We start from the raw sequence: 55,373 nt of genomic DNA, 5'->3' as shown, positions 1-55,373 counted from the left end.
AGCACGGTGACGTAACCACCGCCGACGAACTGACGACCAATCAGACGCACTTCCGCTGCCTTGGTCATGGCATCAGCCGCTTCGATAGCGGGCACCAGACCACGGGTCTCGATCATGCCCAGCGCAATACCAGTATATTCAGCCATTTCTTGCTCCTTGAAATATGATTCAAGGGATCCTTGGCGGATCCCGGGCAATCCGCCTTAGACTTCCGCAGCCCTGGGCAGGATGTTCTCTACTTCAGAGTGGACGCGGGCAATGATGTGCGCAGCAACCAGGCCGTCGCCAACGCGTTCGCAGGCATCAGCGCCAGCGCGAACCGCGGCATTCACGGCACCGGTTTCGCCACGTACCAGCACGGTGACGTAACCACCGCCGACGAACTGACGACCAATCAGACGCACTTCCGCTGCCTTGGTCATGGCATCAGCCGCTTCGATAGCGGGCACCAGACCACGGGTCTCGATCATGCCCAGCGCAATACCATTTCTTTCAGCCATTTATTGCTCCTTTAAAATGCACCAAAAAGCAGGTTAACCCTGCGGATCCCATTGATCGATAATTCCGGCAATCGTCAGGTCGGTCAGAACCGTGACATCACCAGCCGCGTACCGTGCGGCCGAGCCGCTCACGGTGAAGACCCACTTACCCGGCGGCACACCAACCGGGTCACAGGCAACGCTCAGTTTGCCCTGCTCGTCCGCAAGGACGCGCAGGGACATTTTCTTCAGGCCGGCCACTCGCCGGGTCGCCACCAATTCGGAACATACCCGCATGATTTCCATGACGTCCTCTACTCGGCCTTCCAGTGGTCGATGATGCCGACGATGGTCAGATCGGATGGATATTCCTTGCTGCCAGCAGCCTCGCGCGCCGCGGACGAACCGACACAGATCACCCAGTCGCCGGGGATGCAACCGATGGCGTCCACCGCCACCTGGCGCCCACCGCCGGCCTTTTCCCGCACCACCAGCAGGGGACGGTGCCCGAGTTCGGCGATCCGGTTGGTGGAGACCAGCGTTTTTTCAACCTGCATGATCTTCATCAACAATCTCCTTCCACATTCTCTACCGGACTGCCCAAGGGCAGATCCTGCACAGAGAGATGGCAAGCCAGCATACCTGTCGCACAAAGCTCGGGATAGCGCGCCATGATGGCAGACTGCACCCTTTGCGCCTTGGCAACCGCGCGATCGCGAGAACCAGGCACGCGCAGGTCATAGCGATAGTGGATGGCCACCGGAATGGGCAAGCCGCGGCTTACATTCAGCCCCTTGAAGATCTTGATGCCGACATCCAGATCCGCCGCCCCTTCCTCGACCGTATTCAAATGGGCATAGTAGGAGATGTTGCGCATCTGTACTTCTTCAATGCCGTCACCCACGATGACATAGCGCTCGGCATGACCAATGTCGGGATAACGGCCACCATACAGCTCTCCCACATATTCAATCTGCGACAGATTGTTGATGAGCAGATTCGTGATCAGGCGCCGCATACCTTCATGAGGTTCGCCCTGTCCAACCCCCCAGCCACTGGCCTGACTGGCCTGACGCACGGCGTCGTATACTGCCAGGCGCGCCCGGTCTGCGCTCAGATCCAGGGTGTCGGCATAAACCTGGGCATTGTCGACGAAGCGATATGCCGACAGATCCCCCTTGGCGTCAGGCACATGGACCTTGATGGCGTCCGTATCCGTATCCACCCCGATCAGCAGCAGGTCGGTACTGGCCCCGCAACAAAAGGCATTCTCGATGGCCTGGCGGAACTGGTAGAGACGCTCCAAGGCAGCCTCAAGGGCCTGATGCTCATTGCTGCCGTGTGCCGCACACCCCTGCTTGCAGGGCTGCGAGGAACTGGTGTGATATACCGCCACTTTCAGGTACCGGGTGCCGGAGTCCGAGGTGCTTGGCACGCCCTCACGGAAACGGCTCAATTCCGTTGCCACCCAGTGCTGCACATCACTTTCCACATCGAACAGGGTGCCAGCGTATGCCGTACGCCTGGTCAATGAGGTGACGGGCAGACGCAGGATGTAGCGCATCAGACCCTTCAGCCGCCCATCGGAGCAGGCACTGATATCCACGGCATGGAAACCACAGTCCAGAAAGAAGTTCTGGGCATCCTGCGCTGATTCAGCCTGCCTTTTCAGATCCTCGGAGAACTGCACCGCCGAAAGCTTGAGCGCCTGGAATTTGCTGTAAACAAACAGCGCCTTCAGATCGAGCCCCGATACCCAGGCCTTCTCCAGGATTTCTGCCGGCAACTCATGGCCCAGCTGCTGCAAGGCCACTGCCTGGGCACGCGCCGGGAAATCCGGCTCGTGCTGCAGGGCGGAGATCTCCTTCAAGGTCGGTACGATACCATCGAAGCGGCCCTTCACTGTCTTCTCGCAGAGAGCCAGACGCGCATTGGTTGCCTGATCGACCAGTGCATGGCGTCCGAAGCGAACAACCCGGCTGGACGTCCCTGTGCTGTGCGATATTGCTGCCATCTGACCAGGCAAGCTCGCCTTCGCCCTTGACTGCGGTGCCGCTGCCTGATCGCCGCGCGGTTCGGGCGAGTTGCCCCGACGGCGCCCCCCGGAGGGAGCGCTACGGGCGCGCAGGGCATAGGCATTGCGGGTGTTCATATCAAGCTCTCCCTCAGATTAGCCCCTGGCCCCGCCAGAAACGGTGATCATCGCTCCCTTGGCGCTATTGCCGCTTGCGCCCGTAACCTTGGCTGGTGGCACCTCTACGCGCTCCACTTCCTTGTTTGCACGGGCAAACGGGATCATGTTGCGCACCTCGCCTCGCAGAGTGGGATTCCGGCTTTGGGCCCAACGTCCCTCCGTGCCTGTCACCCGACCGCTGCGGGTCCAGTCGTCACCCGTTATCCGGGTTCCCGCCTCGCGACCGTCACCCGTTATCCGGGATGGCGGGGGGACCTCTGCCGCAGCGGCTACCATCTGAGCCGGGGCCACAGCGGGCTGGACAAGGACCGGAGCGGGCTGGACTGCACGCTGAGCACCCATGTCATCACGGTAGCGGAACTCCGGAGTACCGGAAACCAGGCCATCCGCCATGGCTGAAGGACCGGTAATGGTGCTGCTTCCACCATGAAAGCTACCAGTCACCCGTTTTCGCGCCTCCTGGGCATAACGTGCCGGCGAGTTGATACTGAAGCCAGCAGGCCTGCGCTCCTCTACCACCACAGGTTCAGGCATCTGTGGCATGGGCATGTCAGCCGGTGCCAGAAACCGCGAGCGCCGGGGTGGCATGCGGCTCCCAGCCATGGTGGCCGCCGGCATTGCCGCGTAGTCTCCAGCACCACTGGCTGCCAGAGGCTGACCGGCGTATGGCGTTCCACTGATGGGTAGACTGCTGCCCGGTTCGTTTCCGGTCACATGCTCGGATCGCTCCAGCATCGTGCCGGACATGACCAGACCGCGACCGGTCTGGCTCAATCCCACCTTGGCGGCGGCGGGTGCCGGGGTGCCTGAGCAATACGCGTCGAAGGATTCACGACCGTAGTACTCGGTACCGGTGACGGGCTGGCACCCTCCGTGCTCGTCACCGGTCAATTTTGGGTCTCGGCCCACCATGGTGCCTGTCATTGCGCGACCTGCCAGGGTGCGCATTTCCGCAACCTTCTCGACACTGTTGCGGCGCATTGCCGGGGAACCGTACTGGGCGCCAGTTACGCGCTCGTTTGTCCCAGGCTCGTTACCGGTCACCTTCTCGGAAGCGTCCACCAGGTTGCCCGTGATGCGCTGCCCACCCAGACTTTTGTCAACGCCAACCTTGGCTGGCGCAGGCTCGGCCCTGGTATTGCAAATCGACTGGAACTGCTCGGTCGAGAGGTATTCGGTGCCTGAGACATTCCGGCACAAACCCGCCTCCTCGCCCGTCACCTTGACCGAGGCCCCCACGACCGTGCCTGAAACCGGGCGGCCTGCCAGGGTATGCGTCAGCGCCACCTTGGCCGGGCCATTGATGGTCATGCGAGACACACCAGCATCCGCATACTGTGATCCGGTGACGTTCTGTGTGGCGCCGTGCTCAAAGCCGGTGATCCGCGCAGGGCGTGCCTCATCGCTGCCGGATACCGGAAGCCCCTTGCGAGCGGTCATGCCCATGACCACCTTTTCCGGGCGACTCGTCAGGCCCTTGCTTTCGCAGAAGGTCGCAAAGTGCTCGTCCCCCAGGTACTCGACACCGGTGACCGACCTGCAGCTACCCGCCTCGTCACCGGTCATCCGGTTGGAACGCCCGACAGGCGCGTTGGTGGTGACGCGGTTGCCGAAGCCTGTCGTGGTCACGGCCACTCTGGGGCTGGCAGGTTCCGGGCGCGTGCCGCAGAACGTATCGAACTGTTCCGCGCCAATGTACTCCGTGCCCGTGATGTTCCTGCAGGTCCCGGATTCGCCGCCCGTAATCTGCGGGTTGCGCTCCACCATGGTGCCGGTCACAGCCATGCCGGAAAGGGTGGTACCGACTTCCACCTTCACTGGCGCGGCACCTTTCGGCCGTTCCCTTACGGGACGCGCTGGCGGGGCACTGCCACGACCAATGCGGCTCATTTCGGCGCGCCGCTCCTTGGCGGTCAATCTTCCACTGCCATTTGCATCCATGCGGTTGGCAGATGCGCTCCGACCATCAGGTTGCCGCGCCTGCGTGCCTGGCCTGGCGGGCAAGGCGCTCTTGCCTTGAGTCGCCAGGGCGCGACGCCGGTCACGACAGATCCTGCGTACTTCATTACTGTTGTCGCCGAGCGCCGATGGATCTTGCTCAACGATTTCGCACAGGGAATCCAGCGCTGTATCGACCTTTGGCGCCGCTGCTGCCGGAGAAGCGTTCCTGGAAGGCTGTGCTTCCACAGGGGCTGGCACCGCCCGGCTTTCAACCGGCCTGGGCGCTTGCGGACGGGCAACGGCCTTTGCCGCCCCGCTCTTGCCACTCTGGGCCAGCATGGCACGTCGAGTCCGGGACAACTCCCGGCCACTCAATGCAGTCTGTGCCGTTTCCCGACTTACCGGAGCGGGACTTTGCACCGATCTAGACGAAGCAGAACTCTCGACGGGCTTCGGCGCTGCCGCTCGGGTCGGACGGGCAACGGCCTTTGCCGCCCCGCTCTTGCCACTCTGGGCCAGCATGGCACGTCGAGTCCGGGACAACTCCCGGCCACTCAATGCAGTCTGTTCAGGCATGGTTTTCCCTCATGCTTGCATTTGGACACCGGAGCCGAAGCCCCGGTGTGATTTTTACTACCTGCCGCCGCGATACACGACGAATGACAGGCCCTGGCTCTGGGAATAATTATCATAGCCAATCAACCGGATGAGGTGATTGGGGTATTCCCGGCGGCAGGCCTCGAGTTCGGCCAGGATACGATCCACGTTCTGCTCACCAAACATCGGGAGTTTCCACATGTACCAGAAGTGATTGAAGGACCGCGACGGCTCTACATGCTCGACCGCCGGATTCCAGCCCTGGTTTACCATGAACTGGATCTGCTTGCGCACGGCGTCGGAAGACAGCGTGGGCAGATAGGAGAACGTTTCGTACCTGGTTTCCTGCTTGTAATCCTGGACATCAGCCATGATTCGATTCCTTTAACTTTGTATGATGGATCAACGGTTCTGCACGTCGAGCTTGTCGACGGTGTCGAACTCGAACTTGATCTCTTTCCAGGTTTCCATGGCGATCTTGAGCTCGGGGCTGTGCTTGGCGGCCTCGGTCAGGATCTCCTTGCCTTCGCGCTCGACCTGGCGACCTTCGTTGCGGGCCTCGACGCAGGCTTCCAGCGCCACGCGGTTGGCCGCGGCGCCGGCCGCATTGCCCCAGGGATGGCCCAGGGTGCCGCCACCGAACTGCAGCACGGAGTCGTCACCGAAGATGCTCACGAGGGCCGGCATGTGCCATACGTGGATACCGCCGGAAGCGACCGGGAAGACGCCAGGCATGGAGCCCCAGTCCTGGTCGAAGAAGATGCCACGGCTGCGGTCTTCGGGGATGAAGGATTCGCGCATGAGATCGATCCAGCCCAGGGTGGCCTCGCGGTCGCCTTCGAGCTTGCCAACCACGGTGCCGGAGTGCAGGTGATCGCCGCCGGACAGACGCAGGGCCTTGGTCAGCACGCGGAAATGGATACCGTGGTGCGGGTTACGGTCGATCACGGCGTGCATGGCGCGGTGAATGTGCAGCAGCAGGCCGTTGTCGCGGCACCAGTTGGCCAGACCCGTGTTGGCGCAGAAGCCGCCGGTCAGGAAGTCATGCATGATGATGGGCATATCGAGTTCCTTGGCGAACTCGGCACGCTTGTACATCTCTTCCGGGGTCGGCGCGGTCACGTTCAGATAGTGGCCCTTGCGCTCGCCAGTCTCGGCTTCGGCATTGTGGATGGCGTCAGCCACGAACAGGAAGCGGTCACGCCAGCGCATGAAGGGCTGGGAGTTGACGTTTTCGTCGTCCTTGGTGAAGTCCAGACCGCCGCGCAGGCACTCATACACGGCGCGGCCGTAGTTCTTGGCGGACAGACCGAGCTTGGGCTTGATGGTGCAGCCGAGCATCGGGCGGCCGTACTTGTTCAGCTTGTCGCGTTCCACCTGGATGCCATTGGGCGGGCCACCACAGGTCTTGACGTAGGCGATCGGGAAGCGCACGTCCTCCAGGCGCAGGGCGCGAACAGCCTTGAAGCCGAACACGTTGCCCACCAGCGAGGTGAACACGTTCACCACGGAACCTTCTTCAAAGAGGTCGATCGGATAGGCAATGAAGGCATAGAAAGCGGTGTCGTCGCCAGGCACGTCCTCGATGCGGTACGCGCGACCCTTGTAGTAGTCCATATCTGTCAGCAGATCGGTCCAAACCGTGGTCCAGGTGCCGGTGGAGGATTCAGCGGCCACGGCGGCGGCGGCTTCTTCGCGGTCCACGCCCGGCTGCGGGGTGATCTTGAAGCACGCCAGCAGATCGGTGTCCAGCGGCGTGTATTCGGGCATCCAGTACGTCTGGCGATATTCCTTCACACCAGCGTTGTAAGTCTTGACTGCCATTTGATGGCCTCCGTTAAATACTAGAATCAATACGGACGATATAACCGGTTCGCTCCCGCCCCGGGCCGGCGCCCGGGGGCGCTAACTAGGGTTGCGGATGAATATAGCGAAACAGAACCATAAGCAACAATCAGATGTTATGATTGTTACCATAAGCATTACCTTAAGATACGACACACAGGGATTGCAGTGATGAACGTCACTTTCCGGCAACTCAAAGTCTTCGAAGCCGTGGCCCGTCACCTGAGCTATACCCGTGCGGCCTCCGAACTTTACCTGACCCAGCCCGCTGTATCAATGCAGATCAAGCAACTGGAAGAAGTGGTGGGCCTGCCGCTTTTCGAGCAGATCGGCAAGCGCATCTTTCTGACCGATGCCGGAAGCGAACTGCATCGCTATGCTCGCAACATCTCCCAACAGCTCGACGAAGCCAGGGAGGTGCTGGAGGAAATGAAGGGCATTCAGCGCGGACGGCTCAACATTTCGGTGGCGACCACTGCCATCTACTTCGCCCCCACCCTGCTCGGGGCATTCCACAAGCGTTATCCCGGCATCGGCGTGAGCATGGACGTGGCGAATCGGGAAACCTTGCTGCAGCAACTGGAAAACAATGAAATCGATATGGCGATCATGGGCCAGCCCCCGGAGGAGCTGAACATGGTGGCGGATGCCTTCCTTTATAATCCGCTGGTGGTCATCGCACCGCCGGATCATCCACTGGCCCGTCAGAAGAACATCGACCCGGTCCGGCTGGCCGATGAAGTGTTCGTGTTGCGCGAGCCTGGCTCCGGTACCCGTAGCGCCGCCGAGAAATTCTTTTCAAGGCGTGGCGTGCAACTGCGCACGGCCATGGTGATGAGCAGCCTGGAAGCCATCAAGCAGGCCGTGCAGGCAAGCCTGGGCCTGGCCATCGTATCCACGCACACCATCAAACAGGAGCTGGAACTTGGGAGACTGGTAGTCCTGGATATCAAGACGCTGCCGATTCAGCGGCAGTGGTATCTGGTACACCGGGAGGACAAGCGCCTGTCCGTGGTGGCACAGAGCTTCAAGGATTTCATGCTGGCGGAGGCATCGAAGCTGCTGTCCTGAGCAGTCGCGCCGCTGGCTGATGGGCCTCTCAGGGATCGGGGCAGGCCAGATTGCGGCGCAGGGCCTCGGCCCGGGAGAGGGCGTCATCCACGTCTTCCGCCAGCACGTTGACATGTCCCATCTTGCGTCCCGCGCGCGCTTCCCGCTTGCCGTAGAGATGCAGCTTGGCTGCCGGTTCGCGGAAGACAGCTTCCCAGCGGGCCCGCTCGCCGCACCAGACATCGCCCAGCAGGTTGAGCATGACCACCGGCGAGAGCAGACGGGTATCGCCCAGCGGCAGGCCGCACAGTGCGCGCACCTGCTGCTCGAACTGGTCGGTCAGGCAGGCATCCAGGGTGTAATGACCGCTGTTGTGCGGGCGCGGCGCAATCTCGTTGATGCGCAGACTGCCATCGCTGAGCAGGAAGAATTCGACCGCCAGCACGCCGATGTAGTCGAGCTTCCGGGCGATGCTTTCGGCCATGTCCCTGGCAAGTTGCGCGGTGGCATGGCCGACTCGCGCAGGTACGATGCTCAGATCGAGAATGCCGTTTTCGTGCTGGTTCTCGGCAACCGGAAAACTGGCGATTTCGCCATCACAGCCGCGCGCCAGCACCACGGAGAGCTCGCGATCCAGCGGCAGGAAGCCTTCCAGCACACAGGCCTCTTCGCCCATCGCCCTGAAAGCGGTGCGTACCTCCTCAAGGCTGTCCACCCGTGCCTGGCCCTTGCCGTCATAGCCAAAGCGGCTGACCTTCAGGAGCGCTGGCCCGCCGATGCCGGCAAAGCCATCCTCGAGATCCCGGCGATTGCGGACCACGGCGAAAGGCGCGGTGGCAAAGCCCTGCCCGCGTAGCCAGGTCTTTTCCTGGATCCGATCCTGGGCCACGCGCAACGCGGCGGCCCCTGGTCGCACGAGGCAGCGATCCGCCAGGAAATCCAGACTGGCCGCAGGCACGTTCTCGAACTCGGTGGTCACTGCGGCACAGCGCCCGGCCAGGACCGTCAGTGCCGCTTCATCGGCATAAGGGGCAATGATCTGCTCGTCGGCCACGCTGCCGGCGGGACTATGCGGGTCGGGGTCGAGCACGACGACACGATAGCCCAGGGTGCGCGCGGCCATGGTGAACATGCGCCCGAGTTGGCCACCGCCGAGCACGCCCAGGGTCGCTTCGGGGAGGATCACGCGATATCCGGCAATTGCTTGGCGAGCACGGACTCGGTCTGCTGGGCGCGAAAGTCAGCCAGCCGCTGTGCCAGCACCGCATCCGCGCAGGCCAGCATGGCGGCGGCAAACAGACCGGCATTGGCCGCACCGGCCTCGCCGATGGCAAAGGTGGCCACGGGAATGCCCTTGGGCATCTGCACGATGGAAAGCAATGAATCCATGCCCTTGAGATACTTCGAGGGTACCGGCACCCCGAGCACGGGCACGGTGGTCTTGGCCGCGAGCATGCCCGGCAGGTGCGCCGCACCACCGGCGCCGGCAATGATGCAGCGCAGGCCGCGCCCCGCCGCGCTGGCGGCGTAGTCAAACAGCAGATCGGGCGTGCGATGGGCAGAGACCACACGCGCTTCGAAGGGCACGCCCAATGCAGTCAGGGCATGGGCGGCATGCTGCATCACCTCCCAGTCGCTCTGACTGCCCATTACCACGCCCACGAGGATCTTTTCCATCATCACTCCAGCGCGCCCGGTATGGTGCCGGGCGGATCATCGAAAACCGCTGATTTTAGGGTGATAACGGGTCGAGAGCAATGCACCTGCCCAGGCGCATAAAGTGAAGGCGCTGCTCAGGGCTGAGGGCAGGCGGACTGTACGCCCCATTGCGCCGCAAAGATTTCAGCCGGCATGGCCCTGGCGAAATACCAACCCTGGCCATAGGACACGCCGATCTCTCGCAAACGGGCCAGGGTCTCGGCATTCTCGATCTGCTCGGCCACCGTTTGCATGCCAAAGGCCCGGGCAATTTCGCAGATGGCGCGGGTCAGGGCCTGGTCGCGCGGACAGCTGTCGATGTCACGGATGAAGCTGCCGTCGATCTTGATGATATTGACCGGCAGGCGTTTGAGATAATTGAAGGAGGCGAAATCGACACCGAAATCATCGAGCGCGAATTGAAAGCCGACCTCCTGCAGCGTGGCAATGAAGTGCGCGGACTTGGCCAGATTGCGCATGGCCTGACTTTCGGTGACCTCGAAGATGATTTCATCCGGCACGATGCGATAGTGGTGGGCCCGTTCGAAGATGTATTCGAGCAATTTCAGATCGTCGAAATTCTGGCCGGACAGGTTGATGCTCAGCGTGATGCCGGGGATGCCGGAGCCAGCCCAGGCAGCCTTCTGTGAAAAGGCCATGTCGATCACGCGCCGGCTGAGTTCGCCCATCAAGCCAAACTGCTCGGCGGTGGTGACCAGCTCATAGGGCGAGAGATCTTCCTGCCCAGGCCGGCACAGGCGCAACAGGGCCTCGGCCTTCAGCCAGGCCCCGCTTTGCAGATCAACGATGGGCTGGAAGTGGAGCGTGAGGCTGTCGGGCTGACGCAGCAGGGATTTGATGCGGCCATAAAGCCCCAGGCGTCGCGAGACATCATCGCGCTGTGCCGGTTCGTAGAAACATACCGTATTGCGTCCGGCAGATTTCGCCTGGTGCATGGCAAGATCCGCCTGCATGAGCAATTCACCGGCACTGCCGGCATTATCGGACAGGCTGATGCCGATGGAGACCGTGGGTGGCGAGAAGCCGTCACTTTCCAGGGCCTCGCCCTGGCGGCTGAAGAGTGACAACAGGGTCTGGGCCCGGCTGCTCACCTCCTCGATACTCGTGAAGGGAATCAAAAGTGAAAACTCGTCACCACCCGATCGCGCCAGTAGCTCGCCCGGGCCCATGTTGGCAAAGAGCAGCGAGGACAGACTCAAAATATAAGCGTCACCGCGCTCATGGCCAAAGGTGTCGTTGACGAACCGGAAATTGTCGATATCGACGAGCAGCATGGCATGGCCTGTTGCCGCCTCCGCCAGACGCTTTTCCAGCAACTGGCGGAACTGACGGCGGTTATAGAGACCGGTCAGCTCATCGTGTTCGGCAAGACGCCGGTTGCGCGCCAGACTGTGCTCAAGTTCATGCTGGGCCTGCTTGCGCGCGGTGACGTCGCGTCCGATGCCGATCAATCCCTGATACTCGCCATTGCTCCGGTCGAACAGGGGCATCTTATAGACTTCGAAATAACGCACCTCGCCATCCACGCCGGGGAAGATTTCCTCGCTGAGACTCAGGTGGCGCGACTGGATGGTTTTCAGATCGCTGGCGATGCATTTGGCAGCATCCCTGGCAGGCAGCAGTTCCCCGTCGGTTTTTCCCTGATAGGCATCGGCGGGCAACCGAAACAATTCGAGGATGGCCGGATTGGCGTATATCCAGGCGTTGCGTTCGTCCTTCATGAACACCGGATCGGGGAAGGCGTCGAGCAGACCATGAAGCTGTGCCAGAATGCGCTTGAGCGACTGGTTCTGGGACCGCAGCCATTCGACCTCGTTCAGGGACGCGAGCAGGGCCGGATTTTCCTGCTGTACCTGCCCGACCGGCACCGCGCTCTGCCCATTCCGTCCTGGCGGGGACTTTTTCTTCTTGTCTGGAAATGCATTCATGCGGGTGCGTTCTGGTCCATGCTGGCGGAAGAGTTCAATGCCGGCTCAAATGCCGGGCAAAAACCTGACAGGGATCATCAAGGGCCGGCACGCGCACCGGCCCCGGTACCCTGATCAGGCGCGTTACCTTCAATCTAGGATATTCCGCCGTTTTTACAAGTTGCGCGCCGACAGGGATTGCGAACAGGGCTGAGACTGCCTTGACCCTGTTTCCCAGGCCGCTATGATACAGCCGCTGATCTCCCTGGCCCTTCGCCTCAGGACCACCCTGAAAAGACCCGACATGACCGATTCCCTGCCACCGCAACGCCAGATTCGCAGTTTCGTCCGCCGTGAAGGCCGCATCACGCCTGCCCAGATGCAAGCCCTGGAACAGTTGCTGCCGCGCTACGGCATTCCCGCGCAGCCACGACAACTGGATATGCTCACCCTGTTCGGCCGCAGTGCTCCGGTGGGCCTGGAGATCGGTTTTGGCAACGGCGAGCATCTGGCGAGCCTGGCTCTGGCGCGTCCAGACTGGAATTTCATTGGTCTGGAAGTGTATCGGCCCGGCATCGGCAAATTGCTGCAGGCCCTTGCGGCACAGCATTGCGACCATGTCCGGGTCGAAAGCAGCGATGCCCAGGAATTCCTGCGGGACCGCATAGTGGCAGAGTCGCTGGACGCCATTTACATTCAGTTCCCTGATCCCTGGCATAAAAAGAAGCATCACAAACGCAGACTGATACAGGCTGCATTTGCCGAAATCCTGCGCGATCGGCTCAGGCCCGGTGGTGAATTGCAACTGGCCACTGACTGGGCCGACTATGCCGAGCAGATGATGGAGGTACTCGAAACGCTACCCGGCCTGCGCAACCTGGCTGGCAAGGGGAATTTCGCGCCACGCCCTGAAAACCGCATTCCGACGAAATTCGAGCGCCGTGGAACAAGGCTTGGGCATGCCGTGTTCGACCTGGCATTTCGCAAGGAATAGCCGATCACCCGCCAGACCCTGCCGGCAGACAGGAATTCCACGGAGTTTTACACAGCCAGGCATTGCACGGATTGCGACGACGAAAACAGTTTTTTCCAGCCTTGTCCTGATCCCGGAAATGCTGGAAATGAAGTATTTCCTGATATTTGAAGTCCGTCATTCCAGTTGCCTTTTCTCTGGCCTGACATGCCTGAGGATGGCCTTTTTCAACTTACAAACAAAATTATCCACAGGATACGATGCAAGGCTTGACAGCAAACCGGAAGGCCCCCATGTCATGAGCAGGACCGAGTAATGCCCAAGGGCATCTGGAGAAACGGAATGCAGGCAGAAACACCAAGCACCCCTTATGAAAGAATTGGCGGCGAGCCAGCCGTGCGCAAACTGGTCGAGCGCTTTTATGCCCACATGGACGAACTGCCGGAGGCATACGGCGTGCGCAAGCTGCACCCCGTGGACCTGGGTGGCTCGGCGGACAAGCTCTACATGTTCCTGAGCGGCTGGCTGGGCGGGCCGCAGCATTATGTGCAGCAGTTTGGCCATCCGCGCCTGCGCATGCGTCATTTTCCCTTTGCCATTGGCGAGGCGGAACGGGATCAGTGGCTGATGTGCATGGATCTGGCACTGCGTGAGACGGTCGACGATGAGGCGCTGCGTCAGGAATTATATGGTGCCTTCGCGCGACTGGCCGATCACATGCGCAATCAGGGTGAAGCTTGAGCATGCGGGGCAAGGTTTCCGGAGCTTGGCTGGGATCACGCAAGGTCTGGCTGATACTGGCACTGGCGGCATCAATGCTGCTGACAGGCTGGCTGCTGCGCCCGGATCCGCGGGTGGCGGCGCTGAACTCTGCCCTGGAATCAATTCCGGCCCTGCGCGATTATCCCTACCCCTTTCGGGTACTGCGCGTCGAAGGCCCGGTGGCGGTGGTCAGCACCCCACGCAGCCCGGCGATGCCGGCCTTCCGGGTGATCTGGGCGATCCACCCGGAACTGCGTCAGGCCGCCTTCGACAGCCCGGCCTATCAGGCCGCCCAGCAGGAAATCTCGCAGATGCAAAAGCTGACGCGACTGACGGTCGAGGCGCAGCCGGGCATCGAACAGGTACACTGGGAGCTTGATATGGACTGGCTGGCGCAACATGCCCAGAGTCCCCAGGACTGATCACGAGGAGAGTGGAATGGATATAGTCGCCCTGGAAACGGTGGAACTGGAAACAGGGCCACAACCGGATGCCAGCGTGATCTGGCTGCATGGGCTGGGTGCCAGCGGGCATGACTTCGAGCCTTTCGTGCCGGAGCTGAAGCTGCCTTCGGCCTTGCGTTTTGTTTTTCCGCATGCGCCACGCCAGGCGGTCAGCATCAATGGCGGCTACGTGATGCGGGCCTGGTATGACATCGCGCACCCGGATCTTGGCATGCTGGTGGATGAAACCGGCATCCGTACCTCGGTCGCGGCGGTTTCCCGGCTGATTGACCGGGAGCGCGAACGCGGGGTGGCGCCGTCCCGGATCATTGTCGCGGGCTTTTCCCAGGGTGGCGTGATCGCCCTGCATGCCAGCCTGCGCTACCCCGAGCGGCTGGCCGGCACGATTGCGCTATCGACCTATCTGCCCTTTCCGGACAGCCTGGACCGCGAGGCGGCCTCTGCCAATCGCGGCCTGCCGATCTTTCTTGCCCATGGCGAGCATGATTCCCTGATCCCGATCACCCAGGCCGAGCGCGCCCGCCAGCAGCTCACCGAGCGCGGCTACCCGGTGGACTGGCATCGTTATCCGATGCAGCACCAGGTCAGCCGCGAGGAGATTGCAGACATCAGCGCCTTTTTGCAGGCGCGGCTAGCTTAAAAGGCTGTCTTAACCAAAGATCTGCTCACCCAGTCCCCACTGCGAGGCCAGGGTCTCGGTGGCGTTGAGAATCTCCTCGGAGCGCGCCGGATGGTTGTAGCGGCCCTCGGCAATCCATTTCAGGGCCGTGTCGCGATCCGGCGCCAGCGCCAGCAGGTGGATGATCTCACCGGCCTCATCGCCAATCACTTCTCCGCCCAGCAACTGACCGCTGTCCATGTCCGCGAGAATGCGCACGAAGCCTTCGGTATCGCCCTGCCCCATGGCCTTTGGAGAGGTCTCGAAGGCGGCGAAGCCGACCGCCGGCTCCAGCTCCTCATCCTCGGCCATGTCGTCGTTCATGCCCAGACGCCCCAGTTCCAGGGCCGAGTACACCAGCTCCGGCACCCAGAGCGGATCCCGCTTTCTGGTATTGCCGTCGATGATGTTGCTCACCGCCAGGGTGGCGTCGGCAAGCGCCTGATTGGCGGTGAGATAGGGCCCTACCACGTCACCAATGGCGTAGATGTGCTTCTCGGCGGTCTGGAGATAATCGGTGGCCTGGACGAAGCCCTTGGCGTCGCGCTTCACCCCGGTATTTTCAAGGCCCAACTCTGCGGTATAGGGGGTGCGGCCGGCAGCGATGAGGACCCAGTCGGCCTCCACCGTCTCGCCGTTTTGCAGGGCCAGGCGCACGCCTTCGTCCGTGACCTCGGCGGATTCGAGCCGGCAACGGCTGCGCGGCTCGACGCCGGCGGCCTTGAGCGCCTTGTTGAGCGCGCCCAGGGCTTGCGGCGTGTAGAGGGTTTTGGAAAGCGGCTTGCTGTTGGTGATCCAGGTCACTTCCTTGCCAAGCATCTGGAAGATGAAGGCGAACTCGGTGCCGATCACGCCGCCACCGACCACCACGACCCGCTTGCCAGTCGGTGCGGCCTCGTCAAACAGCATGTCGCTGTGCAGGATACGTCCGGATGCGGGCGTGATGCCGGCCGGCATGCGTGGCGAGGAGCCCGTGGCGATGATGATGTGGCTGGCGCTGATCTGCGTCTGTCCCCGGCCGTTTTCCACCGCGACCGTATGCGGATCAAGAAAGCGGCCGTGGCCGGTGAACTGCTCTATGCCAAGTCGCTGCAGGTAATCGACGTAGCTCTCCCGCACCGTCTTGACCACTTCATGCTGGTGTTGCCAGGCGACGTTCATGTCGCCCTGCAGCGCGCCGCCGACGATGCCGCGCTTGGCGAAGCCCTTGCTTTTGTTGATCAGCTTGGCGCTGTGATGCCAGTCTTTTTTGGGCACGCAGCCGCGGTTGAGACAGGTGCCGCCCCAGGTCTGGCGCTCGATGATGGCGACTTTCCGGCCGCGCAGGGCGGCCAGCACGGCGGCCCGGTAACCGCCCGGACCACTGCCGATGACAAGAAGATCAAACTGCGTGTTGCTGGATGACATGCAGACTCCCCGAGCGAAAACGGAAATATCCTGAGTTTGGGCCAGGAAGCCTGCTGGGGCAAGGGAGGAATGTTTATGGACCGATCAAGCCCGCTCTATTTAAGCTGAAAGCGCCCCAGCATCTGGCGCAGATCCGAGGCCTTACCGGCCAGCTGCTGGCTGACCTGTCCGGCCTGACGGGTCTCGGCGGCCGTGGACTGGGTGAAGGCGCGGATTTCCTGCACCTGGCGCTCCATGCCATCCACCACCGCCGATTGCGCTTCGGCGCCTGCAGCGATCTGCTGGATCCTGCGGCTGACCCGGTCGATGCTGTCGACGATTTCGCGTAGCGATTGACCCGCCGCATGGGCCTTGCTCACCCCGGTCTGCACTTCCTGCACCCCGCTTTGCATGGCAGTCACCGCCTGGCGGGTTTCCAGCTGGATGCCCTGGATCATGCCATTGATCTCGCCGGTGGCCTTGGCGGTCTTTTCGGCGAGCTTTCTGACTTCATCAGCGACCACGGCAAAGCCGCGTCCCTGCTCGCCGGCCCGCGCCGCCTCGATGGCGGCATTGAGCGCCAAGAGATTGGTCTGATCGGCAATGTCATTGATGACGGCGACGATAGCGCCGATCTGGTCGGATTTCTCGCCCAGCGCACCAACCGCCTGCGCGGCCTGGCTGACCACCTTGTCGATGCGCTGCATGCCACCCACCGCTTCCTGCACCACCTGCCCGCCAGTCTGGGCCAGCTCCGCCGTCCTGCCGGCCGAACCCGCCACTTCGCCAGCATTCCGGGCAATCTCCGCGACAGTGCTGGACAGTTCGCGCATGGACTCGACCATCCGCCCAACGCCGCTTTCCTGGGTCTGCAACTGGCGGTTGACCTGGCCCATCGCGCCCTGGATGGCACCGGCGCCATCATCAACCGACTGCCCAAGCCCCGCCACCTGGCCGATCAGGTCGCGCAGATTGCCGGCCATCTGATTGAAGCTCTGCACGATTACGCCGACGGTATCATGGCTTTCGATCTTGCAGTGGTGGCGCAGATCATTCCTGCTGATGGCGTTGGCAACCGAGGAAATGCGTTCCAGTTTGGCCAGCAGCACCCGCTTGAAGATGAAATAATTCAGAATACCCATGACCAGACCGGCCACCAGGCATCCCGCCACGAAAAAGGGCAGCATGCCGGGTTTCCAGTCGACGAAGAGATTGGCGTAGAAGGGAAATACCATGCCCATCAGGAGGCCAAAGCCCAGGAAGGACAGGAGCATGTTGCGCAGGATGCTGGGTTTCATAAGATTCCTGAAGAAGTGGCTGGCTTGCCATTGATTAACGACACACCAGAAAGTTTCTTCAGAAATAGTCCTCGCAGGACCACTGCGCAAGGAGGTCGGTTCAGGCGCCCTCGTCCACCAGCTTCAGTGCCTCTCCCAGACTGTGTACCCCTACCCACTTGAGCTTGCCGTCCACCAGCAGCGCCGGCACGGATTTGATGCGCAGATTGCTGATGAGCGTGCGGCCCGCGCGGTCCGCAACATCCAGGGCCTGATATTCGATCGGCCGCTGGCGGGCGACCTCTTCCCAGACCCGCTCCGCTTCGGGGCAGGTGGGGCACCATTTGGACTTCAAGAGCGTGACTTGCATGGCGGGACTCCTCTCTGGCTGCTCAATGAGGCGATTGCGGCCTCCATGACATCAGCATAGGGATGCGCATCTGCGCCTGCCTTGATCTGGATCAATGCGCCCAGGCCTGATTTCCGCAAAATGGCTCTCAGGTACATCACTGAAAGGAGCTCGCCATGGAAACCCTGAGCCAGATCTTCACCGAGCATCATCACCTGCTCGATCGTCTGTTCGATGCCGCACGTGCCAGTATCAAGGGCGGCGACTGGATGCTGGCGGAGCCGGAGTTCCAGCACTTTCGCCGCGAAATCGAGAAACACATGGCGGTGGAGGAAAGCTACCTGTTTCCGGCCATGACCGCAGGTGCAGATGCGCAGGACATTGCCCTGGTCGAGATCCTGCGCAAGGGGCATCAGGACCTGCGCAGCTTTTTTGAAGAGATCCTGGAGGCGATCCTCAGCCATGATGCCGAGGAAGCCCTCGCCCTGATGGATACGGTCAGCATCATCCTGGAACAGCATGACAAGCGCGAGGAAGACGAGCTGTATCCGGCGGTCGACCGGCTGTTCACTGGCCAGCGCGGGCCGGTTTTGCAGGCCGTACAGCTTCTGGCGGCCTAAGCACCACTTCAGGTGCGCGGATTTGAACGACGGGCAGCCATGGCACTGCCGAGCTGGCGCAGGTCCTCCGGGGAGAGGACCTCGTGGGCGAAAGGCAGGATCAGTGTGTTTTCCTGCTGGACGTGATCCCGATTGCTCTGACTGAAGTCTACCGCCGGCAGGCAATCGGGTGCGACGTAATCGCCGGCAATAATGCGTTCGAGTTGCGGGACCAGCGCCTCCCAGAGCAAGTCTAGCCGCGCATGTTCCTGCCTCAGGGCGTCCATCAGGGTCAGTATCTCGGTGCGCTGCTGTGTGCGGGCATACGCGGCCAGCATGGGGAAGAAATCCTGCTCTTCATCCTCATGGTGATGCCGCCCGGCGGTGGTGAAATACTGCCGGATCCGGCGCGCGGCCTGGCTCGCCTGGATATCGCTGCCGAACTGACCGAGATGCGCCTGCAGACGCAGGAGCAGTTCGCATTGCGCCTGGATACGGCCATGGCAGGCGGCCAGCAGGCCCAGGGGATCATCAAAACCGGGGGCGGTTTCGGGTAGCTGGATCATGGCTGCTCCACAGGGTCGGGCGCGACCTTGGCCGCATGAAACTCGGACATGGATGCGAGGCCCGGGTGAATGCGGGCATAGAAATCATCCACCACCGCCTGAACCAGGCCCATGCCGATTTCCTCGTGCATCTGCCTGCTGCGATCCTGTTGCATGGTGTATTTGACTCCTTGGCAAGCCCCTGCATTCAGCCGAACAACCAGCCATGAGCGCCGCTCACGAAGCGCTCCATTGTCCCGACCTCCATGCAGGTTCCTTCCCGTCCCGCTGATCATACCCTTGGACACGCACCAGGGACTTGATTTGAATCAATCCAGCAGAGCTCTCTTCAGATCACCCTGGAAAAACGCACCGGCGCGCCCTGGCGCAGGTAGACATCGAAGACCATGCAGACGTTGCGGATCAGCAGCCGGCCGGGCGCCAACACCTCGATGCCGGATGCATGCAGGCGCAGCAGACCGTCGTCGGCCATGCTGGCGAGCATTTGCAGCTCGGCGGCGAAGTAGTCCCGGAACGTGATCCCGAAGCGCGCTTCCATGCTGGCGAAATCCAGCCTGAAGTGACAGATGAGCTGATCGATGACGGCCCGTCGCAGGCGGTCATCATCGCTCAGGGTCATGCCGCGCGCCAGCGGCGAATGCCCGGCGTCGATACGTGCCTGGTAGTCATCCAGGACGCTGACATTCTGGCTGTAGCTGTCGCCAATGCGCGAGATGGCGCTCACGCCCAGGGCAACGATATCGCAATCACCGTGGGTGGAATAACCCTGGAAATTACGATGCAGGGTGCCATCGCGCTGGGCCTGCACCAGACTGTCACCGGGCAGGGCGAAATGATCCATACCGATATAGACGTAGCCCGCCGCGCTCAGCGTTTCGATGCTCTGGCCGAGGATGGCCAGCTTGGCCTCTGCGCTCGGCAGGTCGGCGGCCTGGATGCGCCGCTGCGGTTTGAAGCGTTCCGGCAGATGGGCATAGTTGAACAGCGAGAGGCGGTCGGGCTGTTCGGCGATGACCCGCGCCAGGGTGCGGGCGAAGCTTTCCGGCGTCTGCTGGGGCAGCCCGTAGATCAGATCCAGGCTCAGGGACTTGAAGCCCAGGCGCCGCGCCTCATGCAGCACGCCGAAGGTGCATTCCTCGCTCTGCATGCGGTTGACGGCCCGCTGCACCGCGGGATCGAGATCCTGCACGCCGAGGCTGATCCGGTTGAAGCCCTGATCGCGCAGCAGCGCCAGGGTCCCGGCGCCAAGCCGGCGCGGATCGATCTCGATGCCGTACTCACCCTGATCCCCCTCCAGCAAGGTGAAATGCCGCCTTAAGATGCCCATGAGCGCGGTGATCTCCGCATCGCTCAGGAAGGTTGGCGTGCCACCGCCCCAGTGCAGTTGCGAGACCGGACGCGCACGGTCGAACAGCCCGCCCACGCGCGCGATTTCCCGCTCGAGATGCTGCAGGTAGATCGCCGCGCGACTGTGATCCTTGGTCACCACCTTGTTGCAGGCGCAGTAGAAGCAGACCGTATCGCAAAAGGGCACATGCACGTAGAGCGACAGCGGGCGTCGGGGGTTTTCCGCATTGGTGGCGGCGATGATCTGCTCCAGGGTCGCGGCATCAAAATCCGCCTGAAACTGGGGAGCCGTCGGGTAGGACGTATAACGCGGCCCCTCGCGGTCGTATTTGCGGATCAAAACGGGATCCAGCACCGGGGACTGGTCAGTCATGGTAATTCTCCAACATCATGTGTTTCTGCGAGGCGCAAAAGCTGTTCAGCCCTGGAACGGAAAAAAGCCATGCCCGAGCATCAGGCCCAGGACCAGCACCATCAGCGCCAGCAGAAAATTCACCCGACCGATCAACATGGCCTGTCGACGCAGGCGTTCCGATTCGGGCGAAGTTATCTTGTCAGCCTGGGTGAGAGTCATACTGCGCGGGCCGATGTAAAAATCATGTACCACACTTAAGATCAGGATCACCGATATCAGCGACAACTTCACCTCCAGCAACCGGCCGGGCGGCGACTGCCAGAACCTCGAATCGAGAAGCGCCGCAGGACTTGCACCCAATAGGTAAAGATTGGAGATCCCGCTCAGCACCAAGACGCCGAGTGCAAACCAGGCCACTGTCCGGAACCTCAAACCGATGCGTTCGATCAGCGCTGGGGCCAGGGCACGGTAGGCCTGGGTACGGGCCACCGACATCAGCACCAGCACGAAAAAGGTCATGCCGCCAAGCCAGACCACGATGGACGCCACATGCAGCCACAGGGACAGCAGCATCAGGATGGCACTCATGCCTGTCCTGACCGCGTCCGCAGATAATCGCGCAGGACCAGGGCACTGTTGAGCCCCGGATCGCGGGCACTGTAGATCAGGGTCACAGGACCTTGGACGGCCTGCTCCAGCAAGGGTTGCCAGGCGGCGGGGTTGGCGTCCAGCTCCGCCCGGTAACGCTGCTGAAATGCCTCCCATTTATCGGGATCATGCGCGAACCACTGCCGCAGCCCGGTACTCGGCGCAGCATCCCTGAGCCAAGCATCCAGCGCGGCACTGTCCTTGCGCACGCCTCGGGGCCACAGGCGCTCCACCAGATAGCGCCGACCGTCCTCGGGCCCGGCAGGTTCATAGATGCGCTTGATACAAATGCTCATGCGGCCAGCTCGCAGGAGGACAGGATTCATGGACAGCCGTAAGGCTCAGTGTTTCGTGAAATCGATCACGATCCGTCCCGGTTGCCGTTCGATATAGTGAAAGTGGATGCCTTCAGCGTAGCGCGCCAGCATCTGCTCCAGCAAGGGCAGCGGGTCGTGATCATTCACGAAACGCATGGTCTCGCCCGGTTGCAGCGCGTCCAGGGCGCCGAAAATGGCAGCGTGGCGAAAACGCTTGGCCACACCACGGGCATCCAAGAGATGTGCCTGCTGCTCCAGAATCGGGAAGGCTTGAGGCATGGAAAACTCCTTTGGAAATAGACGCGTGGTCAATCAAAAGTCAGTGTTTTTCCGCCGACCAGGGCCAGATCGGGGTCGTAGAGGTATTCGATGTTGCCGGCCTCGACTTCCTTCAAGTACAGCTCGAACTTGTGCTTGGCATCATCCCAGGAGATGCCCATCTTCTCCACCAGTTCCTCGCAGGGCGAGGCGTGCCACTGCAGCTGCACGATCTTGAAGGGATCGGCACCGCAGGCAAGGGCTGCGAACTGCACGTCGGCCATGATCGGCATCGAGTAGTTCTTCTCGTGCGCCTTGCCGATCCACTGGTTCTTGTCCATGGTGGTGATGCAGCCGGTGTCGTGGCCCACCATCACGTCGGCCCGCGCTTCCTCCTGCGCCACCTTGATCTTGCGATCGATGGTGAAGCTTCTGGTGAACTCGCGCTCACTGATGATGTGCCGAAAGCCAAAGCCGCAGCAGTCATACCAGGTGGAGTAGTCGATCACCTGCGCCCCTAGAGCCATCAGCACCGAGGTGGTCACCGCCACCCGGTTGCCACCCAGCACATCCGGATCATAGATAGCGTCCTCGGGTACCATCTTGTAGACGTGACAAGCCGGATGCACGGTGGTGCGGATGTGGGAGACATCAATGGTCTGCAGCTCGCTGGCTATGCGGTTGCGCATGACGTGCAGCCACTCGGAGTAGTGAATGATCTCCTCGGGGATGACGAGCTTGCCATCCACCAGGCGGCCGATCTTGCCGAGGATCTTCTTCACTTTCTCGCGCAGTGCCGCACTCTCGATCAGGTACTTGCGGATTTCCTTGTAGTTGCCGAAGCTCGTGCCGCAGTGTACCAGGGGATAGAAATAGCCGAGATCATAGCCGTGCTGCTTGCCAGAGACATAGGCCTGGTGGAAGTTGCGCAGGAACACGGCGGCCAGGCTCTCGACGTTGCCGATGCCGGAACCGTGATAGTTCCAGGCGGTGCAACTGGTCTGGTCGGTCTCATCGAGATAATCGCGGCCGGGTACCTGGCCAAGCCGGTTCATGAACCACAGCAGGCTGGTGGGGTAGCCCGGGATGTTGCCGCACTGGCCACAGCTCTTGTGATGCCAGAGCTGTTTGGTGGGAACCCTTTTATCCCAGCCATAGAGCGTCTTGGTCATCACCGGCGCATGTTCGTCGCGGATGCGGTGGATAATGATCTCGCCGTCCTTCTCCAACTCCCACATGTGCTCGCGCACGTCATCCATGCGATCGCCCAGGTCCACCGTGCGCCGGTCCACATGCCGGCGCACCCAGGCTGTCGCATGCTCGGCCTCCTGTGCATTGAGATTGGTGTTCTGAAAAAAGGCGCCGTGACCGGCGATACCCTGTCCGTTAGCGGTGTCGTTGAAGCTCATCGTTGATTCCTCCTGGCCCGGTCGGGGGGCAACATTACCTGAGCAATTTGGTCGGAAATTGGTGCGTGGCAGTGGAGCTGCACCAAGTATTCCAATCTATGCCGGCCGCATCGTCCCCGCCTTGACCTGGATCAAGTCGACCCCTACGAAAATGACAAACCGGCTATCCGACCGGGCATCTGCGGGCCTTGATTCAGCAAATCGGCCAGAGTATAGCGGCTCAAGATCGCCAGGAACTGGGTCACCGCTTCCTGAAGAATGAACTTCAGACTGCAGTTCGCCTCGATCGCGCAACTGCCCTTGCAGGCGGCCAGGCACTCGACGAGTTGCAGATCATCCTCGGTACGCCGCACCAACTCGCCAACGTTGATCTGCGCCGGCGGCCGGGCAAGCTGAATGCCACCGCCACGGCCTCGCAGTGTGCGCACGTAACCCCAGGCCCCCAATTGATGGACCACCTTTACCAGATGGTTATGTGAGATACCGTGGAAGGTGGAGATTTCGCGGATAGTGGAAAGCGACTCCCCTTTGAGCCCGAGGTAGAGCAGTACACGCAGAGCGTAATCGGTATAGAGTGTCAGGCGCATGCGATGGACTCCGGTCAGGCGCGTGTCAGTTGCGCGTAGAGTTGAGGTAGCTGGCGCGGCAGATCGGCCGGCTGGCGGATCAGCACGAAGCCGTTGGCGCCAAAAAGATGTGGTAGATAGCTGCCGGCCTGCTCATCGATGGTGACGCAGAAAGGCAGCAGCCCCTGGCGACGGGCGGCCTGGACCGCTTGGCGGGTATCCTCGATGCCGTAGCGGCCCTCGTAGTGATCGAGGTCGTTCGGCTTGCCGTCTGTGAGCAGCAGGAGCAGACGCTGGCGGGCCGGCTGGCGGGCCAGCAGGGTGCTGGCGTTGCGGATAGCCGCGCCCATGCGGGTATAGTAACCGGGCTTGATGGCGGCGATGCGCCCCTTCGCCAGTCGGTCATAAGGCGCCGCGAAATCCTTGAGCACATGAAATCGCACGTTCTGACGCTTGATGGAGCTGAATCCATACAGGGCGAACTGGTCGCCACTGGCGGACAAGGCCTCGGCAAACAGAAACAGGCTGTCGCGAATCACGTCGATCACGCGCGCAGCGTTACTGACCCAAGCATCGGTGGACAGCGACAGATCTGCCAGCAGCAGGCAGGCCAGATCACGCCGGCGTTCATGGCGCGCTTGATACAGGCCACGCGGGCCAGCTGTGACGCCGCTCCGGCGCTCGGCCAGATCACGCACGCAGGCGTCCAGATCCGGCTCTTCACCGTCGGGTTCCCCTTTGCGCCACTGCCGCGGCACGCTCAGGGTTTCAAAATGCCGACGCAGACGCCGGGCGATGGGCATCAGGCCCGGCGGCAGTTCTCCCGGGACGACATCGGTGGCCTGCATGGCTTGCAGGCGACAGTGCGCTGGTTGCAGAAGCGCTTTGCGGTAGTCCCATTCCGGCAGCAGGATACCCTCCCCCAGCGGAGTTTCATCCATGGCGGCGGGCGGCAGGTCAAGATCGAAGCGCAGCCGCGAGGCGATGCGCTGGTCGTCGGGAACGATGCTGATCCGGTCGAGATCATCCAGGGCCTTGTCGGCATTCGTATCGTCATCATCGTCGCTGGGGCGGTTGACGCGCACGAACTCGGCCCAGCTCAACAGGCTTTCGGCGCGAAAAAACATCAGAAAGCCGCTCTTGTCTGCTGACTGCTCCACCTGCTCACCCTGGCGCCGGCGCGCATCGGCGGCCTTGCGGCTCTTGCCGTCGCCTTCGGCGCCAGCGGCTGGATCGCTGGCATTGCGCGCCAGCATGCCCGCAGACGGCGGCGCCGGATGCAGCCAGAGCTGGACCGGTTGCGGCGGCCTGCGGGCGGACGGCAGCACAGCGACACTGCCAGGGGCTTGCAGGGCGGCACGTATGGCGCGTTCCTGCGCCGCCTCTTCGGTCGGCAGACGTTCGGGTTCGGGGCGCAGAGGCAGGTAAGCCGCCAACAGGCGCCCATAGCGACTTTGCAAACCTGGATAGCGTGACAGAAGCCTCTGGGTGGCAGCCTGACTCTGATGGAACCAGTCCCCGGCCGTCGGCGCATCACAAGCCGCCAGCGCCGCCAACCAGAGGTAGAGATCCCGGTTCAGGGTACGCTCGGGAAACAGTGCGATGCGCGCCGGCAACCGCAGTGTTTCGGCGTCGCGCCAGGCGAGTTCCGCCTTTTCGTCACTGCCCGCCAAACGGCTCCGAAGTCCGCGCCGGGCACCATGGCGAGTAGCGCTGGCCGCTTCCACACTCAGGCCGCCATCTCCACCCAGGGCACGAAATAGGACGCCGAGCGTCTTGCGCAACTCTTCCAACGACACGGCTGCCGCCGGATGGTCCTGACGCGCCCAGCCGGTGACCAGCCTGTGCCAGAGGGCGCCAACCTGTTCTTCCATGCTCCATGTTCCTCAATAGCCGAAGTTGACCTGTACCACTTCCATCAAGGCCGCCGCCGTCTCTTCATCGTCGGTGAGCGGCTCGACCAAGGCGGCCCGGCACGCCTCCAGGGGATCGAAGCCGCTCTGGATGAGCCGGGCGGCGTAGATCAGCAGCCGGGTGCTGGCAACCTCTTCGAGATCATGCTCCTTGAGAGTGCGCAGGGCCCCGGCCAGTGCGACCAGGCGCTCCGCCAGACGGATATCGATGCCGGTTTCGCCGATCACGATCTCGCGTTCCCGCACCGGTTCCGGAAAACCGAAGCGAAGCGACACGAAGCGCTGGCGGGTGCTCGGCTTCATGCTTTTCAGCAGGTTCTGATAGCCGGGGTTGTAGGACACCACCAGCATGAAGTCCGAGGGCGCCTGCAAGGTCTCGCCGGTGCGTTCGATCGGCAGGATGCGCCGATCGTCGGTGAGCGGATGCAGCACCACTGTGGTGTCCTTGCGCGCCTCGGTCACCTCGTCGAGATAGCAGATGCCACCCTCGCGCACAGCGCGGGTGAGCGGCCCATCCTGCCAATAGGTGGTCCCATCGCCGATCAAATGCCGGCCTACCAGATCGGCGGCACTCAGGTCGTCGTGGCAGGCAACGGTAAACAGCGGCAACCCCAGACGGCTCGCCATGTAACTCACGAAACGCGTCTTGCCACAGCCGGTCGGTCCCTTGATGAGCAGGGGTAACTGATTGCGCCAGGCCTGCTCGAAAAGGGCGATTTCCTCGGCCTGGGCCGCGTAGAAAGGTAGCGAGGCGTCCGAATCGGCCAGGTGCAAAGTGGATGATGATGGGGTCATGCATTCTTCTCCGGAATGGAATTCAGGCCCTGCCCAGTAGATAGGCGAGGGCGATCATGGAAATGACCAGGCCCAGATAGCCGGCCATGAGCAGACGCCAACCGCGCGCCACACGGCGCAGACCCATGAAATGGCTAGCCACGAGATGGCTTTTGAGCAGGGCGATCGCCAGCACCAGGACCATGATCGATGTCCCCCCCAAGCTGGCCTCGCCGATGCCGAAACTCAGCAGGGTCAGAGCTACCAGTGCCAACCAGGTACGGGTACAGGGACGAACTGTCAGTGCAATATGCATAAATATCTATCTCAGCGGATGACGTAGACCAGGGCGAAGAGGATCACCCAGACGAGATCCACCATGTGCCAGTAGGAAGCGCCGGTCTCAACCCCAGTGTGCTGCGTGGCGCTGTAACCGCCGCGACGCGCCTTGAAAGCCACTACCGCCAGGATGACCATGCCCATCAGCACATGCATGAAATGAAACAGCGTGAGCGACAGATAAAACATGTAAAAGGTGTTGGTGCTGAGCGAAATCCCGGCTGAGAACTTGGCGTGGAACTCCATCAGCTTGATGGCAACGAAGACAGCGCCCAGCCCGATTGCTCCGAACAGCCAGTTGGAACAAGACAGATTCCGGCCCATGCGGATGGCCGCCACGGCGCGCACCGCGAAATAGCTGCTGGTGATGAGCACCAGGGTGTTGACTGCACCGGAGACCTTGTTGATGGTCAGTTGCGAGGCGTTGAAGAGCGCCACGTCCTGACTGCGCGCGAAGGCATAGGCCAGAAAAAAGATGCCGAAGGCCAGCAGTTCCGCGAAGATGAAGACCCATATGGCAAAATCTCCTGGCAGATCGTCTGCTGGTCTGGAACTCAGGACCACGGCTTCCGATTGCATGTTTTATCCCTCCTCGAAGGAGCGGAAGGGAGCCATCTCCCTCCCGCGTTTCAATTCAGGCTCTGGCGTAGGCGGTCTTCGCCTGCCAGGCCTCCTGACTGCCCACGAAGAAGCTCGTGAAGTAGCTCAGCAACCCCGCCAGGAAGACAAAACCGGCCGCCTCACGCATCCAGTAGAAGAGCCGTATCTTGTCCTGCACCACCATGAAGGACAGCGGCGAATCGCTATAGCGTTGCATCCAGACCTGCAGGATGCCGGCGCCGGTCAGGAACAACGTGATCGCCACCATGGCCGTTACCATCAGCCAGAAGCCAGTCATCTCCCAGCGCTGGGCGACCGGGCTGTTGGCAATGCGGCCGCGCAGGATGGGCATGGCGTAGGAGATGATGGTGAGATTGATCATCGCGTAGGCGCCGAAGAAGGCCAGATGACCGTGCGCAGCGGTGAGCTGGGTGCCATGGGTGTAGTAGTTCACCGGCGCGAGCGTGTGCAGGAAGCCCCAGACACCGGCGCCGAGGAAGGCCACCACCGCCGTACCCAGCGCCCACAGCGTGGCAGCGCGGTTGGGATGGTCGCGGCGGCGCTTGTTCACCATCTGAAAGGCGAACAAGGTCATCATGAAGAAAGGAATCGGCTCCAGCGCGGAGAACACCGAGCTCAGCCACTGCCAGTACTCCGGCGCACCGATCCAGTAGTAGTGGTGACCGGTGCCGATGAGGCCGGTGATCAGGGTCATGGCGATAATGACGTAGAGCCATTTCTCGACGATTTCACGGTCGACGCCGGTGACCTTGATCAGCACGAAGGCGAGAATCGCGCCGAGGATGAGCTCCCAGACGCCTTCCACCCAGAGGTGCACCACCCACCACCAGAAGTACTTGTCGAGCACCAGGTTGCTGGGGTTGTAGAAGGAAAACAGGAAAAAGATCGCCAGCCCCCAGAGCCCCAGCAGCAGCACCAGGGTCACGCTGGTCTTGCGCCCCTTGAGCACCGTCATGGAGATGTTGAAGAGAAACAACAGGGCCACGACCACGATGCCGATCTTGGTCAGCAGAGGCTGCTCCAGGAACTCGCGCCCCATGGTCGGCAGGATGTTGTTGCCTGTCATCTCGGCTAGCTTGGCATAGGGCACCATCAAATAGCCGAGAATGGTCAGGACACCAGCGGCCAGAAAGATCCAGAAGGTCGCCAGGGCCAGTTTCGGACTGAACAGCTCCCGTTCCGACTCTTCCGGCACCAGATAATAGGCCGCGCCCATGAAACCGAACAGCAGCCACACGATCAGGAGATTCGTGTGGACCATGCGGGCCACGTTGAAGGGAATGGCCGGAAAGAGAAAATCGCCGGCGAGATACTGGTAACCCATTATGAGGCCGAAGATGATCTGCCCCAGAAAGAGTCCCAGCGCCGCAATGAAATAAGGTTTGGCTACTGCCTGAGATTGATATTGCATCATGTGCGCTCCTCGACTCGTGATCAACCTTCGATGTTCGGTGGCCAGTTGCTGGTGTTGACCTCGGAGGCCCATTTCAGAAAGGCCGTCACGTCGTCGAGTTCCTGATCGGTCAGATGGAACTGTGGCATCTGCCGCCGCCCCGGCACCCCAGTCGGCTGGCCCTTGATCCAGGCCTTGATGAATTCGCCGCCGCGGCGCGGATAGACGTTGCCGAGTTCGGGGGCGTAATAGGCACCCTCGCCGAAAAGGGTATGGCAGCCGATACAATCGTTTTGCTCCCACACATGCTTGCCGCGAACCACCTGCTCGGTGATGTTCTCGCGGTGATCGCGTTCGGGCAGCGCCTGCACCGTATCGACGGTCAGGGCGACAAAGAGCAGGAAAAAGAATGCCCCGCCGCCATAAAAGATGTTGCGCGTCATGGATTTGGTGAATACCTGGCTCATCGTCATCGCCCTCCCTGGCCAAGGACTGCTTTCATGGCACGCGGACCCACCAGCTCGCAGCCAAAAGCTTCATTAAAAATATATGTTTGCAAGTGCAAGCCTCCTCCTGAATTGTTCCCTGCCACCGCCGCACGGGTGCGGCGTGGAGGACACTTTAAACCCGCATCCGGGGCGGAATCCTTGACCTGGATCAATGCCCCGATGAAATCATTCAGGAAAAATCATCCCATGGATCCAGGCTCACTCGTTTCAACCGTCACAAAGGGAACATTCATGAACGCCATCACTGAGTATCTGGTCAGCGACCATCAGCATTGCGACGAACTGTTCGCGCTGGCGGAAGCCGCCGCGTCAGGGAAAGAGATGGATCGCGCCCCCGTCCAAGCCTTCCTGGACGCAATGCGACAGCATTTCAAGCGCGAAGAGGAGGTTCTGTTTCCGTCGGTGGAGGCAAGAACCGGGATGCACATGGGTCCGACGCGTGTCATGCGCATGGAGCACCGGCAGATGGAAGAACTGTTTCAGGACCTGGAGGGCGCCCTGCAATGGGGCGATCGGGAGAACTTTCTGGGCCTGGCCGAAACCCTGCTGGTCATGATGCAGCAACACAACATGAAGGAGGAACAAATCCTTTACCCCATGGCCGATCAAGTGCTCAATGGCAAGCAGGCGGACATGATCAGTGCAATGCGACAGCTTGACACCTAGAGGATGGCGCGATGGATAAGGAACAATTATTGGACGTGCGGGAGCTGGAGCCGCCGGAACCGCTGCAAGCGGTACTAAATACCCTGGCCACGCTCTCCCCGAGGCAGCGCCTGCGGGTGATCCATCATCGCGAGCCCTACCCCCTCTATCCCATTCTCGATCAATGGGGGCTCACTTATGAAACACGGCAGCATACGCCGGATCATTACGAGATCCTGATCTGGCATCCGGATGTCATCTGAAGCCAGATCCCGAACGAGCGGCGCGGGACTTTCCTTCGAGCAGGCTCCGCCCATCGGCGGACCGCTGCGCTTTTTTATCACCGCGCCACTTTTCCTGCTACTGGCCGCCCTCCTGATACTCTGGCAAGGTCCGGCGCTGTTCGCGAGTCGCTGGACACCAGGCATGCTGGCGGCCACCCATGCCGTGACCCTGGGCTTTCTGGCGCAGGCGATGATGGGCGCGCTCCTGCAGATGCTGCCCGTGGTCGCCGGTTCGCCCGTGTCCCGCCCGCACGCCACGGCGGCCCTGGTGCATGTTCTGACCCTGCCCGGCACGCTGACGCTCCTGCTGGGTTTCCTGCTACAGCAAGCAGTTTTCTTCCACGCCGCACTGATGCTACTGGGCGCGGGGTTCGCGGTCTTTGCCAGCGCCATCGGCATCAGCCTATGGCGCGCGCCGGCGAACAACCCCGGCGTGCGCGCCATGCGCCTGGCACTCATCACCCTGCTCGTGACCGTGCTGCTGGGCACCTATCTGGCCCTGGGGCATGCTGGTGACGTGCCGCTGGCGCGCTTTCCCCTCACCGACCTGCATCTCGCCTGGGGCATGCTGGGCTGGGTGGGTATCCTGATCGCCGGTGTGGCCTACCAGGTCGTGCCCATGTTCCAGCTCACCCCAGGCTACCCCGGACGAATGACCCGCTGGCTGGGCGGCTCGCTGTTTTTTCTACTCGCAGTATTTTCCCTGGCCGCCGGGCTTCCCGCTGCCGCCTTCCTGCGGCCGCCCTCCGGCATCGGCCTGGCACTCGGATTCCTCGGTTTCGCCGCAATCACCTTGCGCCTTCAGGCGCGGCGCCGGCGTCGCTTGCCCGACGTGACACTCGACTTCTGGCGCGTCAGCATGATCAGTCTGATATTGGCTGCCCTGCTTTGGAGTACCACCCAGATGATCCCGCAGTGGCAAGCGGTAGCCGGTTATCCCCTGCTGCTCGGTATCCTGTTCATCGTGGGATTCGCGGTTTCGGCGGTCAATGGCATGCTCTACAAGATTCTACCCTTTCTCGCATGGTTTCATCTGCAAAGCCGCCTGCGCGGAACCGCTCCCAATATCCGCGAACTCCTGCCCGAGAACCGCGCCCGTCTCCAGTTTCGCTTGCATCTATCGGCCTTGGTTCTGCTTGTGCTGGCCATTCTGGACCCTGAAACCTTCGCTTATCCCGCCGGAATCCTGAGCACCGCATCTTCCGGCCTGCTCTGGTGGAACCTGTTCCTTGCCTGGCGGGTTTATATAAAAAGAACCCAAGCCCTCACCGGCTGACCGCCACACTGTAGTTGCGCAATCGGGCGGGATCATGGACAAGGATTTCGCGGCCGTTCACGCTGAGCAGGTCGGCGGCGCTGAGCTCATGCAGGATGCGGGAAAAAGTCTCGGGCGAGATATTGAGTCGGGAGGCAATCACATGCTTGCTGGCGGGCAGACGCACTCGCAGACCGCCGCCATTTTCTTCGCCATCACGGTCCTGGGTCAGCAGATAACCGATCACGCGCTCCGTGCCCGAATGCAGCGAATATGCCTCCACATCCCGCACGATGCCATGCAGCCGGCGGCAAACGCCAGCCAGCATCCGCCGCGCGAACAGAGAGCTTTTTTCAATTTCCTCGAACACCGCAGACTTGGAAATATGCAACAATAGCGTATCCGTGATCGCCTGGGTGTAAACCAGATACGGTGTATCAAGGAACATGGCCGCCTCGCCGAAGCTTTGCCCGGCACGGACGATATCGATCACCTTTTCCGCGCCCTGCGGGGTGGAAAAGGCCAGCTTGATCTGGCCATGAACCACGATATAGAAGCCCTGCGGCTGGGAGCCTTTCTGGAATAACAGTTCACCACGGACAAGATGCTGCTCGCGGGTGCCCAGCACGAGCTGTTCGATGTCCTCCGCGGACAGCTCCCTGAATAGGGCAATATTGGAAAGAATGGCCTTGAGCTTGATCCTGCTCACCATGAACTCCGGATAAATAAGATATTTTCATTTAATTACATCTATTAATTCATTGTTTATGCACGACGGAGTTCAAAGAATGGAAACAGACCGGCCAGATCCTTCAGCAAACGCGGATCAAATGCCTCACCCCCTACGCGCAAGCTCGCATCCGCGCAACCTTGCGGCCTGAAGGCCTGCAGCACAAAGGTGCGCGCACCCAAGGCCGCCAGCTCGCGGGTTGCCGCGCCAATCTCCTCCACGCTCAGCAAGGCCGGATGCACGGTCATGCGAAACTCATGCGCCACGCCACTGGCCAGCAACAGCTTCGCACTCTCCCGCACCCGCTCGCCGCTACCGCGCAGGCCGGTGATTCGCGCATAGCTGGCATGTGATGCCTTGTAATCCAGCCCCACCCAGTCGAGCAGAGGAAGCAATTGGGCGAGCCGCCGGGGATAGGCACCAGCGGTGTGCAGACCGACGCGCATCCCCAAGGCACGGACCTCCTGCATGGCGGCGGCAAGGCCCAACTGCAGGGTGGGCTCGCCGCCGCTGAAGACCACCGCATCCAAGAGACCTTGCCGGCCTTCGAGAAAGCGCCGGATCACGGTCCAGGAGATCTCGGCCGCATTCCGTGGCGCCAGCAGGTGTGGATTGTGACAATAACGGCAGCGCCAAGGACAACCTTGGCAGAAAACCACCGCCGCCAGGACGTCCGGGTAGTCGGTGGCGCTCAGCGGGACGAAGCCGCCTACGCGCAGCGGCGGCATGGCGCCCTCAGCCGCCCAGCAGGGCCCGGCTTTCGCGGAAGCAACGGCGCTCCCGGTGCTCGCCCTGCTTGCCAACGTTGAAGGACGCTACCGGCCTATGATAGCCCATGACCCGGGTCCAGACTTCGCAGCGCTGGCGCTCCGCGTCGCTCAGGGTGATCTCGGCCGCTGCCGGGTGGGGTGCTTTGACGGATTCGCTCATGGGATCTCCTCCTTGGCTTGGATGCCGGGCAGAGCCCGGCGCTTCTCGGCGAGCAGGATCTCGTCGCATTTGGGACAGAAGTGGTGCTCGCCGCTCAGGTAGCCGTGCTTCGGGCAGATGGAAAAGGTCGGCGTGATCGTGATGTAGGGCTGGCCGAAGCGCTCCAGCGCCCGGCGTACCAGGGTCTTGCAGGTCCGGGCGCTGGAGATGCGCTCGCTCATGTACAGGTGCAGCACGGTGCCACCGGTGTACTTGCGCTGCAGCGATTCCTGCCGCTCCAGGGCCTCGAAGGGGTCGTCGGTGAAGCCCACCGGCAGTTGCGAGGAATTGGTGTAGTAAGGCATGTCCACAGTGCCCGCCTGCAGGATGTCCGGAAAGCGTTTGCGGTCCTCCCTGGCGAAGCGGTAGGTGGTGCCCTCGGCCGGCGTGGCCTCCAGGTTGTACATGTGGCCGGTCTCTTCCTGAAAGGCCAGCATCCGGGCCCGCACGTGATCGAGCAGACGCAGGGCGAAGGCATGTCCCCAGGGTGTGGTGATGTCCTCGGCATCATCCGTGAAGTTTCGGATCATTTCGTTGATGCCATTCACGCCGATGGTGGAGAAATGATTGCGCAGAGTGCCGAGGTAGCGCTTGGTGTACGGAAAGAGGCCTGCGTCCATATGGCGCTGGATGACCTTGCGCTTGGTCTCCAGGCTGTCGCGGGCGATATCCAGCAGCGCATCCAGGCGCAGGTACAGGCCAGACTCGTCGCCTCTGTGCAGGTACCCCAGGCGCGCGCAGTTTACCGTGACCACGCCCACCGAGCCGGTCTGCTCGGCGGAGCCGAACAGGCCGTTGCCGCGCTTCAGCAGTTCGCGCAGATCAAGCTGCAGGCGGCAGCACATGGAGCGGATCATGTTCGGTTGCAGGTCGGAGTTGATGAAATTCTGGAAATAGGGCAGCCCGTACTTGGCCGTCATGGCGAAGAGGCGTTCGGCGTTCTCGCTGTCCCAGGGGAAATCGCGGGTTATGTTGTAGGTCGGAATGGGAAAGGTGAAGACCCGGCCCTTGGCGTCGCCTGCGGTCATCACCTCGATGTAGGCGCGGTTGATCATGTCCATCTCGGCATGCAGCTCACCGTAGGTGAACGGCATCTCCTCGCCGCCGATCAGCGGCACCTGTTCGCGCAGATCCTCCGGGCAGGTCCAGTCGAAGGTGAGATTGGTGAAGGGGGTTTGCGTGCCCCAGCGCGACGGCACGTTGAGGTTGTAGATGAGTTCCTGGATGTACTGCCGCACCTCGGCATAGGAGAGACTGTCCTTGCGTACGAAGGGCGCCATGTAGGTGTCGAATGACGAGAAGGCCTGCGCGCCGGCCCATTCGTTTTGCAGGGTGCCGAGGAAGTTGACGATCTGCCCGACTGCGCTCGACATGTGCCGCGGCGGGCCGGCTTCCACTTTACCCGGCACGCCGTTCAGACCTTCGTGCAACAGCGTGCGTAGCGACCAGCCGGCGCAGTAGCCGGCCAGCATGTCCAGGTCGTGGACGTGCAGATCACCGTCTCGGTGCGCTTCCCCCACTGCCGGCGGATAGACGTGGTTCAGCCAATAATTGGCCACCACCTTGCCGGACACGTTCAGGATCAGGCCGCCCAGGCTATAGCCCTGATTGGCGTTGGCGTTGACCCGCCAGTCGGCGCGCTCCAGATATTCGTTGACCGAGCTCGCCACGTCCACCAGGGTCTGGCGGTCCCGGCGCAATCTGGCGTGGCTTTCGCGGTAGACGATGTAGGCGCGTGCGGTGCGGAAATGGTCGGCGGCGATCAGCACCTGCTCCACCACGTCCTGGATGCGCTCGATGGCGGGTAGCTCCTGACGGTGCTGATAGCTCAATACTTTGAGCACCTGTTCAGCAAGACGCGCGGCCGCCTCGGCATCGAACTCGCCGGTGGCTGCCCCGGCGCGACGGATGGCGGCGCGAATCTTGCCAGCGTCGAAGGGCGCGAGGTTGCCGTCGCGCTTGATCACCTCACGAAGCAAAGATCCTTGGCCAGCTTCGGAACCGAAGGACTCCATTCCGCCCCCTTTCACATGTTTACGCCTAGAACCCTAGATATAGCGTTATTGTTCAATATGAATACCTTATATTGGACATGAATTTCCTTGATCCAGGTCAAGTTCGAAAGCAATGCCGACCGCGCCTTATCAAACGGCAGGTAACTGATCCAGAACCGCTTTCTGTGCAACAACAAAGAGAGCTTTGGGCCAGTACTTGATATGGGTCAAATCAGCAATGGTTTAGCAGAGGGATAATCTGAAACTGGCAAGCAAAATGATGGCGAGGAATTCGCGATGTCTGAACACAATGCATCCATCATTCAAATCAAGCGGGGTCTGATCGCCTATCCACAGGGCAGCAAGTTGTATCTCAACGTGACCAACAGTTGTAGCCTGCGATGCCGCTTCTGCCCGAAATTCACCGGTAGCTGGCGCATCGGCGGACATTATCTGCGTTTGGCCACAGAGCCGGAGCTGGATGAAATTCTGGCGGTAGTGGGTGGTCCGCGAAATTATGACGAAGTCGTGTTTTCCGGATTGGGCGAACCGACCATGCGGCTCTACACTGTGCTGGAGGCCGGCAAGGAACTCCGCCGGCTGGGCGGCTATGTCCGTCTGGAAACGGACGGCTTGGCCAACCTGCGTTTCGGGCGTGACATCACCCCGGACCTGGAAGGCAACATCGATGCCCTGTCGGTTTCGATTCAGGCCGCCAACGAGACTATCTATAACGAGCACTGCCGGCCCAAGCGTCTACACTGCCACGCGGCGGCGCTGGATTTCGCGGATCTGGCGCGCGATTACGTCCCTTCGATCACCCTGACCGCCATCAAAGGATTAGCCGGTGTAGACATTCCTGCCTGTGAAGCCACCGCCGAGGCTTTCGGCGTCAATTTCCACAAGCGCAATCTTGGAACAATCGACTGAAAACGCAATCAGCCAGGCTATGCACTCAGGCCTCTGCCATCCCCAGGTGTGATTCGCCGGCACACCCTGCCAGGCGTTTCAGGCCAGGCATATCCTGGATGGTCAGCACGCGCCGGTCAACCGCTATCAAGCCGTCTTTTTGCAGTTTGGAAAAGGTCCGGCTGACGGTTTCGAGCTTCATTCCGAGATAATTGCCGATTTCCTCCCGTGACATGCTGAGGTGGAGATGGGTGGGAGAAAACCCCCGGCGCTGAAGCCTTTCGGAAAGGTCAAGCAAAAAAACGGCCAGACGTCCCTCGGCCAGCATCGAGCCGAGCATCATCATGGCCTGCCAGTCCTGGAGGATCTCGGCGCTCAACACACGATGGATCTGACGTTGCAAGGAAGGGATCTTCTGTGCGAGTTCTTCAAGCAGGGAAAATGGCGCCTCGCAGATATGGCTGTCTTCCAGGGCTACGGCATGCAGGGCAAAACGGCCAGTACCGATGGCACCCAAACCCATCAGATCGCCCGGGAGATAAAACCCCATCACCTGCTCGCGCCCGTCGGCGTTCAACCGGTACAGTTTGAAAACCCCTGAGCGAATGGCGTAGAGGGAACGGAAGATATCGCCGGCCCGATAGAGATGCTGGCCGGTTTGCACGCGCTGGCGCAGATTGAGCGCGGCGTCCAGTTGCTCGATATCTTCCGGGTCGAGGCCCACGGGGAGACAAAGCTGACGCAGATTGCAGCTTGAACACGCAATCTTGAGCCTGGCCTCCCGCTTCAGGAATTGGGCATCGTGCATATCGGCTCCTTCGCCATTCTGAATGGAACAGCCGCGTTTGACCGTCAAGACGCGCGCAGGTTCCTCGGGAGAAGACAGCCGGACAGCGCCTTACCCGCTACCCGCAAATTAGCCGAGTTCAAAGCATGGTGCAAGCAACGCATGAAATCCGGCTACCGCCGGGAACTGTTTGGTCTTTGATGTATGTCAAGGCTTTGCCGCTGGACCTGTTCTAGATTGAAGCCACTCAGATAGAAAGGTGGAGGCCGAGAGGATTTCCATGAACATGCAGCCTCACAACTTGATCGACCGCTTCGGCCGGCGGATCGAATATTTACGTCTTTCCGTCACCGACCGCTGCGACCTGCGTTGCAGTTACTGTCTGCCCAAGGGATTCCGCGGTTTCGAAGAACCGGACCATTGGCTACGTTTCGATGAGATCGAGCGGCTGGTGGCCCTGTTTGCCCGGTTTGGTGTGTCCCGGGTACGGTTGACCGGCGGCGAGCCGCTGCTGCGAAGTGGCCTGGCCGTGCTGGCCGGGCGGCTCACTGCCATTCCCGGTGTTGCGGACCTCTCCCTGTCCACCAATGGCACGCAATTGGCCAAGCACGCGCAGGCCCTAGAACGAGCTGGCGTCGGGCGCATCAATGTCAGCCTGGACTCTCTGCAGCGGGAGCGGCTGGCGCGAATCACCGGGCGCGACTGCCTGGACGAGGTGATGGCCGGCCTGCATGCAGCACGGGAGGCGGGGCTCAGACCCATCAAAATCAACATGGTTCTCATGCAGGGCATCAATGATGATGAAGTCGATGCCATGGTTGCTTTCTGCATGGCGCATGGTTTCGTCCTGCGCCTGATCGAGATCATGCCCGTCGGTGACACCGGCCGGACTTCGGCTTACGTGGATCTGCAGCCTGTGCGCCGGCGCTTGCAAGAGCGGTTCGGCCTCATCGACGGGGTGCAGCCGGGCGGCGGGCCGGCGCGCTATCTGCGCAACCACGACGGCTCATTCGCCCTTGGCTTCATCACCCCGCTGTCGCAGCACTTCTGCGAGACCTGCAATCGCCTACGTGTTGGCGTGGACGGCACGCTGTACACCTGCCTCGGCGAGGAAGGCGGTGTTTCGCTGCGCCCGTTGCTGCGTGACAAAGCCCCCGATGAGGTTCTGGAAGCGGCGATCCGGTCCGCGCTGGACTCTAAGCCGGCGCGGCATGAATTCCGCGAAAAACCCCGCAAGGTTATGCGTTTCATGGCGATGACCGGCGGCTGAAGCGTCAGATGGCCTGATCCATCCGCGTCAGGATCGACTGTAGCAGTCGTCCGACCCAGGCGGGCGGCTCCAGAGCGTCCAGGGTGTTTTTCACCAGGAGTCCGAGCTCCGTATCACCTTCCATCAGCAGGCGGCGACTGAAAAACAGCGTGTCGGGATCTTCCTCGCGCGCTGCCAGCAACAGGAAGTCATAAGCATTGGCGCTGATGCACAGATCCACGGCTAGCGTGGCGCGGCAGGCAACAAATCCCGTCGCGTCCAGGCCGAAGAAGAAGCTCAGGCCGGCATCCTTGACCTGAACGCAAAATCGCTTGCCACGCCAAGCCCGCAGGACTTCCTTTTCAAGCAGGGGCAATAACAGCCGATTGAGCGCCAGGACCAGAGTGAGTGAAGGTGGATAGACTGGCAGGCGGGCCAGTATCCTGCCGACAGATGACGGGAAGATGGGCAAAGTCTGCCATTCCACCTGTTGCAGCCGTGTCGCGCGCACTCAAATCTCCTTTTTCAAACTGCTCCTGCCTTGCTGCGGTACGAAGCGCATGACCTTGTGCAGGACATCCAGGTCCAGATATGCCCGTGCCTGGAAAGTACCGGCGTAGGCCTGGTCCTCCTGCTGCAGCTCGTAGCAATTCGAGCCACTGATATCCAGGAGCAGGGCCGGCATACCCGCTTCGCGGAAGGCGCGGTGGCGTTTGATGAAAAAATTACTGCAACACATTCCCACGTAAGCCTGCACGCCCTCGCTCTTCATGCGCGCCAAAGTGGCAAGCAGGTGCTCGTAATTGGTGATGGAGGTCACTGGCATGCCACGTTCCCTCGCCAACCGGTAGGCCTCTCCCACTTCGCAGAGGCCGCATTCGGTACAGCCATCCTGATGGCGCCACTTGCACCAGGGCGGCTTGGCGCAATAGGGCACCAGCATGACCTGCGCCTGCGCCAGGACTGCTCCGGCCCCGGAATATTCCCCACCGAAGCACATGACGCCATTAGCCTGGGCGGCGCTCAGCCCCATCTGCCTGCGCATATCGAACTTGTCGATGGCAAGCTGCAGCACCCGCCGCAGGTCCTCGATGCCGAATCCTGACAGTTCGGCGCAGCTTCTCTGCGCGACATGAACCAGACAGCGGTCGATGAGCGGCAGAGGCAGATCCGTCAGGGCATCCTGCAGACGCTCCAGGAGGTCCAGGGGCCGGCAGTGAAGATCACCAGCGAACTCCGCCTGTTTGATTATTTGAGCCTGCTCATCCAGTACCAGACGGGTGCGCAACACACCACCCGCTGTCCGCCAGATGGCCTCCATCGCCTCATCCCGCTGCGCCCGCCAATCGATGCGGAACCCATGTGCCGACTCATCTGTCGGCTCGCCAGTCACAGCGCTCTCCATAAGCTTGACGGTAGTCCACAGGCGCGGATTGAACGCCTCTTGCATGGCGGTGAGCAGGTGCCTCTGCACTTCGCCCGCTTCAGGCATCCGGCCCAGGCACTGACGCAAGGTGATCAGGCGGCCGCGGGCACTATCCAGGCCGGATGGCGAGAGCTTTTCAGTGGGTACGCGCAGGGTTTTGAGCATGCGCCGGATGTCGAGATCCAGCAGCAGGACGCCTTGCAGCAGCAGGGTGTCCCCCTCGTTCGCCAGGAAAATCGAGGCAAGTTTTCGCCCCTCGACTTCGAGGTCGTTGGGGTCTTTGAATGTGGTCCTGACACCTAGTCCAGCCAGGCCTGCAGCAAGGATTTCCGCCACGTGGGCGAGGATTGCGCCAATGGCCGCATCCTGCCAGACGGAAGGGCTCCTGATGATCAGGCTGAATGCCAGTTGATTCTGATCGACATAAAGCGCCCCGCCGCCGCAGGGCCGCCGCAGGACCTCGATACCGTGGTTGTGGCAATAGTCCAGGCGCAACTCACGGTCCACCGCCTGATGGTGGCCCACCACCGCGCAGGGCAGGCTGCGATAAAAACGCAGCAGGTCCGGCCGCTTGCCACGGGCATGCTGCCGCAGCCACAGGCGGTCGATGGCGAGGTTCTCGCTGCCCGAACGCAACCCGCTGTCCCATACCCAGACCAACGTATCATCCTGCGTCATGGCCACTGTTCCTCGCCGACAGGGGCCATGCCCGGACGATTGCGCCAGAAACCATCGCAAGCGCCATCCGGCATCAAATCTTCCATTTCCGCAGCGGCAGCAGCCGGATCCAGAGATCCGTCCATCGCCGCGCGGAACAGACCGGCAATACGAATACTATGCCGCGCCTGGGGACTGATGCGCAGCACGTCCACCCCGAATACACGCAATTCCGCTACTGAACCCACCAAGTTATAGACCCGAGCCGATTGTGTCTGGATGCCATTGATGGCCAGAAACCGCTCCCCCTCACGGGTGCGCAGCGGCAGGCCGTCCGGATAATCGAGACAGCGGAACTGGCAGTCGTCCTTGGAAAGATTGTGATGCCGGGCGGTGAAGCAACGCGCCGAAAAGGCCAGTGGCAGCCGACCATGGGCGAAGACTTCGATTTCCATACCGCGAGCGTGGGGCAGCAGATAGCGGAGCGCCTCGCGCGACATTTCCACCGGCATCACCCAGCGTTTCGCGCCCAGCCCGGCGAGCCAAGCCAGGGTCGGCGGATTGTAGACATTGATATGGGGACCGGCCACGAAGGCAGTCTGGCCCGCCAACAGACGCAAGGCACCCACGTCGTTGGCTTCGACCGCAAAGCGTCCATTGTCGGCAACCGCTCTCAGCCTTTTGAGATCCGATTCGGATTCGAGCAGGGCCTGCGTGCTCAGGACCACTTCCTTGCCGCTCGCCGCGAGATCCTCCGCCAGATCGAGCCAGTCCGGCAAGCGAAGTTCGTGGCGCCGGGAACAGACCACCTCTCCCAGGTAGACGATGTCCACCGGCGCGGTGGCGACTTCCTCATAAAAATGCCACACGGCTTCACGGGACCAGTAGTACAGGACAGGACCGATAGCAAGTTTCATGGGACCTCACTTCCAGGGACGATGATAGGCGCCAAGGGTATGTTGCTGCCCCTCAGCAATCCGATCCATCTCGCGCAGCCAGGCCGGTTGCGCGGCGTAACTCTCAGGGTCGCGCTTGCAAGCATCGATGGCCGCGCGCCAGACCCGCGTCACCTGGGCGACATAGGCAGGGCTGCGCTGGCGGCCCTCAATCTTGATCGCCGCCACGCCGAGGCGCAGCATCTCGGGCAGCACAGCCAGCGTGTTGAGACTGGTCGGTTCCTCGATGGCGTAATAACTCTCGTCATTGACGATGAAACGCCCCTTGCAGAGCGCCGGATAGCCGGCATGCTCGTCGCCCGCAAAGCGGTCGATCAGGACGCCATTCAAGCGCGATTCCAAGCCTCGCGCGGTATGCTGCCAGCGCACCATCTTGGCCGGCGAGCAGACCCCATGGGTGTTGGGTGATTCCCCGGTAACATAGGAGGACAAGGCACAGCGCCCCTCCACCATGACGCACAAACTGCCAAAGCCGAAGAGTTCGATTTCCATTCTGGCATGAGCCATCGTCTGCTCGACTTGGGCCATGGACAAGACCCGCGGTAGCACCGCCCGACACACGCCAAAATGCTCGTAATAGAAATTGAGCGCTTCGTAATTGGTCGCTGATCCCTGTACGGATAGATGCCGCCTCAGATCCGGATACTCGTCCGCGGCATAACGCAACAAACCGAAATCAGCCAGAATGATGGCATCCACGCCAAGCGCAGCCGTCTTGTCCACGGCACCCCGCCAGGATTCCCAGTCCGCTGCCTGGGGGTAGGTGTTCAGGGCCAGGAATACACGCGCGCCCTTGCCATGAGCGTATTTCACTCCGGCGCGGGCACTGCTCAGATCAAAATTGAGCCCGGCGAAATTGCGGGCATTGGTCTGATCGCTAAAGCCGATGTAGACGCAATCTGCGCCATTGTCCACGGCAGCTTTCAGGGCCGGGAGACTACCCGCCGGGCAGACCAGTTCCAAAAGAGCGTCAGATGGCAAGATATGTTTCCTCCTGTGTCGCGCGCAAAACCAAGTCAGGCTGACCCTGACGGGTACCGCGCCGCTTCAGTTCCGCCTCGACGCCGTTGAGCACGGGCCACTTGTGGGCGCACCAGTCGGGCGCGAGCAGCAAGTCGGGCGGCGCGGTGCCGGTCAAACGGTGAAAAACCACTTGCGGCGGGGTCCGCTGAACGAGATCCGCGGCCGCCCGGGTGTACTCGTGCAGGGTCAGCGGCCGGTATTCACCCCGGCGCCACTGACCGGCCAAGCGCGTGTTGCGTACCACGTGCAGGGGATGCAGCTTGAGTCCGTCCACCCCGAGTTCGAGCACAATGTCCAGGGTCTGCCGCCAGTGCGCCGCCGTTTCTCCCGGCAGGCCGATGATCAGGTGCGTGCAGACCGGAATGCCGCGTGCCCGGGCGGCGCTGACGGCCTGCCGGTATTCGGCCAGGCCGTGACCACGCCGCACCCGCGCCAGAGTCTGGTCGAAGGCCGACTGCAAGCCCAGTTCCAGCCAGATCTCCAGGCCTTGGTCGTGGTACCCAGCCAGGAGGTCCAGCGTCATTTCGGGCACGCAGTCCGGACGCGTGCCGATGGACAGACCGATGACGTCGGGCTCCGTCAGCGCCTGGGCATAAAGTGCGACCAGCACCTCGTGCGCAGCATAGGTATTGGTGTAGGCCTGAAAGTAAGCCAGAAAGCGCCGCGCCTTACTGAACTGGCCGATCACCCGCCTCCCGGCAGCGAGTTGCGCGGCGATGCTCGTAGGCTGGTGCCCGGCCGGATTGAAGGAAGCGTTGTTGCAAAACGTACAGCCGCCGCGCCCCTTGCTGCCGTCCCGGTTCGGGCAGGTAAAACCGGCGTGGATGGCCAGCTTGTGCACGCGCTCGCCGTAGCGATGCAGCATCAGCTGCCCGAAGGTGTTCACGTAATCGGATAATGCCATGCGCACCCCGTCTGGCTGGCGAACAGCATTTCAAATTAGCCCGGCAGACCAGCAAAAACCTTGATGCGCGTCAACGATTCAGCCCTTCGCCTGTAGAAAATGCACCAGCAAGTCGCGCACCGGACGGATCTCCGCGCCGAAGGGCAGGCACCCCGCTCCCCGGAAGAACAGTCCCTTGTCCACTTCACCGCGCAGCGCGGCGGCCAGTTGAGCATCAATGCAGAACTGGCCCGCCTTGGCGTTGCCGTCGCGCAGGCCGCAGTGGCTCAGGCAGTCCAGGGCGATGGCGCAGCGCCGCCGGTCGGCTTGGGCACAGGACTGCAGCCGGCTTTCGCGCTTCAGATAGTTCTTCAGCCACGGCGTGAGCACAGCGCGGGCCGGCAGCCCCGCCACGCTCATGAAGGTGACGATATCCCCCGGCTTGGCTTCGGCCAGGACGCGCTTGAAATTGGGATGGGCGTCGCCCTCCACGGTGACGGCGAAAGGTGTGCCTATCTGCACGGCGCCGGCACCCAGGGCAAGCAGTTCGCGCAATTTTTCCGGCCGGTCGATGCCACCGGCGGGAATGAGCGGAATGGCTTCCTTTTCAAGATTCAGCTCTTTGAATGTTTGGAACACGCCTTCCAGCACGGTGGGGAAATCGAAACGTGCATCATTGATGTCTTCCGGTTTGGGCGCGCCCAGATGACCGCCCGCATAGCGCGGATGCTCAAGCACAATGGCATCGGGCAGACGCTGCTTGCGCATCCATTTTTTCAGCACCAAGGCCACGCCACGCGCATCCGAAAGGATCGGGATGAGGGCCACCTCGGGAAAATCCATGGTCAGATCCGGCAGATCCATGGGTAGTCCCGCACCCATGACGATAGCCTCGGCGCCGCTCGCGCAGGCCTGGCGCACGTAGTCGGCATGAGCGCTGACCGCCTTCATGACGTTCACCGCCACCAGCCCCTTGCCCGCGGCCAGATCCAGAGCGGCGCGCACCTCGCGGTCGAGGGCGAGTAGATTGATACGCTCCAGCGCATCCTTGTCCCGGCAACGGCGGGTCTGAGCCAGAAGATCCGGGTGATGATGACGCAAATCGATGCTGGCGATGGTCCCCATCGCCCCAAAGCTCGCCACGGTACCAGCCAGACGATGGGCGGAAATGCCCACTCCCATGCCGCCCTGGACGATCGGCAACAGCCGTTTTCCCTTGATTTCCAATAATGGCAGATCAGTAACCAGTGCTTCAGATCCATCAAGATCCATCGTGTAAAACCTCACTTGATTGAGCCAGGCACAGGCCCTTCACAACACGCTCCTAAGCAGGATGTAAGTCGCCACGAAGAGGAGAAAAACGGCAAAACCCGTATAGGGCTTGGCTGCCACCACGAGCAGAGAGGTACCGATGGCCTGGCGCATGGACGTGCCGGAAAGCAGCACCAGGGCGGGTACGATCAGAAAACCGCCTCCACACCGAACAGCCCGAGCAGAAGGCCGGTTATGGCGCCAGCCATCAGGGCACAAGGATCCATCTGCTCCTCTCCTGCCAAGGGACCATTGCGGGTTCGAGATATCTCGAACCCTCATGATTCCCGCCCGACCGATTCCATTGCGACGATCGGGATCGGCCATATGGATCAGCGGGCGTGGGCCGGCCGGTCCACCGGCGCGCCTGCCGGCGCGGAATTGTAGCCGGACGGCTGCTGCAGGACCGGCACTTCCGGCGCGGACACCGCTTTGATCCGCCGCTTGGTGCGCACGATCTGGTAGGGCCTGGCGAGATAGCCAAGCGGCACGCTCCAGACATGCACCAGACGGGTAAAGGGGAAGAGCAGGAACACCGTCATGCCAAAGAAGAGATGTACCTTGAAGATGGTGTCGACACCCGCGATGACGGCCGGGTCCGGCTGGAAGGTGGCGATGCTCTGCGCCCAATGGGCGAGTGCGATCATCACACTCGGATCGCCGTGGCTGGCATGACCGAGGGAAACCGGAATGGTGGACAAGCCCAGCATCAGGGTGACGAGCAACCAGGTGATGATCAGCTTGTCACTGAAACGACTGGTTGCCGAGATGCGCGGATTGAACATGCGCCGGAACCAGAGCATGAGCGCGCCGATCAGACACAGGGTGCCGAACACCGAACCCGCCGCGATGGCGATATACTGATGCGCCATGTCGGACACGCCAAGAGCGAGAAAGAGGCTGTGCGGTGTCAGCAGGCCTACCAGATGTCCGAAAAAGATGGCAATGATGCCGACATGGAACAGATTGCTGGCCAGTCGCATGTTCTTCCTGGACAGCAACTGGCTGGAATCGCTCTTCCAGGTGTACTGCTCATGGTCGAAGCGTACCAGGCTGCCGATCAGGAAGATGGTTCCAGCCAGGTAGGGATAGACGCCGTAAAGGAAATTATGCAGGTTCATGGTCCACTCCTTAGGCGGCCTGGCTGACCAGCCGGCCGCGTTGCTCAATCAGACGGACGAGCGGCGCATAGGGGCTGCCCGCCTTTTCCAGGTTGGCGGCCAGCACATCCAGCACCTTGGCCGCGTCCGCCAGGAAGAAACGCGCCTCGGTCTCGTCCAGGGTGGAAGCGTACTCCAGTAGCAGAGGCAGATAGTCCGGCAGCTCACCCTCGACAACCTCCAGTTCGTAGCTCTTGTAGTGCTCGGCGATATCCACCATGGCTGGCCCGCGTTCGCGGTCGTCGTCTCCGAACAGATGATGGGTCAGGTGCAGGCTGTACTCCGGCGTGAGGTCGAAAGTCTGCACGTAATGGCCCTCCAGCACGTAAGGCTCGCCGGCTTGCATCCACGCCAGAAAATCCAGCATGATCTTCCGTTCCGCTTCGTCGAGGCCTGTGTCGGCCTCGATTCGGGAAGCAATCTCCGGCAGGTGGGCGCGCAACGCCTGATCCGGATAATCGAGCAGGCGTGACAAGATTCGATAGATCAGCATATATCCTCCTTATCCCTTGATTCGCACATGCGGCACGAAGTGCAACGGTTCCACGGATTCCTTGCGCCGCTCGGGAAAGAGCGAGAAGCCGCTGCGTCCGGCCGAACTGTCATTACCAAATGCAAAGCCGTTCTGGCCCTGGAAGGCATGGAAGTCGTCCAGCCGCATTTCCTCCTTGCCGGTCGGAATGACGAAGCGGTCCTCATAGTTGGCAATGGCCAGGTAGCGGTACATGTCCTTGGCGGTCTCCTCGTCTAGGCCAACGGCCTCAAGCGCGCGGGTATCGGCCCGGCCCTCGACGTGCACCGAACGCATGTAGCTGCGCATGGCGAGCAGGCGCTTGAGCGCGCTGACGATGGGTGCCTCCGCGCCTGCGGTGAGCAGGTTGGCCAGATACTTCACTGGCAAGCGCAGGGTTTCGACGCGTGGGATTGCGCCATCGGGGCCGGTTGGCAGATTGCCCTGATCAATCTGCGACTGCACCGGCGACAGTGGCGGCACATACCAGACCATGGGCATGGTGCGAAACTCGGGGTGCATGGGGAAGGCGATCTTCCACTCGATGGCCATCTTGTAGATGGGTGATTTCTGCGCTGCCTCGATCCAGGCATCGGACACGCCGTCGGCGCGCGCCTGGGCGATAACCACCGGATCGTTCGGGTCCAGGAAGATATCCATCTGGGCTTGGTAGAGATCGGTTTCACGCTCGGCGCTGGCGGCATCCAGGATGCGGTCGGCGTCGTAGAGAATGATACCGTTGTAGCGAATGCGCCCCACGCAGGACTCGGAACAGACCGTGGGCATGCCCGACTCCACCCGCGGATAGCAGCCGATGCACTTCTCGGCCTTGCCGGATTCCCAATTGTAGAACACCTTTTTGTAGGGGCAGCCACTCATGCACATACGCCAGCCACGGCACTTGTCCTGATCCACCAGCACGATGCCGTCCTCTTCGCGTTTGTAGATCGAGCCGGAAGGACAGGAGGCCGCGCAGGATGGATTCAGGCAGTGATTGCAGATGCGCGGCAGGTACATGTGGAAGGTATTTTCGAACTCGGCGTAGATCTTTTTCTGCACGTTGTCGAAGTTTTTATCGACGGCACGTTTCTCGAACTCGCCGGCGAGATCGTCCTCCCAGTTCGGTCCCCAATTCACCTTCTCCATGCTGCTGCCGTCGATCTGCGAAATCGGCCGCGCCGTGGGCGCCGCCTCGGACAGTGGTGCCGTCTGCAAGTGACCGTAGTTGTAGGTGAAGGGTTCGTAGTAATCGTCAATCTCCGGCAGGTCCGGGTTCATGAAGATATTGGCGAGTTTGCTGGCGCGACCACCGGCCTTGAGTTCCAGCTTGCCATTGCGCTTTTCCCAGCCGCCCTTCCACTTCTCCTGATCCTCCCAGTTCTTGGGATAACCGATTCCGGGTTTGGATTCGACATTGTTGAACCAGACGTACTCGACACCCTTGCGATTGGTCCAGACGTTCTTGCAGGTCACCGAGCAGGTATGGCAACCGATGCATTTGTCCAGATTGAACACGAAAGCGAACTGTGCGCGGACTTTCATCATCTTTCTCCTGAATACTTAAAGAGTGGAAGGTGAGCCATGGGTCGATGGACGAGAGTTCACCCCGTGGAGCGTTGCCTCATCCTCCACAAAACTGGCTAGCTGACAGTGGGCGGGTTGAGAGCAGCCTCACGGGCATCGGTCAAAGGCCGCTCCAGCCAGTCCACATCGCGGTCCTCGATCTTGTGCAGCACCACGTACTCGTCGCGCTGCGAACCGACGGTACCGTAGTAATTGAAGCTGTAGCTCAACTGGGCATAGCCGCCGATCATGTGGGTCGGCTTGACCACCACCCGCGTCACGCTGTTCAAGATACCGCCGCGCTTGCCGGTGCTGGGCGAACCCGGCACGTTCACGATCTTCTCCTGGGCGTGGTACATCATCGCCATGCCGCGCGGAATGCGCTGACTCACAACCACCCGCGCCACCGTGGCGCCGTTGGCATTGACCGCTTCCACCCAATCGTTATCCTTCAGGCCGATGGACTTGGCGTCATCCTCCGCCACCCAGACCGTCGGGCCGCCGCGAAACAGATTGAGCATGCGCAGGTTGTCGTTGTAAGTGCTGTGGATACCCCACTTGCTGTGCGGCGTGATCCAGTTCAGCACCAGATGCGGCTTATTGCGCACAGTGGCTGGTACAGTGTTGTGGGCCTTGAGGTCAACCGGCGGACGATAGGCGCAGAAACCCTCACCGAAATCCAGCATCCACTCGTGGTCCTGGTAAAACTGGGCACGCCCGGTCAGGGTGCGGAACGGGATGTGCTCGTGGATGTTGGTATAGCCAGCGGTGTAACTGACATGCTCGGACTCGATGCCGCTCCAGGTGGGCGCGGTGATGATCTTGCGCGGTTGCGCCTGGATGTCTCGATACTGGATCTTGTCCTCGCGCCGGCCCTCGCAGAGGTGCAGGTGGTCGACGCCGGTCTTGGTGGAGAGCTTCGCCCAGGACTTGTGCGCCACCTCGCCGTTGGTTTCCGGCGCCATGGCCAGCACCGTGTCACAGACGAAGATATCCTCTTCGAGCGAGGGCATGCCTTTTGTGATGCCCTCCTCGCGGATCACGCCATTGAGCTGCTTGAGTTCCTTGTATTCGGTCTCGGTGTTCCAGTCGATGCCCTTGACGCCGTTGCCGATCTTGCTCATCAACGGGCCCAGGGCGGTGAACTTCTTGTAGGTATTGGCGTAGTCGCGCTCCACCAGTTTGAACAGGGGCAGCGTCTTGCCCGGCAGCGGGTCGCACTCGCCGCGCTTCCAGTCCCGTACGCCGAAAGGCTGCGCCAGTTCAGCCGGTGAATCGTGCATCATCGGCATCGCGAGCAGGTCCTTGCGGGTGCCCAGATGCCTGGCCGCCAGGGCCGAGAACTGCCGGGCGATGGTCTTGAAGATCTGCCAGTCGGATTTGGATTCCCAGCCCGGCGTCACCGCCTCGCTCAGGGGATGAATGAAGGGATGCATGTCGGTGGTGTTGAGGTCGTTCTTCTCGTACCAGGTGGCGGTCGGCAGGATGATGTCCGAGTAGGCCCCGGTGGAGTTCAGCCGGAAGTTGATGTCCACCAGCAGGTCGAGCTTGGCAATAGGCGCCTCTTCGCGCCAGCGAATTTCCCTGGACTCACGCCCCTCCTTGCCCTCGTTCAGCACGCCGTTCTGGGCGCCTAGCAGATGCTTGAGAAAATACTCATGCCCCTTGGCGCTGGAGCCCAGGAGATTGGCGCGCCAGACGAAGAGGTTGCGCGGGAAGTTGACCGGGTTGTCAATGTCCTCACTGGCAAAACTGATCTCGCCGCTCTTGAGCTTGTCGACCAGGTAACGGGATACGTCGGCTTCGTCGACGGCGCCGGCCTGTTCGGCCTCGGCCACGATCTCCAGTGGATTGCGGTTGAAGTGCGGGGCGGAGGGCAGCCAGCCCAGCCTCTGCGACACCACATTGTAATCCGCCAGGCTGTAGCCCTTGTAATGGCCCTTGGCGGTCGCAGCCAGCAGATCGTCGGCGTCAAGCCGCTCGTAGCGCCACTGGTCGGTATGGAAATAGAAGAAAGTGGTGCCGTTCATGGTACGCGAAGGGCGATACCAGTCCTGGGCGAAGGCCACCGGCGCCCAGCCAGCCTGCGGCCGCAGCTTTTCCTGACCGACATAATGCGCCCAGCCGCCACCGCTCTGGCCCACGCAACCGCACAGGTGCAGCAGGTTCATGATAGCGCGGTAGTTCATGTCATTATGGAACCAGTGATTGATCGCCGCTCCCAGGATGACCATGGACTTGCCACGCGTCTTGACGGCATTGTCGGCAAACTCGCGACCGGTACGGATTACATCGGCGCGCTTGACGCCGGTGATCCGTTCCTGCCAAGCCGGGGTATAGGGTACGCTGGCATCGTCGTAGGAGCTGGCGACATTCGAGCCGCCCAGACCGCGATCCACACCGTACTGCGCCACCTGCAGGTCGAAGACCGAGGCAACATAGGCCTCCTCGCCACTGGCAAGCCGGATCCGACGCACCGGCACCTTGCGATAGAGCACATCTTTCTCACCGGGAGTGAAGTGCGGGAAGGCGACCGATACCAGTTCGTCACGATGCTCGACACAGGACAGCTCCGCCCGGATCTCTGCTTGATTTGCGGCGTTCCTCGGCAGGATGTTCCACTTGCCGTCCTCGCCCCAGCGGAAACCGATGGAACCGTTCGGGGCCACGAAGGATTTGCTCGCCTCATCATAGACGATGGTCTTCCATTCGGGATTATTGGCTTCACCGAGCTGACCGTCGAAGTCCGAGGCCCGCAGGAAACGGTCGCTGACGAATCCTTCGCCGTGCTTGCGCAGCAGCACCTGCATGGGCAGATCGGTGTAGGTACGGGCGTAATCGAGGAAATAGGGCTCCTGGTGGTCGAGGAAGAACTCCCGGAGCACCACATGGCCCATGGCCATGAAGACGGCGGCGTCCGTGCCTTGGCGCACCGGCATCCACAGATCGGCGAACTTCACGTACTCGGCATAATCCGGCGCCATGGACACCACTTTTGCACCCTTGTAGCGCACCTCCGAGAAGAAGTGGGCATCCGGGGTGCGGGTCATGGGCAGGTTGGCGCCGCAGACGATGAGATAAGTGGAGTTGTACCAATCGGCTGCCTCCGGCACGTCGGTCTGTTCGCCCCAGACTTGGGGACTCGCCGGCGGCAGGTCGCAGTACCAGTCATAGAAAGACAAGGGAACGCCACCGATCAGGCTGAGATAGCGCGAACCTGCCGCGTAGCTGATCATGGACATGGCCGGAATCGGCGAGAAGCCGATCACCCGGTCCGGGCCGTGCTGCTTGATGGTATGGACGTTGGCGGCGGCGATGATCTCCGTCACCTCATCCCAGTTGCTGCGCACGAAGCCGCCCAGACCGCGCACGGCGGTGTACTGCTTACGCTTGACCGCGTCGGCCTGGATGGCAGCCCAGGCATCCACTGGGTCCTTACCGGCGGCGCGCTCGGCCCGGTAGAGCTCCAGCAGACGGCCGCGGATCATGGGATGCTTGATCCGGTGGGGACTGTACAGATACCAGGAGTAGCTGGCGCCACGCTGGCATCCGCGCGGCTCGTGGTTGGGCATGTCGGGGCGAGTACGCGGATAATCGGTCTGCTGGATCTCGAAAGCCACCAGACCATTTTTAACGTGGATCTTCCAGCTGCATCCTCCCGTGCAGTTCACGCCATGGGTTGAACGCACCACTTTGTCATACTGCCAGCGCCTGCGATAGGCGTCCTCCCACTGGCGATCCTCGTTGGTGACGATTCCGTGCCCCTTGGAAAAAGTTTCCTGAGTCTTGGTGAAGAATTTCAGGCGATCAATAAAGTGGCTCATTTTGCCTCCGGTTCAACCTCTGGGTCAGCAACCCGAATCTCGGAATTCGCTGGTCTGTCTCAATCACACCATAGAGCGGGACGGACGATGTTGATGCATGTCAATCAAAGCGCCTTCCCGGCGCCCCGCCCCAATTGCTCAGCATCTCACTGCCGCGCCCTTGCGCGCGTAGTACCACCAGGTGATCAGCAGGCAGCTTGCATAAAAGATCGCGAATCCATAAAGCGCCGCCTTCGGCCCGCCGGTGAGGCTGATCGAAGTGCCATAACTCTTGGGGATGAAGAAAGCGCCATAGGCCGCCAGCGCCGAGCTGAAACCGAGCACTGCCGCTGCCTCCTTGGCCCCGTCCTTGATCGCCTGTTCCTGCGCGGCCGCCCCCTTGCCGCTTGCCTCCCGCTGCCGCTCGGTAAGGAAGATCACCGGGATCATGCGGAAAGTTGAACCGTTACCGACGCCTGTCGTGGCAAAAAGCAGCATGAACATGGCCAGGAATCCCCAGAAATTGCCGCCTGAGGCCCCCGAGGGCAGAAAATAAAGCACTCCGAAAACGGCCAGCATCATGACGACGAAATTCCAGAAGGTCACGTTGGCGCCGCCGAGCTTGTCCGCCAGCCAGCCCCCCACCGGACGAGCCAGGGCGCCCGCCAGCGGTCCCAGAAAAGCGTACTGGGTCGGATCGACCGCAGTGAACTGGGATTTGATCAGGAGCGGCAACCCCGCCGAGTAGCCGATGAAGGAACCGAAGGTACCGAGATACAGCCAGCTCATCAGCCAGGTATGCCTGCGCTTGAAGATGACCGCCTGATCCTTGAAGGAAGCGCGGGCCGCGGCAATGTCATTCATGCCCAGCGAGGCAGCAATGGTCGTCACGATGATGAAGGGCACCCAGATGAAACCGGCATTCTGCAACCATCTCGATTGCGAGACACCGTCCTTGACCCAGGTCTGCGGCTCGCCGCCGAAAGTGCCGAAAATACCCATGGTGATAGCCAGCGGCACCAGAAACTGCACGGCGCTCACCCCGAGGTTGCCCAATCCTGCATTGAGCCCCAGCGCGGTACCCTTTTGCGCCTTCGGGTAGAAGAAACTGATATTGGCCATGCTGGAGGCAAAATTCCCCCCGCCGAAGCCGCACAGCGCGGCCAGCAGCAGCAATACCCAGTAGGGTGTGTCGGGATTCTGTACGGCAAAGCCGATGCCGAGCGCCGGCAGCAGCAAGGAAGCGGTGCTGATGACCGTCCACTTGCGTCCACCGAAGATCGGCACCATGAAGGAATAGAAAATACGCAGGGTCGCACCTGCAAGGCCGGGCAGGCCCACCAACCAGAAGAGCTGATTGGTATCCAGCTTGAAACCCACGTTGGGCAGGTTCACCACCACCACGCTCCAGACCATCCATACCGCGAAGGACAGAAAGAGCGATGAGATCGAGATCCACAGATTGCGCGTGGCGACACGCTTGCCCTCGCGGGCCCAGAAACCGGTATCTTCCGGATTCCAGGTCGTTAGCACATGACTGGTCATGATTTTGCCTCCTTGCTTGATGGTTTCAGACCCGTTGCGCCAGTGTGGTGGAGACCGGCAGAGACTTTCGGATTTCCTTGCGCAGCGGGACGATCTCGGTCCAGTACATCCACACCAGGGAAACCCCGGTGATCCCCCACAGCAGCATGAAGATGCTTGAATTGACGCCGGTGAAGTCCACCAGGACACCGAACATGATGGGCAGCAGAAAGCCACCCAGACCGCCCGCCAGGCCGACCACGCCGGACACCACACCCATGTTCTGCTTGTACTCGTCGGAGATATATTTGAAGACCGAGGCCTTGCCGAAGGCCCAGGCCATGCCCATGACAAACATGAGCGTGGTGAATACCAGAGGGCTAAGACCGAAAGCGAAGTTCATGTCGCCATTTGCGGTCTTGATGCTGAACTCGGTTTGCGGATAAGACAGGAAGAACAGACAAATCCAGGAGACCAGCAGCACCCACCAGGTCACCGGATGGGCTCCCCAGCGATCCGATAGCCAGCCGCCGAAGGCCCGCAGCACCCCGCCCGGCAGCGAAAACGCGGCGGCTAGCAATGCCGCCAGCTTCAGATCGAAGCCATACTCAGCCACATAGTATTTGGTCATCCACAGGGCGAGCCCCACATAGCCACCGAACACGAGGGAGTAATACTGGGAGTACTTCCAGACCTTGGGATCACGCAAAACGCGTAACTGGTCCCTGAGCGTTACCTGCCTGGACACCAGATGATTCGGATCGGTATAGGTGATAAGCCAGAAAAGCAGCGCGATGACGAGCATGGCTGCCGCATAGATCTTTGGCACCATGCTCCAGCCGTAGGCGACCACGATGGATGGGGCCACGAACTTGGTCAGCGCCGCCCCGGCATTACCGGCGCCGAAGATTCCCATGGCCAGACCCTGGCGATCCCGGCCGAACCAGTGCGCCACGTAACTGATGCCCACGGAGAAGGCACCACCGGCAAAGCCTATGAATAAACCGAGCACCAGGAATTGCCAATAGGCATGTGCCTCGCCAATAAGATAAATTGGTACTATTGTCGCCAAAAGAAGCAAAAAAAAGACGATTCGCCCTCCGAGTCGATCCGTCAGCATGCCAAGCGGCAAGCGGATCAGGGATCCTGTCAGGATGGGCGTAGCCACCAGCAGGCCGAACTGGGTCTCGTTCAATCCCAGTTCCTGTTTGAGCGGAATGCCGATGATGGAAAACATGACCCATGCCGCAAAACAGACGGTGAAGGCCAGGGTGCTTGCGCTAAGCACAGAGATCTGTTTCCAGCGTTCGCTCTTCATCAATGCCTCCTCGGCGGAACCCACCCCTGACCAAAGGCGTGCAATGCCCTTGCGAACTTACATTACAGCAAGCGGCAGCGCGCTCATTGATGCACATCAAGAAAAAATCCTTTTGCACAGCACTGGGTGTTGCCGCCACCTGCCGGATTTATTGACCTACATCAAGGCTTGCCGCCAGCACCTGGGATAAACGTAGAAAACACGCCATGAGGATGAGAAACAGCCATGCGGGAAGCACTGGACAGATGTGAGCACCGTCGCGAATATGCAGGCCTGACCTACGTCTATACCGTGCTGTCGCGGCGCGCCGGCGGGATTTCCGTCGGCGTGAACCTCACCCCGCGCAACACCTGCAACTGGCGCTGCATCTATTGTCAGGTACCACATCTCCAGCGCGGCGGCGCGCAGCCAGCCGATCCGGACCGGCTGGCAGAGGAACTGCGCTGGATACTGCGGGAATTGCTGCGTGGCGGCCTGATGGCGGATCTGGCCCCCGAGGGAAAAGGCATCATTCAGGACATTGCCCTGGCAGGCAACGGCGAACCCACCACCTCACCCAATTTCGATGTGGCGGTCTCGAAAATCGTCGAGGTCATGACGGAATTTGAATTGATCGGCAGAGTCAAGCTGCGGCTCCTGACCAACGGCAGCCTTATCACCCGCCTGAAGGTCCGACGTGCGCTGGAAGAAATGGCGCAGGTCAATGGCGAGGTCTGGTTCAAGGTCGACAGCGTCAACCGTGCAGGCGTGCGGCATATCAATGGCATCAATCAGGCCGTGGTGCGCATGGACAAAAATCTGCGAATTGCCGCGCGACTCTGCCCCACCTGGCTGCAAACCTGCCTCTTCGCCTGGGACGGTCAGCCGCCACCATTGCGCGAAACACAGGCTTATCTTGGCTTTGTCAAAAGGCTGCGGGAGCAGGGCGTGCCCTTGGAGGGCGTGCATCTGTACGGTGTGGCCAGGCCCGTGCAGCAACCAGAATCCCCTCGCATCGCGCCCTTGCCCATGAGCTGGGTTCAGCAATTTGCTGACCAGATCCAGTCCCTGGGCATGCGGGTACGGACGAGTTTTTGAACGGGCGCGGATGCTCCACCCTCTGAGAGGAGAGGATAAGATGTTGAATAAATTGTATCCCGCCGTCCTGCTGACCCTTCTCGGGGGAATCAGCCTCCCCGCCATGGCCGATACCCTGGGCGAG

The 55,373-nt window shown here is 61.3% G+C and carries 57 protein-coding genes (1 of these 57 running past the window's edge); 12 read left to right on the top strand and 45 right to left on the bottom strand.

Translation table 11 applies throughout. The annotated features are described in order from the left end of the window. The 8 genes in view from csoS1 (WOB96_RS08090) to WOB96_RS08055 are tightly spaced (at most 57 nt apart) and all read right to left on the bottom strand, a layout consistent with a single transcriptional unit that may run on beyond the window. Window positions 1–146 carry the 5' portion of an alpha-carboxysome major shell protein CsoS1 gene (gene csoS1, locus WOB96_RS08090; protein ID WP_341370785.1) on the bottom strand. Its footprint begins 190 nt before the window's first position, so only the first 146 of its 336 coding nucleotides appear in the window; the start codon lies at window positions 144–146; its stop codon lies off the left edge, out of view. Window positions 147–203: 57 nt separating this feature from the next. Beyond that, a complete protein-coding gene (gene csoS1 / locus WOB96_RS08085) occupies window positions 204–500 on the bottom strand; it encodes an alpha-carboxysome major shell protein CsoS1 (protein WP_341370784.1) in 297 nt (98 codons plus the stop codon). 33 nt (window positions 501–533) lie between these two features. Further along, on the bottom strand, window positions 534–785 hold the full coding sequence (locus WOB96_RS08080) for a carboxysome peptide B (RefSeq protein WP_341370783.1): 252 nt from the start codon (window positions 783–785) through the stop codon (window positions 534–536). An 8-nt stretch (window positions 786–793) separates the two neighbouring features. After that, the gene (gene csoS4 / locus WOB96_RS08075; RefSeq protein ID WP_341370782.1) at window positions 794–1,045 is read right to left on the bottom strand and encodes an alpha-carboxysome shell vertex protein CsoS4; all 252 of its coding nucleotides are present in this window, start codon (window positions 1,043–1,045) and stop codon (window positions 794–796) included. Then, complete coding sequence (locus WOB96_RS08070; RefSeq protein WP_341370781.1) at window positions 1,045–2,631, bottom strand: carboxysome shell carbonic anhydrase; 1,587 nt, start codon at window positions 2,629–2,631, stop codon at window positions 1,045–1,047. The genes csoS4 and WOB96_RS08070 overlap by 1 nt, the downstream gene beginning before the upstream one ends. Window positions 2,632–2,649: 18 nt before the next feature. Then, window positions 2,650–5,190, bottom strand: a complete 2,541-nt coding sequence (locus WOB96_RS08065; RefSeq protein WP_341370780.1) for an alpha-carboxysome scaffolding protein CsoS2 — start codon at window positions 5,188–5,190, stop codon at window positions 2,650–2,652. 57 nt (window positions 5,191–5,247) lie between these two features. Then, a complete protein-coding gene (locus WOB96_RS08060) occupies window positions 5,248–5,583 on the bottom strand; it encodes a ribulose bisphosphate carboxylase small subunit (protein ID WP_341370779.1) in 336 nt (111 codons plus the stop codon). A 30-nt stretch (window positions 5,584–5,613) separates the two neighbouring features. After that, window positions 5,614–7,035 carry a form I ribulose bisphosphate carboxylase large subunit gene (locus WOB96_RS08055; RefSeq protein ID WP_341370778.1) on the bottom strand — a complete coding sequence of 474 codons (1,422 nt, stop codon included), beginning with the start codon at window positions 7,033–7,035 and terminating at the stop codon, window positions 5,614–5,616. Between the two features lie 192 nt (window positions 7,036–7,227). On the opposite strand from WOB96_RS08055, the gene WOB96_RS08050 reads away from it, so the two are divergent. Next, complete coding sequence (locus WOB96_RS08050) at window positions 7,228–8,127, top strand: LysR family transcriptional regulator (RefSeq protein WP_341370777.1); 900 nt, start codon at window positions 7,228–7,230, stop codon at window positions 8,125–8,127. A gap of 28 nt (window positions 8,128–8,155) precedes the next feature. Here the strand turns inward: WOB96_RS08050 and WOB96_RS08045 are convergent, their stop codons facing one another. The 3 genes from WOB96_RS08045 to WOB96_RS08035 all read right to left on the bottom strand — a co-directional run bounded on the left by WOB96_RS08045 (window position 8,156) and on the right by WOB96_RS08035 (window position 11,753). Next, the gene (locus WOB96_RS08045) at window positions 8,156–9,292 is read right to left on the bottom strand and encodes a 5-(carboxyamino)imidazole ribonucleotide synthase (protein WP_341370776.1); all 1,137 of its coding nucleotides are present in this window, start codon (window positions 9,290–9,292) and stop codon (window positions 8,156–8,158) included. Then, complete coding sequence (gene purE / locus WOB96_RS08040; protein WP_341370775.1) at window positions 9,289–9,783, bottom strand: 5-(carboxyamino)imidazole ribonucleotide mutase; 495 nt, start codon at window positions 9,781–9,783, stop codon at window positions 9,289–9,291. The genes WOB96_RS08045 and purE overlap by 4 nt, the downstream gene beginning before the upstream one ends. Window positions 9,784–9,899: 116 nt before the next feature. Next, window positions 9,900–11,753, bottom strand: coding sequence for a putative bifunctional diguanylate cyclase/phosphodiesterase (locus WOB96_RS08035; protein WP_341370774.1), 1,854 nt, complete (start codon window positions 11,751–11,753; stop codon window positions 9,900–9,902). 283 nt (window positions 11,754–12,036) lie between these two features. Here WOB96_RS08035 and trmB point away from each other — a divergent pair, with 283 nt between their 5' ends. The 4 genes from trmB (at window position 12,037) to WOB96_RS08015 (ending at window position 14,571) form a co-directional block, all read left to right on the top strand. Beyond that, window positions 12,037–12,726, top strand: a complete 690-nt coding sequence (gene trmB / locus WOB96_RS08030; protein WP_341370773.1) for a tRNA (guanosine(46)-N7)-methyltransferase TrmB — start codon at window positions 12,037–12,039, stop codon at window positions 12,724–12,726. Window positions 12,727–13,047: 321 nt separating this feature from the next. Then, the gene (locus WOB96_RS08025; protein WP_341370772.1) at window positions 13,048–13,446 is read left to right on the top strand and encodes a group II truncated hemoglobin; all 399 of its coding nucleotides are present in this window, start codon (window positions 13,048–13,050) and stop codon (window positions 13,444–13,446) included. Window positions 13,447–13,448: 2 nt separating this feature from the next. Next, window positions 13,449–13,889, top strand: coding sequence for a hypothetical protein (locus WOB96_RS08020; protein ID WP_341370771.1), 441 nt, complete (start codon window positions 13,449–13,451; stop codon window positions 13,887–13,889). A 16-nt stretch (window positions 13,890–13,905) separates the two neighbouring features. Further along, on the top strand, window positions 13,906–14,571 hold the full coding sequence (locus tag WOB96_RS08015) for an alpha/beta hydrolase (protein WP_341370770.1): 666 nt from the start codon (window positions 13,906–13,908) through the stop codon (window positions 14,569–14,571). Window positions 14,572–14,580: 9 nt separating this feature from the next. Here WOB96_RS08015 and WOB96_RS08010 read toward each other — a convergent pair whose 3' ends face one another. The 3 genes from WOB96_RS08010 to WOB96_RS08000 form a co-directional block, all read right to left on the bottom strand. Then, on the bottom strand, window positions 14,581–15,996 hold the full coding sequence (locus WOB96_RS08010; protein ID WP_341370769.1) for a dihydrolipoyl dehydrogenase family protein: 1,416 nt from the start codon (window positions 15,994–15,996) through the stop codon (window positions 14,581–14,583). Window positions 15,997–16,091: 95 nt separating this feature from the next. After that, window positions 16,092–17,273 carry a methyl-accepting chemotaxis protein gene (locus tag WOB96_RS08005; protein ID WP_341370768.1) on the bottom strand — a complete coding sequence of 394 codons (1,182 nt, stop codon included), beginning with the start codon at window positions 17,271–17,273 and terminating at the stop codon, window positions 16,092–16,094. Window positions 17,274–17,373: 100 nt separating this feature from the next. Then, window positions 17,374–17,622: a thioredoxin family protein gene (locus WOB96_RS08000; protein WP_341370767.1), complete on the bottom strand. Its 249-nt coding sequence runs from the start codon at window positions 17,620–17,622 to the stop codon at window positions 17,374–17,376. Between the two features lie 155 nt (window positions 17,623–17,777). Here WOB96_RS08000 and WOB96_RS07995 point away from each other — a divergent pair, with 155 nt between their 5' ends. Further along, a complete protein-coding gene (locus tag WOB96_RS07995) occupies window positions 17,778–18,221 on the top strand; it encodes a hemerythrin domain-containing protein (RefSeq protein WP_341370766.1) in 444 nt (147 codons plus the stop codon). An 8-nt stretch (window positions 18,222–18,229) separates the two neighbouring features. On the opposite strand, the gene WOB96_RS07990 is transcribed toward WOB96_RS07995, so the two are convergent. The 14 genes from WOB96_RS07990 to WOB96_RS07925 form a co-directional block, all read right to left on the bottom strand. Beyond that, window positions 18,230–18,766, bottom strand: coding sequence for a hemerythrin domain-containing protein (locus WOB96_RS07990; protein ID WP_341370765.1), 537 nt, complete (start codon window positions 18,764–18,766; stop codon window positions 18,230–18,232). Then, complete coding sequence (locus WOB96_RS07985; RefSeq protein WP_341370764.1) at window positions 18,763–18,921, bottom strand: hypothetical protein; 159 nt, start codon at window positions 18,919–18,921, stop codon at window positions 18,763–18,765. Before WOB96_RS07985 ends, WOB96_RS07990 begins: the two co-directional genes overlap by 4 nt. A 173-nt stretch (window positions 18,922–19,094) precedes the next feature. After that, on the bottom strand, window positions 19,095–20,486 hold the full coding sequence (hemN, locus tag WOB96_RS07980) for an oxygen-independent coproporphyrinogen III oxidase (RefSeq protein WP_341370763.1): 1,392 nt from the start codon (window positions 20,484–20,486) through the stop codon (window positions 19,095–19,097). Between the two features lie 45 nt (window positions 20,487–20,531). After that, window positions 20,532–21,056, bottom strand: a complete 525-nt coding sequence (locus tag WOB96_RS07975; RefSeq protein WP_341370762.1) for a CopD family protein — start codon at window positions 21,054–21,056, stop codon at window positions 20,532–20,534. Then, the gene (locus WOB96_RS07970; RefSeq protein WP_341370761.1) at window positions 21,053–21,412 is read right to left on the bottom strand and encodes a DUF488 domain-containing protein; all 360 of its coding nucleotides are present in this window, start codon (window positions 21,410–21,412) and stop codon (window positions 21,053–21,055) included. The genes WOB96_RS07975 and WOB96_RS07970 overlap by 4 nt, the downstream gene beginning before the upstream one ends. A gap of 45 nt (window positions 21,413–21,457) precedes the next feature. After that, window positions 21,458–21,712, bottom strand: coding sequence for a DUF2249 domain-containing protein (locus WOB96_RS07965; RefSeq protein ID WP_341370760.1), 255 nt, complete (start codon window positions 21,710–21,712; stop codon window positions 21,458–21,460). Window positions 21,713–21,741: 29 nt separating this feature from the next. Continuing rightward, window positions 21,742–23,100 (bottom strand): heterodisulfide reductase-related iron-sulfur binding cluster, encoded by a 1,359-nt coding sequence (locus tag WOB96_RS07960; RefSeq protein WP_341370759.1) that lies wholly within the window; start codon window positions 23,098–23,100, stop codon window positions 21,742–21,744. A 143-nt stretch (window positions 23,101–23,243) separates the two neighbouring features. Next, window positions 23,244–23,687 carry an RrF2 family transcriptional regulator gene (locus tag WOB96_RS07955; protein WP_341370758.1) on the bottom strand — a complete coding sequence of 148 codons (444 nt, stop codon included), beginning with the start codon at window positions 23,685–23,687 and terminating at the stop codon, window positions 23,244–23,246. A gap of 14 nt (window positions 23,688–23,701) precedes the next feature. Continuing rightward, window positions 23,702–25,540: a nitric oxide reductase activation protein NorD gene (locus tag WOB96_RS07950; protein ID WP_341370757.1), complete on the bottom strand. Its 1,839-nt coding sequence runs from the start codon at window positions 25,538–25,540 to the stop codon at window positions 23,702–23,704. 12 nt (window positions 25,541–25,552) lie between these two features. After that, a complete protein-coding gene (locus WOB96_RS07945) occupies window positions 25,553–26,374 on the bottom strand; it encodes a CbbQ/NirQ/NorQ/GpvN family protein (RefSeq protein ID WP_341370756.1) in 822 nt (273 codons plus the stop codon). Between the two features lie 22 nt (window positions 26,375–26,396). Next, on the bottom strand, window positions 26,397–26,627 hold the full coding sequence (locus WOB96_RS07940; protein ID WP_341370755.1) for a cytochrome C oxidase subunit IV family protein: 231 nt from the start codon (window positions 26,625–26,627) through the stop codon (window positions 26,397–26,399). A gap of 53 nt (window positions 26,628–26,680) precedes the next feature. Continuing rightward, on the bottom strand, window positions 26,681–27,271 hold the full coding sequence (locus WOB96_RS07935) for a cytochrome c oxidase subunit 3 family protein (RefSeq protein WP_341370754.1): 591 nt from the start codon (window positions 27,269–27,271) through the stop codon (window positions 26,681–26,683). A 55-nt stretch (window positions 27,272–27,326) separates the two neighbouring features. After that, window positions 27,327–28,727 (bottom strand): cbb3-type cytochrome c oxidase subunit I, encoded by a 1,401-nt coding sequence (locus WOB96_RS07930; RefSeq protein WP_341370753.1) that lies wholly within the window; start codon window positions 28,725–28,727, stop codon window positions 27,327–27,329. Window positions 28,728–28,747: 20 nt separating this feature from the next. Next, on the bottom strand, window positions 28,748–29,173 hold the full coding sequence (locus WOB96_RS07925) for a c-type cytochrome (RefSeq protein WP_341370752.1): 426 nt from the start codon (window positions 29,171–29,173) through the stop codon (window positions 28,748–28,750). Between the two features lie 33 nt (window positions 29,174–29,206). Between WOB96_RS07925 and WOB96_RS07920 the strand changes: the two genes are divergently transcribed. The 3 genes from WOB96_RS07920 to WOB96_RS07910 are packed head-to-tail and all read left to right on the top strand — an operon-like array spanning window position 29,207 to window position 31,420. After that, window positions 29,207–29,881 carry a hemerythrin domain-containing protein gene (locus WOB96_RS07920; RefSeq protein WP_341370751.1) on the top strand — a complete coding sequence of 225 codons (675 nt, stop codon included), beginning with the start codon at window positions 29,207–29,209 and terminating at the stop codon, window positions 29,879–29,881. A gap of 11 nt (window positions 29,882–29,892) precedes the next feature. Beyond that, on the top strand, window positions 29,893–30,123 hold the full coding sequence (locus tag WOB96_RS07915) for a DUF2249 domain-containing protein (protein WP_341370750.1): 231 nt from the start codon (window positions 29,893–29,895) through the stop codon (window positions 30,121–30,123). Further along, the gene (locus WOB96_RS07910) at window positions 30,113–31,420 is read left to right on the top strand and encodes a hypothetical protein (protein ID WP_341370749.1); all 1,308 of its coding nucleotides are present in this window, start codon (window positions 30,113–30,115) and stop codon (window positions 31,418–31,420) included. Before WOB96_RS07915 ends, WOB96_RS07910 begins: the two co-directional genes overlap by 11 nt. Here the strand turns inward: WOB96_RS07910 and WOB96_RS07905 are convergent. The 4 genes from WOB96_RS07905 to WOB96_RS07890 are packed head-to-tail and all read right to left on the bottom strand — an operon-like array spanning window position 31,410 to window position 35,077. Then, the gene (locus tag WOB96_RS07905) at window positions 31,410–32,108 is read right to left on the bottom strand and encodes a Crp/Fnr family transcriptional regulator (RefSeq protein WP_341370748.1); all 699 of its coding nucleotides are present in this window, start codon (window positions 32,106–32,108) and stop codon (window positions 31,410–31,412) included. The genes WOB96_RS07910 and WOB96_RS07905 overlap by 11 nt on opposite strands. A 56-nt stretch (window positions 32,109–32,164) precedes the next feature. Next, window positions 32,165–32,857 (bottom strand): anaerobic ribonucleoside-triphosphate reductase activating protein, encoded by a 693-nt coding sequence (locus tag WOB96_RS07900; RefSeq protein ID WP_341370747.1) that lies wholly within the window; start codon window positions 32,855–32,857, stop codon window positions 32,165–32,167. 7 nt (window positions 32,858–32,864) lie between these two features. After that, entirely contained in the window at window positions 32,865–33,059 is a 195-nt protein-coding gene (nrdD, locus tag WOB96_RS07895) for an anaerobic ribonucleoside-triphosphate reductase (RefSeq protein ID WP_341370746.1), read from the bottom strand. Further along, a complete protein-coding gene (locus tag WOB96_RS07890) occupies window positions 33,056–35,077 on the bottom strand; it encodes a ribonucleoside triphosphate reductase (protein WP_341370745.1) in 2,022 nt (673 codons plus the stop codon). The genes nrdD and WOB96_RS07890 overlap by 4 nt, the downstream gene beginning before the upstream one ends. Window positions 35,078–35,389: 312 nt before the next feature. Here WOB96_RS07890 and WOB96_RS07885 point away from each other — a divergent pair, with 312 nt between their 5' ends. Next, complete coding sequence (locus tag WOB96_RS07885) at window positions 35,390–36,022, top strand: TatD family nuclease-associated radical SAM protein (RefSeq protein WP_341370744.1); 633 nt, start codon at window positions 35,390–35,392, stop codon at window positions 36,020–36,022. Between the two features lie 25 nt (window positions 36,023–36,047). On the opposite strand, the gene fnr is transcribed toward WOB96_RS07885, so the two are convergent. Beyond that, window positions 36,048–36,809: a fumarate/nitrate reduction transcriptional regulator Fnr gene (fnr, locus tag WOB96_RS07880; protein WP_341370743.1), complete on the bottom strand. Its 762-nt coding sequence runs from the start codon at window positions 36,807–36,809 to the stop codon at window positions 36,048–36,050. A 259-nt stretch (window positions 36,810–37,068) separates the two neighbouring features. On the opposite strand from fnr, the gene moaA reads away from it, so the two are divergent. Then, entirely contained in the window at window positions 37,069–38,058 is a 990-nt protein-coding gene (gene moaA / locus WOB96_RS07875) for a GTP 3',8-cyclase MoaA (protein ID WP_341370742.1), read from the top strand. A gap of 4 nt (window positions 38,059–38,062) precedes the next feature. Here moaA and ubiT read toward each other — a convergent pair whose 3' ends face one another. The 12 genes from ubiT to WOB96_RS07815 all read right to left on the bottom strand — a co-directional run bounded on the left by ubiT (window position 38,063) and on the right by WOB96_RS07815 (window position 54,172). Continuing rightward, window positions 38,063–38,548, bottom strand: a complete 486-nt coding sequence (ubiT, locus tag WOB96_RS07870; RefSeq protein WP_341370741.1) for a ubiquinone anaerobic biosynthesis accessory factor UbiT — start codon at window positions 38,546–38,548, stop codon at window positions 38,063–38,065. Then, window positions 38,549–40,141 carry a lipoyl protein ligase domain-containing protein gene (locus WOB96_RS07865; protein ID WP_341370740.1) on the bottom strand — a complete coding sequence of 531 codons (1,593 nt, stop codon included), beginning with the start codon at window positions 40,139–40,141 and terminating at the stop codon, window positions 38,549–38,551. Then, window positions 40,138–41,037 (bottom strand): ubiquinone anaerobic biosynthesis protein UbiV, encoded by a 900-nt coding sequence (gene ubiV, locus WOB96_RS07860; protein WP_341370739.1) that lies wholly within the window; start codon window positions 41,035–41,037, stop codon window positions 40,138–40,140. The genes WOB96_RS07865 and ubiV overlap by 4 nt, the downstream gene beginning before the upstream one ends. A gap of 6 nt (window positions 41,038–41,043) precedes the next feature. Then, window positions 41,044–42,057: a ubiquinone anaerobic biosynthesis protein UbiU gene (ubiU, locus tag WOB96_RS07855; protein WP_341370738.1), complete on the bottom strand. Its 1,014-nt coding sequence runs from the start codon at window positions 42,055–42,057 to the stop codon at window positions 41,044–41,046. Beyond that, window positions 42,047–43,003 carry a tRNA modification radical SAM protein MnmL/YtqA gene (mnmL, locus tag WOB96_RS07850; RefSeq protein WP_341370737.1) on the bottom strand — a complete coding sequence of 319 codons (957 nt, stop codon included), beginning with the start codon at window positions 43,001–43,003 and terminating at the stop codon, window positions 42,047–42,049. The genes ubiU and mnmL overlap by 11 nt, the downstream gene beginning before the upstream one ends. A 78-nt stretch (window positions 43,004–43,081) precedes the next feature. Beyond that, window positions 43,082–44,254, bottom strand: a complete 1,173-nt coding sequence (locus WOB96_RS07845; protein WP_341370736.1) for an NAD(P)H-dependent flavin oxidoreductase — start codon at window positions 44,252–44,254, stop codon at window positions 43,082–43,084. Between the two features lie 371 nt (window positions 44,255–44,625). After that, complete coding sequence (gene narI / locus WOB96_RS07840) at window positions 44,626–45,414, bottom strand: respiratory nitrate reductase subunit gamma (protein WP_341370735.1); 789 nt, start codon at window positions 45,412–45,414, stop codon at window positions 44,626–44,628. Window positions 45,415–45,424: 10 nt separating this feature from the next. Beyond that, the gene (narJ, locus tag WOB96_RS07835) at window positions 45,425–45,946 is read right to left on the bottom strand and encodes a nitrate reductase molybdenum cofactor assembly chaperone (protein WP_341370734.1); all 522 of its coding nucleotides are present in this window, start codon (window positions 45,944–45,946) and stop codon (window positions 45,425–45,427) included. A 9-nt stretch (window positions 45,947–45,955) separates the two neighbouring features. Continuing rightward, the gene (gene narH / locus WOB96_RS07830) at window positions 45,956–47,506 is read right to left on the bottom strand and encodes a nitrate reductase subunit beta (protein ID WP_341370733.1); all 1,551 of its coding nucleotides are present in this window, start codon (window positions 47,504–47,506) and stop codon (window positions 45,956–45,958) included. A gap of 98 nt (window positions 47,507–47,604) precedes the next feature. Then, window positions 47,605–51,351 carry a nitrate reductase subunit alpha gene (locus tag WOB96_RS07825; protein ID WP_341370732.1) on the bottom strand — a complete coding sequence of 1,249 codons (3,747 nt, stop codon included), beginning with the start codon at window positions 51,349–51,351 and terminating at the stop codon, window positions 47,605–47,607. A 138-nt stretch (window positions 51,352–51,489) separates the two neighbouring features. Next, window positions 51,490–52,875 (bottom strand): NarK family nitrate/nitrite MFS transporter, encoded by a 1,386-nt coding sequence (locus tag WOB96_RS07820; protein WP_341370731.1) that lies wholly within the window; start codon window positions 52,873–52,875, stop codon window positions 51,490–51,492. A gap of 25 nt (window positions 52,876–52,900) precedes the next feature. Next, window positions 52,901–54,172: an MFS transporter gene (locus WOB96_RS07815; protein WP_341370730.1), complete on the bottom strand. Its 1,272-nt coding sequence runs from the start codon at window positions 54,170–54,172 to the stop codon at window positions 52,901–52,903. Between the two features lie 225 nt (window positions 54,173–54,397). Here WOB96_RS07815 and WOB96_RS07810 point away from each other — a divergent pair, with 225 nt between their 5' ends. Next, complete coding sequence (locus tag WOB96_RS07810) at window positions 54,398–55,249, top strand: radical SAM protein (protein ID WP_341370729.1); 852 nt, start codon at window positions 54,398–54,400, stop codon at window positions 55,247–55,249. Window positions 55,250–55,373: the final 124 nt, after the last annotated feature.

Origin of the sequence: Thermithiobacillus plumbiphilus (genome assembly GCF_038070005.1) — a bacterium.
Classification (GTDB): domain Bacteria; phylum Pseudomonadota; class Gammaproteobacteria; order Acidithiobacillales; family Thermithiobacillaceae; genus JBBPCO01.
This window is presented reverse-complemented; position numbering and strand designations above follow the sequence as displayed.

Excerpts from the sequence above, each read along its gene's own strand:
- csoS1 (WP_341370784.1), bottom strand. The coding sequence starts at position 500 with ATGGCTGAAAGAAATGGTATTGCGCTGGGCATGATCGAGACCCGTGGT.
- narJ (WP_341370734.1), bottom strand. The coding sequence starts at position 45,946 with ATGCTGATCTATCGAATCTTGTCACGCCTGCTCGATTATCCGGATCAG.
- WOB96_RS08035 (WP_341370774.1), bottom strand. The coding sequence starts at position 11,753 with ATGAATGCATTTCCAGACAAGAAGAAAAAGTCCCCGCCAGGACGGAAT.
- WOB96_RS08065 (WP_341370780.1), bottom strand. The coding sequence starts at position 5,190 with ATGCCTGAACAGACTGCATTGAGTGGCCGGGAGTTGTCCCGGACTCGA.
- narH (WP_341370733.1), bottom strand. The coding sequence starts at position 47,506 with ATGAAAGTCCGCGCACAGTTCGCTTTCGTGTTCAATCTGGACAAATGC.
- WOB96_RS07975 (WP_341370762.1), bottom strand. The coding sequence starts at position 21,056 with ATGAGTGCCATCCTGATGCTGCTGTCCCTGTGGCTGCATGTGGCGTCC.
- WOB96_RS07985 (WP_341370764.1), bottom strand. The coding sequence starts at position 18,921 with ATGCAACAGGATCGCAGCAGGCAGATGCACGAGGAAATCGGCATGGGC.
- WOB96_RS07970 (WP_341370761.1), bottom strand. The coding sequence starts at position 21,412 with ATGAGCATTTGTATCAAGCGCATCTATGAACCTGCCGGGCCCGAGGAC.
- WOB96_RS07920 (WP_341370751.1), top strand. The coding sequence starts at position 29,207 with ATGGCACGCGGACCCACCAGCTCGCAGCCAAAAGCTTCATTAAAAATA.
- WOB96_RS08010 (WP_341370769.1), bottom strand. The coding sequence starts at position 15,996 with ATGTCATCCAGCAACACGCAGTTTGATCTTCTTGTCATCGGCAGTGGT.
- WOB96_RS08000 (WP_341370767.1), bottom strand. The coding sequence starts at position 17,622 with ATGCAAGTCACGCTCTTGAAGTCCAAATGGTGCCCCACCTGCCCCGAA.
- WOB96_RS07810 (WP_341370729.1), top strand. The coding sequence starts at position 54,398 with ATGCGGGAAGCACTGGACAGATGTGAGCACCGTCGCGAATATGCAGGC.
- WOB96_RS07955 (WP_341370758.1), bottom strand. The coding sequence starts at position 23,687 with ATGCGCCTGACACTCTATACCGATTACGCTCTGCGTGTACTGCTCTAC.
- moaA (WP_341370742.1), top strand. The coding sequence starts at position 37,069 with ATGAACATGCAGCCTCACAACTTGATCGACCGCTTCGGCCGGCGGATC.
- csoS4 (WP_341370782.1), bottom strand. The coding sequence starts at position 1,045 with ATGAAGATCATGCAGGTTGAAAAAACGCTGGTCTCCACCAACCGGATC.
- purE (WP_341370775.1), bottom strand. The coding sequence starts at position 9,783 with ATGGAAAAGATCCTCGTGGGCGTGGTAATGGGCAGTCAGAGCGACTGG.
- WOB96_RS07915 (WP_341370750.1), top strand. The coding sequence starts at position 29,893 with ATGGATAAGGAACAATTATTGGACGTGCGGGAGCTGGAGCCGCCGGAA.
- WOB96_RS07950 (WP_341370757.1), bottom strand. The coding sequence starts at position 25,540 with ATGGAAGAACAGGTTGGCGCCCTCTGGCACAGGCTGGTCACCGGCTGG.
- WOB96_RS07945 (WP_341370756.1), bottom strand. The coding sequence starts at position 26,374 with ATGACCCCATCATCATCCACTTTGCACCTGGCCGATTCGGACGCCTCG.
- WOB96_RS07865 (WP_341370740.1), bottom strand. The coding sequence starts at position 40,141 with ATGACGCAGGATGATACGTTGGTCTGGGTATGGGACAGCGGGTTGCGT.
- WOB96_RS07930 (WP_341370753.1), bottom strand. The coding sequence starts at position 28,727 with ATGATGCAATATCAATCTCAGGCAGTAGCCAAACCTTATTTCATTGCG.
- WOB96_RS07910 (WP_341370749.1), top strand. The coding sequence starts at position 30,113 with ATGTCATCTGAAGCCAGATCCCGAACGAGCGGCGCGGGACTTTCCTTC.
- mnmL (WP_341370737.1), bottom strand. The coding sequence starts at position 43,003 with ATGGCATTATCCGATTACGTGAACACCTTCGGGCAGCTGATGCTGCAT.
- WOB96_RS07820 (WP_341370731.1), bottom strand. The coding sequence starts at position 52,875 with ATGACCAGTCATGTGCTAACGACCTGGAATCCGGAAGATACCGGTTTC.
- WOB96_RS07845 (WP_341370736.1), bottom strand. The coding sequence starts at position 44,254 with ATGGATCTTGATGGATCTGAAGCACTGGTTACTGATCTGCCATTATTG.
- WOB96_RS07825 (WP_341370732.1), bottom strand. The coding sequence starts at position 51,351 with ATGAGCCACTTTATTGATCGCCTGAAATTCTTCACCAAGACTCAGGAA.
- WOB96_RS07925 (WP_341370752.1), bottom strand. The coding sequence starts at position 29,173 with ATGAGCCAGGTATTCACCAAATCCATGACGCGCAACATCTTTTATGGC.
- WOB96_RS07885 (WP_341370744.1), top strand. The coding sequence starts at position 35,390 with ATGTCTGAACACAATGCATCCATCATTCAAATCAAGCGGGGTCTGATC.
- WOB96_RS08060 (WP_341370779.1), bottom strand. The coding sequence starts at position 5,583 with ATGGCTGATGTCCAGGATTACAAGCAGGAAACCAGGTACGAAACGTTC.
- WOB96_RS07990 (WP_341370765.1), bottom strand. The coding sequence starts at position 18,766 with ATGATCCAGCTACCCGAAACCGCCCCCGGTTTTGATGATCCCCTGGGC.
- WOB96_RS07815 (WP_341370730.1), bottom strand. The coding sequence starts at position 54,172 with ATGAAGAGCGAACGCTGGAAACAGATCTCTGTGCTTAGCGCAAGCACC.
- WOB96_RS08015 (WP_341370770.1), top strand. The coding sequence starts at position 13,906 with ATGGATATAGTCGCCCTGGAAACGGTGGAACTGGAAACAGGGCCACAA.
- nrdD (WP_341370746.1), bottom strand. The coding sequence starts at position 33,059 with ATGAGCGAATCCGTCAAAGCACCCCACCCGGCAGCGGCCGAGATCACC.
- narI (WP_341370735.1), bottom strand. The coding sequence starts at position 45,414 with ATGAACCTGCATAATTTCCTTTACGGCGTCTATCCCTACCTGGCTGGA.
- WOB96_RS08055 (WP_341370778.1), bottom strand. The coding sequence starts at position 7,035 with ATGGCAGTCAAGACTTACAACGCTGGTGTGAAGGAATATCGCCAGACG.
- WOB96_RS07995 (WP_341370766.1), top strand. The coding sequence starts at position 17,778 with ATGGAAACCCTGAGCCAGATCTTCACCGAGCATCATCACCTGCTCGAT.
- WOB96_RS07960 (WP_341370759.1), bottom strand. The coding sequence starts at position 23,100 with ATGAGCTTCAACGACACCGCTAACGGACAGGGTATCGCCGGTCACGGC.
- WOB96_RS07965 (WP_341370760.1), bottom strand. The coding sequence starts at position 21,712 with ATGCCTCAAGCCTTCCCGATTCTGGAGCAGCAGGCACATCTCTTGGAT.
- WOB96_RS07900 (WP_341370747.1), bottom strand. The coding sequence starts at position 32,857 with ATGCCGCCGCTGCGCGTAGGCGGCTTCGTCCCGCTGAGCGCCACCGAC.
- WOB96_RS08070 (WP_341370781.1), bottom strand. The coding sequence starts at position 2,631 with ATGAACACCCGCAATGCCTATGCCCTGCGCGCCCGTAGCGCTCCCTCC.
- hemN (WP_341370763.1), bottom strand. The coding sequence starts at position 20,486 with ATGACTGACCAGTCCCCGGTGCTGGATCCCGTTTTGATCCGCAAATAC.
- WOB96_RS08020 (WP_341370771.1), top strand. The coding sequence starts at position 13,449 with ATGCGGGGCAAGGTTTCCGGAGCTTGGCTGGGATCACGCAAGGTCTGG.
- WOB96_RS08050 (WP_341370777.1), top strand. The coding sequence starts at position 7,228 with ATGAACGTCACTTTCCGGCAACTCAAAGTCTTCGAAGCCGTGGCCCGT.
- WOB96_RS08025 (WP_341370772.1), top strand. The coding sequence starts at position 13,048 with ATGCAGGCAGAAACACCAAGCACCCCTTATGAAAGAATTGGCGGCGAG.
- WOB96_RS07935 (WP_341370754.1), bottom strand. The coding sequence starts at position 27,271 with ATGCAATCGGAAGCCGTGGTCCTGAGTTCCAGACCAGCAGACGATCTG.
- WOB96_RS08005 (WP_341370768.1), bottom strand. The coding sequence starts at position 17,273 with ATGAAACCCAGCATCCTGCGCAACATGCTCCTGTCCTTCCTGGGCTTT.
- trmB (WP_341370773.1), top strand. The coding sequence starts at position 12,037 with ATGACCGATTCCCTGCCACCGCAACGCCAGATTCGCAGTTTCGTCCGC.
- fnr (WP_341370743.1), bottom strand. The coding sequence starts at position 36,809 with ATGCACGATGCCCAATTCCTGAAGCGGGAGGCCAGGCTCAAGATTGCG.
- WOB96_RS08080 (WP_341370783.1), bottom strand. The coding sequence starts at position 785 with ATGGAAATCATGCGGGTATGTTCCGAATTGGTGGCGACCCGGCGAGTG.
- ubiV (WP_341370739.1), bottom strand. The coding sequence starts at position 41,037 with ATGAAACTTGCTATCGGTCCTGTCCTGTACTACTGGTCCCGTGAAGCC.